We start from the raw sequence: 57,671 nt of genomic DNA, 5'->3' as shown, positions 1-57,671 counted from the left end.
TACGTGATTCGCAATGACGCCCTTGTTACTGAAGGTGTGCAGGTGGAACCGTATATCGGGGGCATTGCCGCCCGTTCCCTTGCCGGGTTGATCCGTAATCAGGGCATCGGTGATCTTTATCGCATGTACTACACATCCCAGCGGGATGGTGTTGATTTTAAGTTGACCTTCATTCCCCCGGATTACAACGAAGAAGCGGATGAACTTTTCAGCCCGGTATATATGACTAAACTTTTTATGCTTGGACACGGCATGGCCAAGGCTCCGAATCCGTGGCATACGGCTCCGCCTTCCACTACAGCCCGTAAGGGGGCTGATGCTGTTCCGGCGGAAGTAATCCTTGAATGATGTGGATTAATGAGCAAAGGTTCTCTATAGCAAATTTAACGTTGTTTTATTAAAAGAAATACAGTCGAAGTATAATCGGTGAAGTTAAACATGTAAGTATAGGTGTGCGTATTTATGATCCCGAAGATTTTTCATTTTGTGTTCGGATTCAAGGAACAGACCGAACCGCTACACCTTGCGCATGCTTTGGCTGTTCTTTCCTGTGCTAGAGTAAATAAACCGCAGAGGATTTTTTTCCATTACTATCACGAACCCTTCGGAGTTTATTGGGATCTTATCAAGCCGCTGGTCAAGCTTGTAAAAGTCGAACCACCAAAAGAGATTTTCGGTATCCCCATTAAGCACTATGCCCATCAGGCGGATGTTGTCCGGCTTAATGCATTGCTTGAAATCGGTGGTGTTTATGCGGACATGGATACCATCTTCGTGAATCCGCTTTCGGAAGAGTTATTTGAAAAGCCTTTTGTTATGGGCAGGCAGGGGGAGATGGGGCTTTGCAATGCTTTTATGATGAGCACCCGCCAGAGCCGTTTTGCCAAACGCTGGATGGACGGCCATGCAGGAGCCTTCAAAGGCGGTAATCCCGGTACCCCGGAATGGGACAACCATTCGGTTTTTTTTCCCGGACAGCTTGCCAAGACCATTCCCGCAGATATTCATATTGAGCCGCAGACAAGTTTTTTCAAGCATCTGTTTAACAAATTCGGCTTGAAAGCTCTTTATGAGGATAACGACATTGATCTGGGCAAGGTTTATTCCCTGCATCTCTGGGAAAACATCGCTTGGGATCGTTATCTTTCCGGTTTGACCCCGCAGAGAATAAAAGAGGTCGACACTACCTACAACTGCATTGCCCGGAGATTTTTAAATGAAATTTGATCTCGGAGGGCGCGGCAGGAACAGGGAATTCACCACCGTGAATTTTGAGGAGAATTGCGATATTAAACACGACATCCTCGACCTCGACGGTTTTATTCCCGAAGACGGTGTGGTTGATGAATTCCGCATGATTCACACCCTTGAGCACATCCCCACAGCAGATTATTTAAAGTTCCTGAAAGATATAAAACGCAAGCTCAAACCGGGCGGCAAGGTGACTATTGTACTGACCGATGCGGAAGCTGCAATCAATATGTGGAAGGATAATGTACTTTCCTTCCGGGCCATGAAGAAAATTCTATTCCCTCCTGCCCATCTGACCGGAGAAAACAAGTTTATGGCCCACCATAACATGTGGAATACACTCGATCTAGCAAGGGATTTTCAGGTGTTGGGTTTTGACACTTTCAGCTTTGAAGCCGGGATGTGGTCCTTCGATTTGACCGATGAATTTTTTCCTGAAGAGATGGCCCATTTTCATGGCGTACAGATTAAAAATCTCGGCGTAATGGCCGTGCTACCGGAGTAGGATCAATGAGTAAGGTTGATGTGATCATCAGTGTTTGCGGCAAGCCCTTGCAAACCTGTCTTGCTTTGCTGTCCCTTGAACGGGCCAGTGGACAGCATATTGATAAAATTTATTTTATTGAGGAAAATACTCAGACCAAAGGTATTGATGCGGGCTGTCATCAATATGTATTGGATGCGTTATCCCACAAGATTGAATATTTCATGCCCAAATACTGGAACTATTGCTTTCCTATTGAATGGGACCGGGTGGATGATGAGGAATACCGCCATTCCGTGCGTTACCAGTACGGCTGGGAAAAGAGCGATAAGGATTATGTACTCATAATCCATAACGATGCAATTTTCAGGAAGGATATTATCGGGGCCATGGTCGAGGGAATCGGGGACCATGTGGCTGCCGGACATATCGGGCAGTGCTGGTATTGTCCCGCCGCTTTTTCCGGGAAATGTTCACCTGATACTTACATGGATTACCGCCCGGAGTTCCGGGAACTGGTCGATCTTTACCGCAGTGCCCAGCCGCCGGAAGGAAAGCAGGTCCGGGCCTACCATCTGCCGCGCATGCATGACATCTTTTTCAAACAGCCGTGGCCGTTGCCGGAATGCAGGGTCAATGAATGGTGCTGCCTTGTGAACATGAAGATTGCCCGCAAGATGACCATGCCTGTCGGCAAGGTCACTCCTTTCGGGGCCTTTATAAATGTAGGTAAGCAGATTTTGGATGTAGGTTGCCAATGGTTCCGGGAGATGCATCTGCGCAATAAGACCAGCCTTAATTTCGACATCTACAAGTATATGTACCATGATGTCCCGCCCACCGGGCAGCCTACGCTTATCGATAAAGACAAGTACAAGACCAAGGAAGAAATAGCTCTTGATGTACTCCGGGCGGAATTTGATTACCCGGAATAAGCATTTGATGTTAAGTTAGTCTTTAATCCCCGCAGTGTTATGATCATTGCGGTTTTTTTTTGTTTCTTCAATGTTAAAAGTTACAATTGTTTACACAATTGCCGCAATTAGTTACCTTTCATGATATTTATTATCTCTCTGCCCGTCCACAGTTTCCAAAGCTTTCCGGGAGGCCGTTCCAGATGGTTCTGAAAAGATTTTTTATTCTCCTTTTGTTTTTGTTCTCAGTGCAGACTGCCTTTTCAGCTGAACAGTCAAAGGATCCTCTTTCAGTTGTATATTGCGAGGATTGTATTCCCTTTGAATTTCAGAACAGTGAAGGTCAGGCAGACGGGTTGATTATTGACAGCTGGAAGCTCTGGTCGGAAAAGACCGGGCGGGAACTGGATTTCAAGTCCGCACCATGGAATGAGACCTTGAATATGATTAAAAATGGGCAGGTCGATGCCCATGCCGGACTTTTTTACAGCAAAGAGCGGGATAAATATCTCGACTACGGTGTTCCCCTGACCCGTGGGGATACTCACATTTTTTATCATAAATCCCTGCCGGTCATGGGTAATGATGACATCCGTCCTTACCGGGTCGGGGTTCTTGCGGGTGATCTTGCGGCTGACTATCTGCGCAAAGAGCAGCCTGAAACGGTCCTTATGAAATACCCGGACTTCAATTCCATGATGTCTGATTTGGAAAACGGGAAGTTGATGGTATTTGTTGCGGAAACTCTTGTGGGGCTGACCTATCTGCAACAAAGCGGCCTTGCTTCAAAGTTCTGGTATAAAACCAGCCAGCCCCTTTATCGAAATGACTGGCTGGTGGCAGTTCCTCAAGGGCGTAAAGATGTTCTGCACATGATCAATGAGGGCATGGAAAAGATCACTCCGCAGGAAAAAAGAACAATAAACCGCCACTGGGTGGCAACCGCAAAAGGGCGGGACCCGGATAGCCTGACCATTGCCCTTGATCGCGATTACCCGCCGTTTTCACTGATCGGACCGGACGGAGAATCAACAGGATTGCTGGTGGAGTTGTGGAAAGCATGGAGTGAACGGACCAAAATTCCTGTGGATTTCATTCCCGATAGTTGGGCCGGGACCATGGAGGCTGTTAAAAACGGCAACGCCGATATCCATTCCGGTCTTTTTCAGTCCGAGGCGCGGGATAAATTTCTGAAATTTTCCAGCCCATTATTTAAAGTCGATACGGCTTTGTTTTTTCGTTCGGACCATAAACCTGTCCGGCTGGCAGAAATGAGCGGTAAACGGGTTGCTGTGCTGACTGATTCATTTCAGCAGAGTTATCTTGAAGAAAAATTTCCAAAAATTGAAGCAGTTCCTTATCCCGACGGGGAAGCGATGATTTTGGCTGTGCTCAATGGGAGTGTGGACGGTCTGTTACATGAGGTTCTACCTGTTGATGCCGAGCTGGACGGTTGGCAGATGAAAGGGGCTCTGATCAAGGCACCGGATACAGTATTTTCCAATTCCATCAGGGCGGGAGTACTTAAAGGCAGGCCGGAATTACTTGAAAAGATAGATAGAGGGTTCAAGGAAATTCCCTATCAGGTCTATGCGGATATTGAAAAAAGGTGGGTTTCAGACCCTGACGAGCTTTACTATTCCGGGCAGAGCGATTCCTTCCAGCTCAGCGATGCAGAACTGAAATGGTTGGACGAACATCCGCAGATATCCATCGCCATTATGAATGCATGGCCTCCGCTCGATTATGTTAATGAACGTGGGGAACCTGAAGGATTGGGCGTGGATTATGTGAACATGCTCAACAAAAGATTAGGCGGCAGGCTCAAGATCGTACCCGGTCCGTTCAAGGAAAATCTGGAGGCGGTCAAGGAAAAACGAATTGATGCCCTTATGGATGTCACTCCCAAAAAGGACCGCGAACCTTACGTTGAATTCACCAATCCCTACATGATAATTCCCCACGTGATTGTGGGGCGTACGGACGGTGATGAATTCCTGATTGAAAAGGACCTTGCCGCTAAATCCATTGCCCTTGAACGGGGATTTTTCAGTGTAAAATATTTCAGGGACAAGTATCCCCACGCAAGGGTCAAGGAATACCCGGACACTCTTGCGGCCCTTGAAGCCGTGGCTCATGGTGAGGCTGATGTTTACGTGGGTAACCGGGCGGTGGCTGTATATCTTATTGAGCGTAATCTGCTTACCAATCTAGGGGTGCAGGGCAAGATCAAGAAGAAAGGTTCAGTGCTGGCCATCGGGGTGCGTAAGGACTGGCCGGAACTGGCCGGGATTCTGGACCGGGTGCTGGAGTCCGTCAGCCGCAGGGAAGAGCGGGAAATCCTTAAAAAATGGACCGGGGAAGGCAATCAACGCCGGGTGGAACTCAGTCGCGCAGAGCAGCTGTGGTTGCGTAACAGTCCGATCGTTAGGTTCAGTGTGGACCCGGATTGGCTCCCTCTTGAACGCATTGATCCCCGCTCAAAACAGTATGAGGGTATTTCCGCGGACCTGCTTCATATGGTGGCCGAGAGGACCGGACTTTCCCTTGAACTGGTCCCCACTGACAAGTGGAGTGAATCCGTAGCCCTGATCCATGAAGGAAAAACCGATATGCTGGCCGCTGCCAGTAGGACAAAGGAACGCAAGCAGTTTCTTGAATTTTCCAGCCCTTACATTAAGCTTTCCGAGGTGGTTATTGTCCGGCAGGACATGCCTTTTATTTCCAGTGTGGATGATCTGGCCGGGATGAGGGTCGGGGTCAGCGAAGGCAACGCCGCCCATAAATATCTGGAAGAAAATTATCCGCAATTGGATCTGGTGCCTGTAAATGGAGCCTTGAACGGTTTGAAGATGGTTGCCGGGAAAGAGGCTGACGCCTACGTGGGCACCCTTGAAGTTCTGGGATTTCTGATTAACCAGAACGGGCTGTACAATCTCAAGGTTGCCCTGCAACTGCCCGTCACCCGCCAGCTTTGTTTTGCCGCCCGCAAAGGCATGTCACCCCACCTGCTTTCCATCCTGAATAAAGGCATCGGCTCCATTACCGAAAGGGAATCCGAAGCAGTTATCCGCAAGTGGATCAGTTTGCGGGTTGAGGGCGGAATTGATTTGTGGATGGTGGCAAAGATCGTCCTCGGTATCGGCAGTGTGGCCGGTTTGATTCTGTTTGTGGTGGTCCGGTCCAACAGACGTCTTGCAGGAGAAGTGCAGATGCGCAAACTGGCCGAGCAGGAGATGCTTAAGGCCCGCGATAAGGCGGAAGAGGCCACCAGGGCCAAAAGTGATTTTCTGGCCCGCATGAGTCATGAGATCAGGACTCCCATGAACGCCATCATCGGCATGAGTCATCTGGCCTTGCAGACCGAGCTGACCGCCAAGCAGCACGACTATCTTTCCAAAATCAGGTCCGGGGCCAATAATCTGCTCGGAATTATCAATGACATCCTCGACTTTTCCAAGATTGAGGCCGGGAAGATGGATATGGAAAATATTCCTTTCCGCCTTGATGAAACCATGGACAACCTTGCCAATGTGGTGGCTGTCAAAGCGGAGGAGAAAGGTCTTGAGGTGCTTTTCCATGTCAATCCTGACGTGCCTAATAATCTGGTCGGTGATCCGTTACGCCTTGGACAGGTGCTGATCAATCTGACCAACAATGCCACCAAGTTCACTGAAGAGGGCGATATTGTTATTTCCGTGGAAAAGCAGGCCGAGACCGATGATTCCGTAACCCTGTTTTTTTCGGTGAAAGATTCGGGCATCGGTATGACCGAAGAGCAGATTGGCCGGCTCTTCAAATCCTTTTCTCAGGCGGACGGTTCCACTACCCGCAAATACGGCGGGACCGGGCTGGGGCTGGCGATCTGCAAACGCATTGTGGAAATGATGGGCGGGCAGGTCCGGGTGGACAGCAAGCTCGGGCAGGGGTCGACATTTGCTTTTAGTGTCCTGCTGGGCAAAGGGGATAAAATTTCAGTCAGTTACGTGCCTGCTGCGGACCTGCGCGGTCTGCGTGCACTGGTGGTGGATGATAATCCCACTGCACAGGCGATTCTTTCCGAGGCCTTGGAGAGTATGACTTTTAAAGTCAGCACTGCCGATTCAGGGCAGCAGGGACTGGATATGCTGGAGCAGGCCTATAAAGAGGGCGATCCTTATGAGCTGGTCCTGCTCGATTGGAAGATGCCCGGTCTTGACGGCATTGAAACAGCCAGACGCATTGAAAGACACAGCGGGCATAAGCTCCCCAAAATTTTAATGGTTACAGCTTACGGGCGTGAGGAGATCATGCAGCAGGCTGAGGGCGCAGGTCTGGAGGCCTTTTTGATCAAGCCCGTTAACCAGTCTGTACTGTTTGATACCATCATGGGTGTTTTCGGCCATGATGTGGAGCATAAATCCCAGCGGAAAATGACCCTTTCCAGGGAACCGGAGGGGCTTGCCAAGATTCGCGGGGCCAGAGTTCTGCTGGCTGAGGATAATGAAATCAACCAGCAGATCGCCCTTGAATTGCTGGAAAAAGCAGGCATGGTTGTTGATATTGCCAACAATGGACGGGAAGCAGTGCAGGGTGTTTTTGAAAATGCGTATGACCTTGTGCTTATGGATATTCAGATGCCGGTTCTGGACGGCCTTTCCGCTGTTTTAGAAATTCGTGAGAAAGGAGTCAGCCCGGATGAGCTGCCCGTGGTGGCCATGACCGCTCATGCCATGGCCGGGGACCGTGAAAAAAGTCTGGAAGCCGGGATGAATGACCATATCACCAAGCCCATTGACCCTGATCTGCTGCTTAGGACTCTGGTGGAGTGGATCAGCCCCGGAGAGCGGGAGGTCCCCGAGGATTATGTCTCTGCCACCGAACTTAAAGAGCGTGAACTGGCTGAAGATAGTCTGCCCCTTGAAGGGGTGTCGGGGATTAATGTTAAGTCCGGGCTGGTCAAGGTTTCCGGAAACCGGGATCTTTACCGTAAACTCCTGAATCAGTTCCGGGCTAAGTATCTGGATTTCGCGGATGAAATCAGGGAACAGCTTGCGGCGGAGGATCTTGAAACCGCCACCCGCATTGCCCATACCGTAAAAGGGGTGGCCGCCAATCTCGGAGCAGATGAGCTTGCCCATTCTGCCGGAGAAGTAGAACGCGCCTTGCGGGCCGGGAAAAAGGATGTTGATGATTTACTTATGGACTTGAAAAGTCATATGGATATTGTTGCAATAGGATTGGACAATCTTCTGGAAACATCTTCCGGCAATGATGGTTCGGAAAACCAAATGGAAGATGCACTGCAAGGTGATGCCCCCGATCCCGGAGAGCTGCGCGCCAAGCTGGAAGAATTTATTGTTTTAACCGATGAAAATGTTGTGCAGGCCATGGAGTTTGCCGGGGATATCCAGAAAATGGTTTCCGGTACCGACATGGCGGAAGTTGCCGGAAATATAGTACAGGCCATGGATGATTTTGAAACGGATGAGGCCCGTGAAACTGCACGGGCTTTACTTGAGTCTTTTGCCAAGGAACAGGGGTAAATAATGAAACAGGTATTGATTGTTGATGACACTGTAGAAAATTTACAGGTTCTCATGGAAGCCCTTAAAGGTGAGTACGCCATTGTCACGGCCAAGACCGGGGAAAAAGCCCTTGAACTTGCCATGAACAAGCCGCATCCCGATATCATCCTGCTGGATATCATGATGCCGGGGATGAACGGTTACGAGGTCTGTGAAAGGCTTAAAGCTGATGTCAGGACAAAGGACATTCCGGTAATTTTTATCACCGTGCTTATGGAAGAAGAGGACGAGGCCAGAGGGCTGGCTCTCGGTGCGGTGGATTATATTGTGAAGCCTTTCTGCCCTGATCTGGTCAAGGCTCGGGTCAGGAATCAACTGGAGCTTAAGGATCACAAAGATCATCTGGAGCGGCTGGTCAGGGAGCGCACCAAAGAACTGGCTCTGGTCAAGAAGGTGACCATTGAGTGTCTGGCTACTCTGGCCGAGTGGAGGGATCCGGAAACCGGGGGGCATATTGCCAGAACCCAGAACTACGTGAAAATTCTCGCTGAGTATGCCATGCAAAGGGAGGAATTTGCTTCCCAGTTGAATGAAGAGCTGATTGAAACGCTCTACCTTTCTGCACCGCTGCATGATGTGGGGAAGGTCGGGGTGTCCGATGCCATTCTGCTTAAACCGGGCAGCCTCACTGATGAAGAATTTGCGGAAATGAAAAATCATTCGCAATACGGATGTGACGCTCTGGCCGGGGCGGAAAATGCTCTGGGCGGCAATTCCTTTCTGCACCATGCCCGCGAAATTGCTTATTACCATCATGAAAAATGGGACGGCACAGGATATCCCAGCGGCGCATCCGGGAAAGACATTCCTCTTTCCGCGCGGATCATGGCTATTGCCGACGTTTATGATGCCCTGATTTCCAAACGGGTATATAAAGATCCTTTTCCCCATTCCAAGGCAGTGAATATTATTTCCGAAGGGAGTGGAACCCATTTCGATCCCCGGTTGACTGAAATCTTTCTGGAAATACAGGAAGAATTCAGGGAAATCGCTCTTGAGTTCGCTGATTTTGATGAAGAGCGGGAAACTCTCAAACAGTAAACGGGTACAGGCATGACAGAGAAACCTACTGTGCTGGCAGTTGATGATACTCCTGAGAATCTGCATGTACTCATGGATCTGCTCAAGGATGAATATGCCATTATTGCGGCCAAGGACGGGGAAAAAGCCCTTAAGCTGGCTAGGAGTAAAGATCCTGATATCATTCTTCTGGATGTGATGATGCCGGGGATGGACGGTTATGCGGTCATAAGGGAACTTAAGGCTGATGAGCAGACCAAGGATATTCCGGTAATATTTGTCACCTCTTTGAGCGAGGCCGGGGACGAAACCAAGGGGCTTGCCTTGGGGGCCATTGATTATATTGCCAAGCCGTTTAATCCTGATATTGTCAAGGCGCGGGTCAGGAATCATCTTGAATTACGGGAGGCCGTGCGTTTACGTGAGGATGTGGAACGTATCATGCGCCATGACCTAAAATCCCCGCTGACCAGTGTGATCAGTCTGCCTCAGCTCATCCTTATGTCCGGCGAGTATGATGAGCACATCAAGTCCATGCTCGGGCGCATTGAAGATGCCGGATACACCCTGCTTTCCATGATCAATATGTCCACCGCCCTGTTTAAAATGGAGCGCGGAACCTATAATTTTGTCCCCGAATCAATGGATCTTGCCGCTGTTGTGCGCAAGGTGTTTATCGGCCATGAAGATACTGCGCAGATGCGCGGTCTTGAGCTTGTGCTGGAGATTGACGGGAGTGTTGCCGCAGTGGATCAGGAATTTAAAATTACAGCAGAGGAGTTGCTCTGTTATTCCATGCTGGGCAATCTTGTGGGCAATTCCGTGGATGCCTGTCCTAAAGGGGGCGCGGTAAGGGTTTGCCTTCAGCGTCAGGAAGGTGCAGTTCGCATTTCAGTGCATAATCCCGGTGAGGTGCCGGAAGAGATAAAGAAAAGATTTTTTGCCAAGTACGCCACCTCCGGCAAGGACCGGGGTACCGGGCTGGGTACTTATTCGGCAATGCTTATCGCGCAGGCCCATGGAGGGGATATTTCCATGGAAAGTGTTGACGGTGAGGTCACCGTGGCGGTAACTCTTCCCCAGTAGACAGCCCGTTTAACCGGGGAAGACTTCCTTCAGCTTTTTTTCAAGTGTCATCGGGGTAAACGGTTTGACAATGTAGTTGGTGACCCCTGCGGCAACAGCCTCCATCACAAGCTCCTGTTCCGCTTCAGCGGTGACCATGATCACCGCAAGGTTTTCGTACTCGGAAGTGGTCCGTATTTTTCGTAAGAAATCAAGTCCGCTCATGCGGGGCATGTTCCAGTCCAGCAGCACAAGGCTGGTCGAAGGATGTTCTTCCAATTGCTCCAAGGCCATAAGCCCGTCTTCGGCATAGTGTATGTTAAAATAGCCCAGCATGCGCATGATATCGGCAACAGTACGCCGCATGGCCTGATGGTCGTCTACGATGAGGATACTTGCTTGTGTATTCAGCATGGTTGTCTCCGTAAGGTGCAGGGTAATACCTTAACGACTACCTTTTTTCGTATTCAAGGGCAATGCGTTACTGGAAATAGATTGTAAACTTCTAAAAAAGTTCGGTTGTAAATATGGAATGTTCACTTGATTTTTCCGCTGTGATTTTTGATTTGGATGGAACTTTACTCGATACTCTGGGCGAGATTGCCGCTGCGGGTAATGCCGCTTTAACCCGCATGGGATTTCAGCCCCATCCGGTGGATGCTTATCGGACGTTTGTGGGTGCCGGGGCTAAAAAACTTGCTTGGCGTGCTTTGCCTGAAGATAAACGGACTGATGAAGTTTATGAGACGTTTGTTCCCGTCCTGCTTGAAGAGTTCGACAAGGGGCTCAATACCATTGCCAAGCCATATGCCGGGATTCCGGAAGTGCTTGCCGATTTTGCTTCCTGCGGGAAAAAGATGGCTGTTCTTTCCAATAAACCCCATGAGTTTACTATTGAGGCCGTGAATAAATTCCTGCCGGATGTGGACTTTTTTGAAGTTTACGGCGGCCGCAAGGATGTTCCTCTCAAGCCTGAACCGGATGTGGCTCTTGAGCTTGCAAAGGCCATGGGAGCAGCCCCTCAACAGACCCTTTTTATAGGTGATTCCGATGTGGATATTAAAACCGGGATCAATGCGGGAATGATTTCCATCGGGGCCGGCTGGGGCTTTCGTGGAGAGAGTGAGCTTGTAAAAGCGGGGGCCAATATTGTTCTGGATACACCGGCTGATTTGGTTTCATTGCTTTGATTTATAAATTTATTTTTACGTATGCTCTTTAAGGGAGGAACAGCTGAAGCTGTTCCTCCCTTATCTTTGTGTGAAGTAAATTCATATTTTAATTGCTCTTCAATCGTTATTGTGATTAATTAAAGCTAAGTTTTCAGTTGTTTTGCAATAGTGAAGGGTGGGTTATGAAAATTTTTGTTGGAGATTTAGAAGTCGGAATGCGTCTGGCTGAAGATGTAAAAGGAGCCAATGGACGTTTTTTGCTGGCAGCTGACACCGTTATCGAAGAGCGGCACCTGCGAATTTTTAATATTTGGGGTGTGAGTGAAGTTGAGGTTCTCGGCGGCAAAGGAGCTGGGGAATCTGATGCTGACCCCCAGCTACATGCTCTTGCCAAGGAGTATGTGGATGGAATTTTTGCATATGCAGACATGACTGTGGCTCCAATGGAAGTTTTGAAGGAGGTAAGCGTTAAGTATTTTGTGAGAGAGCTGGAGAAAAATAACGAATTACCTCATACGATGATTTCCATGGGCCGTGAACCAGATATCCCCGAGACCCCTCTTTTTGCCAGCGCGGACGCATTTTTAAAGAGCGGTATCCGTTTAGCTTCTTTTCCAGACATTTATTATAAGATAATGGAGGCCCTAAATGATCCGGGGTCCGGTTCAGAAAATCTTGCGGATATTATTTCTAAAGATTCAGGGCTTAGTGCAAAGCTGATCAGTCTGGTCAACAGTCCTTTATATGGTTTTGATCTGCCGGTGGAGTCCTTGAGCAGAGCTGTCTCTCTTGTAGGAACAAATGGAGTCTGCCAGCTGGCATTGAGTGTTTCGGTAATGGAAGCGTTCAAAGGCGAGCATAATACGGGATTTTCCATGGCTGACTTCTGGAAGCATTCGCTTGCCTGTGCTGTTTTTTGCCGTATTTTAGCCTTGCAGGTTCCCGGCGTATCGCAGGATAAATGTTTTGTTGTGGGAATGCTCCATGACGTAGGACAGTTGATCATGCTACAGCAGTGTCCGGAAAAGATTGATATGGCCTTTGAGCTGCGCATGGCTCGCGGCATCAGTTATTGCGAAGCAGAGTCAATCATTTTTGGATTTGACCATTGCGATCTTGTTGGGAGCCTTTTTAAACTCTGGAATATTCCACCGTCGATTACTGCCGGAGTGGTCGGGCATCACGGGAGTCGTTCCGGGGAATTCTGTATTGAATCAGCAATATGTTCTGTTGCTGATTCCATGGCGGTGGCAATGCAGTATGGAACTGATAGCTTTGGTCTTGTAAATACTCCTTACCCGGGGGCCTGGGATGCTCTTGGGCTTCCTGATGGAGCGGTTGTTACCACAGCGTTGAAGGCCAGACGTCAGATTGCGGACATTCTTACCATATTTGGAGGATAGAATGGACGACAAAGCGTTGATAAAATTTCAGCGTCAGCAGATCTCTTCCTTGCAGGAAGAGAAGTCCGCAGCTATGGAGGCTCTGGATCTGGCCCGTGAGTTGGGTACTATAAGCTCCCTTTCCAATCCGCAATCCTCGCTGGAAATGTTACTGCAAGAAATTTGTGATCGCGCCAACAAGATGATTCCGTTCAAGTCCTGCGCGGTTTATCTTATTGATAATGATACACAGGACTTTGTACAGGCCCGTTCCTGCCCGGAGTACGCAGCAGCAAGGCTGGAAAAGGAAGTCGGTTTACTTATTGAAGATCAGTCTTTTGCTTATGCTCTACAGTCTGACGGCCCCGTATTTTTTCTTGATTCTGCGGGAGACAGTCACATTTTCCTTCACACTCTCTTAACTCCGTCCCGGGTGCGGGGAATGTTTGTGGGGGTAATGGTCCAGAGCAAGGAAGATATACTTGATACAACCCTGAAGCTTTTTTCCGTATTCATGCTTTCTGCGGCCAATGCTCTTGAGAATTGCGAAACCCGTGAATTTATGCGTAATCACAGTCAGGAATTGGAACGCAAGGTCCAGCAGCGAACTTTGGATCTAGCCGATGCCTTTGACCGGCTTGACGTAACTTTGGACGGAATGCAGGCCGGGGTTATGGTGGTGGAAGCTGAAGACCATAAAATTGTTGATGCTAATCCCAAGGCATTGGAAATGTTGGGAGTGGGATGGGAAGAATTAATCGGCAGGCAATGTTTTGATGTTATTTGTTCTGCGTTCAGAGGCAATTGTCCGATTACTGATCGGGGACTGAATGAGGATAACGGGGAGTATGTCATTGAACGCAGGGATGGAGTAAGCATACCTATCCAGAAGACCGTGAGCAGGGTTATGATCAATGGCAAACTGCACATGGTTGAAAATTTTATAGATATCAGTGAGCAGAAAAAGCTGGCTGATCTTAAGGAAGATGTGGACCGCATAATGCGCCACGACCTTAAAGGTCCCTTGAACGGTATTATCGGGCTGCCGGATATCCTGCTTATGGATGATGAGGGTAATCTTACTGAAAGCCAGCGGGAAATTTTGGAATACATACAGGCTTCAGGATACAAATTATTGAACATGATTAACCTTTCTCTTGATCTTTATAAAATGGAAACCGGGGCCTACGAGTACCATCCGGCTGTTGCGGATGTTTATGCTCTCGCCCGCTCTGTTTTGAAGGACCTATTTGAGCTGATTAATTATAAAAAACTTGTGGTCCGGGAGCAGTTTGGAGGAAAGGGTGTTGAAAAAGGTTTTTCCTTTAATATCCGTTGTGATGAATTTTTGACCTATTCGCTGTTATCGAATCTCCTTAAAAATGCTGTTGAAGCTTCCCCTGCTGAGAGTGTGATCACGTTGGATGTGAATGATGATCTCGGGGATATATTAATAAAAATACATAATATGGGAGTCGTGCCCGAAGATATCCGGGATACTTTTTTTGAGAAATACGTGACTGCGCATAAGTCCGGGGGGACCGGACTGGGAACATATTCAGCAAAGCTTATTGCTGAAACTATGGGCGGCAGTGTTTCATTTGAAAGTTCTGATGTAAAAGGGACATCTATTTTTATAAAGCTTCCGGGAATTGAAGATTGAGGCTGATTTATAATTATAAGTCGTTTGAAAAGTAAGTACTGGTGTGTTAAATTTTGCTAATGTAATTCCCTCAATCAAAGTCCGTGAGGTGGCGTGATGAAGTTTTTGGTTGCTGAAGATGATTTTGCTTCAAGGAATTTTTTACAGCTTTTTCTCAGGAGGCACGGTGAGGTCGATGTGGCTGTGAACGGGGCAGAGGCTTTGGATGTTTATAAGTCCGCTCTTCAGGAGAATGACCCGTATCAGTACGTATTTATGGATATTATGATGCCGGAGAAAAACGGCCTTGATGCTGCCCGTGAGATTCGGGAGATTGAGCGTGAACTCGGAGTTACTCCGGCAAATGAATCAGTGATCATAATGGTGACGGCTCTTTCTGATGTGAAAACTGTTTTTGAGGCCTTTAATAAAAGTGAAGCTACTGATTATCTGGTCAAACCCATCACCGTAGAAAGTTTGACAGAAAAACTCAGAGAGATGGGGATTGTCAGTGATGAGTGATGATTTTGAACAGGATTTGTTCTTGAGTGAATTTGTGCATGAGTGCCGTGAAGCGACTGAACTGGCGGTGCAGGATGTTCTTAGTCTTGAACAGGTTCGGGATCAGGATTCTATTGACCGTATTTTCAGAGTGCTGCACAGCGTGAAAGGCAACTCATCAATGATGGGATTTATGGAGTTGTCCGGATTTGTACATAAGGTGGAGGATGCCTGTTCGGATATCCGTTCCGGCAAACGTGAGCCGGACAAAAAAGTTATTGATATCTTGCTGAAGAGTTTTGACCTGATTGATGAGGTCTTTTCCTACATTATCGATAAGGGCGATGATAAAATTGATTATAATCAGGGCTATGACCGTCTTAAAAAACTTGATGCCGCTCTAGAAGTACCTGAGTCCTGTCTGAGTCCTGCCCCTGTCAGTGTTGAAAGTGCGCCCCTTGAGTCGGAAGTGGCTGCTCCTGAAGTAAAACCCGCAGTTGTCCCGGTTGAAGAGCCGTTGCAGGCTTCCGCCGTAGGCGGTCAGGTTCGCAAGAACCCCACTGCCTTGATCGTGGATGATGATTTTGCAAGCCGCAAAGTCCTGAGTCATTATCTTTCAAAATTTATGCCTTGCTACGTTGCCAAGGATGGGGGTGAGGCTATTCAGGCTTTTACTGGAAGCCTTGCTGAAGACACCCCTCGTTTTGATCTTATAGTGCTTGATATTATGATGCCTAATATCGATGGTTTGCAGGCCTGCAAGGCTATCCGCCAGATGGAGCGTAGTACGAATATGGATACCTTCGGCGAAGAAGCAAAGATTTTTATTGCCAGCAGCTTGAGTGATGAAAAGACCATTCACAAAGCTCTTTATGATTGTCAGGCTGATACTTATCTGATTAAACCTGTGATGCTAAAAAAGCTGCACCGTCAGCTTGTACGGTTTAAGTTGATTGAAGATGAATAGAATTTTAAAATTTGCAAAATTAAAATCCCGGACAGGAGTGATTCTGTCCGGGATTTTTTGTGTTTCATGTTGAAAAATAATTTTGTGTATTCTTACACATACCGCGCATAATCAGTAACCAGCAAATGGATCGGTTCTTCGTCTTCATCAACTTCGGGGAAGCGGGGCAGGGGTTCGTGGAAGCGGTTGTCGATATTGTCATCATTGACCGCGCTGACTTCTCCAACCATGACGTCCCCGGTTCCTTCTTCGCAGTAGAAGCAGTGGTACATGCCCGGTTCGAGGCAGATGGACTCGCCCGGTTCAAGCACAATCACTCCGCCCGGTTCAACGGTTCGTACAAAACCGTCTACACTTACTTTAAGCGGTTTATCGGACATGGATTCATCTTTATTGGAGCCGTATAGTTTGATTGCCAGATTGCCGCCCGCACGGTTGATGATGTCTTCGCGTTTAGACCAGTGGAAATGCATGGGGCAGAGCTGGCCTTCACGCAGGATCATGATTTTTTCCGCGTAGGGTTTGGGGTCTGCGGTCTGGAGATTGCCGTTGCGGATGGTGAACAGGATCAGCCCCAGTTTGTCGAAATCGCCCTTGCCGTAATCGGTCAAATCCCAGCCGAGCATGTTGTGCACAACTTCACTTTCGCCTTTGCCTTTCCAATCTTCCGGTCCCCAGAAGGCCCATTTGGGCAGGTTGAAACGGTGGCTGGCGTAAAATTCTTTGGCCTTTACGATAAGTGCGTTGATCTCGCTTCTTTTCATGTTTTTATCCTATATTGAAAAATTATTTTATTAACTTAAATTCGTTCGGGATAGCGGGCATAGCCCCTTTGCAGGAACAGACATGAGCAGCCAGTCTGTTGGCATGTTCGCTTATTTCTTCCAGTGAATGATCCAGCAGCAGCCCGATAGCAACAGATGCCGTAAAAGAATCCCCGGCCCCGATGGTATCGGCAATTTCTTTGATCTCAACTCCGGGATGTTCAACTTCATCGTCTGCTCCGATGATCAGGCTGCCGTTGCTTCCACGGGTCAGAACTGAGCACTTCAGCCCGAATTCATCATGCAGTGTTTTGAGCATGTCCCGCTCACTACCCTGAAGTCCGAACATGGGGGCGATGACTTTGATTTCATCATCGTTCAGCTTCAGCACATCGGCTCGTTTAAGGGATTCAGCGATGATTTCCTTGCTGTAAAAAAGCTGGCGCAGGTTCATGTCATAAACCTTAAGGGCCTGCGGGGCGGCATCCAGAAAAGTATGGATTGCCTTCCGGGATTGTTCGCTGCGCTGGGCAAGGGTGCCGAAGCAGACCGCATCCACCTGCGAGGCAAAGCCCATGGCGGTATCATTTAATTTCAGGTGATCCCAGGCTATGTCGTCCGGGAAGTAGTAGGTTGCCACGCCCTGATCATCCAAGCGGGCTTCCACGTATCCGGTCTCATGGTCGCAGTCAATGCTGACCCCGGAGAGGCAGAGTTCGCGGTTCATCAATTCTTTGGATGCTCTGCGACCGCGTTCATCATCTCCGATAGTAGAGATGGCTGCGCCGTCAGCGCCCAGCCGTCCGGCATGGTAAGCAAAATTGACTGGGGCACCGCCGATTTCTTCAGAATCAGCCAGTACGTCAAATAATATTTCGCCAAGTCCAGCGATGAAGAATTGTTTCATGTATGCCTCCGGCGGCTCTCCGAGGGCCAGAGGGGGAAACTTTTGGGAAAAGTTTCCCCCTCTGGACTCCCCCATCAAAACTTTTTAGTAGGGCTTCGCCATTTTGTATGTTTAATTTGTATTAAATTTTAGGTTGTTACCAACGGCGAAGCCTTAATAAAAGGTTTTGGGATTCTTAAACCCTTTTGCAAAAGGGTTTAAGGCTCCCGGCAGGGCCGTCGGAGACATAATGCGATTATTAAAAAAGCGCGTAGCGCATCAAATTTACTCTTTTACTGATCCAGCTAATAATCCGCGGATAAAGTAGCGTCCGAGGAAGATATAAATCATGAGTACGGGGAGCGCAGCCATGATTGATCCGGCCATGGGCAGGTTCCAGCTTACGGCCTGTCCGCCGGCAAGCTGGGCCAACCCTACGGTGATGGGGTTGTCTTCATGGCGTGTTAAACAGATCCCCCAGAGGAATTCGTTCCAGATCTGGGTAACCTGCCAGAGGCTGGTGACCACGAAACCGGGAATGGACAGCGGGAAGACTATTTTGGTGTAGATGGAAAAGAATCCGGCCCCGTCCAGCCTTGCGGATTCCACCAGCGCGGTAGGAATCTGGGAGTAGAAGTTACGGAAAATCAGCGAGGTGATGGGCAACCCGTAAACCACGTGGGCAAGGATCAGTCCCGGCAAACCGCCGTAGAGATTCATGGCCCGCAGGGTCTGGAAGAGCGGGATCAGGATAACCTGATAGGGAATGAACATGCCGAACAGGAACAGGGTGAAGACCAGTTCGCTGCCTTTGAATTTCCATTTGGAAAACACATAACCGTTCAGGGAGCCGAGTACCGTGGAAAGTGCAGTGGCGCAGACGGTCAGGATCAGTGAACTGGCAATATTGGATTTGAGGAGTTCAAAGGCATGCGGGAAACTTTGCCAGTTGAATTTTTCCGGCAGCTCCCACGCAGTAGGCAGGCTGATATTTGCCGGGTCCTTGAGCGCGGTTACAATCGCCATGTAAGCGGGCATAAGGAAAAACAGGGCCAGCACGAAAAGTGATCCGTAAAGCAGGACGGAGCCGGGGGTGATACCGGATTTCTGTGTTGTACTCATGGTTTACCCCTTTCTCCTTTGCTTATACTGGCTGATCACGTAGGGAACGATGAATGTGCCTGCCACCAGAAAAAGTACAATGGCAATGGCCGCGCCCCGAGCAAAATCGTTGGCCCGGAAGGTGGTCATGTACATGTTCAGGGCCGGGTGCCCGGTCTGGGCGTTGTCCGGTCCGGTCATGGCGAAAATGATGTCGAACATCTTCAATGAGATGTGCGAGAGGATAATTACCGCGCTGATGGTGATGGGCTTGAGCATGGGAATGGCTACATAACGGTAATAGTTGGTGGAGCTGGCCCCGTCGAGCATGGCCGCGTCACGCAGATCCTGTGAAATTCCGTTGAACCCGGCAAGGTACAAAGCCATGGTATAGCCCGCGTACTGCCATACTGTGGCGATGATGATACCCAGTGTGGCGAGGTTGAAACCGTGCATCTCTTCCATGAACAGAGCCTGAGGCAGGAGCGACCCGCCCAGCCATGCAAACGCACCGACAACCACACCGGGCCCGAGCCAGCGTTTGACGGCCTTCTGCGGATCTCCTTTAAGCAGGAACAGGCCGACCAAAATCAAAATAAAAGCCGCAATGTAGATAAGTATCTGTAAAATGTTCTGCCAGTTGAATTCAAGAATGGCTTTGGTGGAAGAGGTCCACTGAAAATCAAGGGCATCGAATCCAAAGTAGGTGGGCAGTACGTTGACTCCGCCCTGCGGTGCCAGCAGCCAACGCCAGATAGTACCGGATACGATGAAAGAAAGGGACATTGGATAGAGGAAGATCGTACGCAGAACGTCTTCGCCCTTGGGCTTCTGGTCCAGAAGGATGGCGATGAACATGCCAAGGCCGATGGCTCCTGCTAAAAGCATAAGCGAGTAGTAGACCGCGTTGACAAGATCCTGCCTGAATCCGGCGGAAAGGAACCCGTTGAACAGGTCCACATAGTTATCCAGACCGATGAAATTTTTCTGCGGATCAAAAGCCAGTGCGCCGGAGCCGCCCCAATCGGTCATGGAAATCCAGATGGTATTGCCGATAAAACCGTAAACGAAAACGGCGATCAGGATGATTGATGGCAGAAGGGTTAAAAACGCCTTCAGCCTGTCCCGTGATGCTTCCCTCATATACCGAAACCTCTTTTGGGACCGCGCCGGACATAATCCGGCGCGGTTTTTAATACTTTGCAAGGGATGTCTCCGGCGGCCCTTCGGGGACCCTGCCGGGGGCCTTAAACCCTTTGGAAAGGGTTTAAGAATCCCAAACTGTTTTATTAGGCTTCACCCTGTTAGTTAAATAAAACGGGGCTTATCCTGATTTTTATTTACCAATCTGGGCTTTGTTAGCCAACTGCTGGCTTGCCATGGCGGTAGCCTTGGCATTCTTGGTTTTCAGGAACATTTCCATGACCTGTGCGAAGCCGCCCATGAAGGTTTCGTTGGCTGCTGCGCCGTGGATCAGGGAAGCTGCAACTGCGTCTTTTGCGAAGTCCTTGGCTGCGGACTGCAAGTAGATGTTGTACTTGCTCAGGTCGGTGTCGGTACGGGCGGAGATGGAACCCTTGAGGGGGTTGAAGGTATCACTGCCTTTCTTGGAACCGAGCAGTTTCAGCCATGCAATGGCGTTATCGCGGTTAGGTGCGCCCTTGGGCAGACCGAAGGAGTCAGCAAGGAAGATGAATACACCTTCAGTCTCAGGGGAAGCCAACCATGCAAAGTCTTTGCCCGGAACCATCTTCTTGGTTGTCTCCATGTAACCTGCGGCCCAGTCACCCATGATGTTGAATGCTGCGCGGCCGTCGATAACCATATCGGTTGCCTGCTGCCATGAAAGGGAAGCTGCATCGGTGTTGGTGTAAGGCAGGATTTTGCCGAAGAGTTCCCAAGCCTTGATCATTTCAGGGTTGTCGAACTTCATTTTTCCGGACCAGAGGTCGTTCCATTTTTCAGCACCGATGGATGCGATAACAACGGATTCCCAAAGGTGGGTTGCGGTCCAGTTCGCACCCATAGCCAGAGGGGTGATGCCTTCTTTCTGAAGTTTGGGGGCAATTTTCAGAAAATCGTTCCAGTTTTTAGGTGCTTCCACGCCCCATTTTTTCAGGTTGGCGGGGATGTACCACATCACGTTGGAGCGGTGAATGTTTACAGGAACAGACCAGATACCCTTGTCAGTACCGATCAGTTTGACCAAACCTTTAGGGAAAGCATCCATCCAGCCTTCTTCTTTGAACAGGAAGGTCAGATCTTCCATGCGGTCGGATTTAACCCATGTTCCGATGAGTTCCTGACCTGCGTGAACCTGAAAGCTGTCCGGCGGCTCACCACCGAGCATGCGGGTTTTCAGTACAGCCTTGGCGTTAACGCCGGAACCACCGGAAACGGTAGCATCGATGACGTTAACATTGGGATGTTGGCCTTTGTAGAGGCCGATCAGGGCCTGCAAAGCCGGACCTTCGTCACCTGCCCACCATGAGAAAATTTCAAGATCGCCTTTGAGTTCGTTGGCCTGTGAGACCTGCGGAACCGCCAGCAGCATTACCGCCGCGAACACCAAGCAAAGTTTAATCAGGGACTGTTTCATGTTTCCTCCTAAATGTTAAAACAATCTACGTTATCCTTAAGCCTTTATAGTTCGTCGCTTTAAGAGAAAATTCTAGTAAAGCGCCTCTTTCGTTTCAGGATCGAAAAGCACCATACGGTCAAATTCAAATCCGATGGGAACAGTTTCACCGGGATGGGCAACTACCCGGCCTTCCACTTCGGCAATGAGTTCGTTTTCGCCGTCAATGATGATTTCGAGCAATGAATGGGCACCGAGGATTTCAGAGACTACAACTTCGCCGCTGCACCACCAGTCTTTTTGCAACCGCTCAATGTTGTCGCCCATCTTGATAGAATCCGGGCGCAGTCCGGCCAGAACCGGATCGCCGTCTTTGAGGTTCGGACCCTGATGGTCCTGCACTGGAAATTTAGTGCTGCCTTTGACCACATAACGTTTGCCGTCGATGACCTTGATGGTTCCTTCAAGGATGTTCATGGGCGGGTTGCCGATGAACTGGGCCACGAAAACGTTGTTGGGTTTTTCAAAAACTTCTACCGGAGTACCCACCTGCTGGATGTAACCGTCCTTGAGAATGACAATGCGGTCCGCAAGGGTCATGGCTTCGATTTGGTCATGAGTGACATAGATGGTGGTTGTCTTGAGCCGCATGTGCATTTTGCGCAGTTCCATGCGCATCTGAGTGCGCAGCTGGGCATCAAGGTTGGAAAGCGGTTCATCGAAAAGAAATACATCGGGATTGCGGACCATGGCCCGGCCCATGGCTACACGCTGGCGTTGTCCACCGGAAAGTTCCGAGGGCTTGCGGTGCAGGTAGGGTTCCAGTTCGAGAATCTTGGCAACATCATCGACCCGCTGCTTGATCTCGTCCTTGGATTTCTTGTGCATTTTCAGGGAGAAGCCCATGTTTTCACCGACGGTCATATGCGGATAGAGGGCGTAGTTCTGGAAAACCATGGCCACGTTGCGGTCTTTGGGGGAAACATTGGTGACCACCCGTTCGCCGATGTGGATGTCACCGCCGCTGATGTCTTCAAGACCGGCCACCATGCGTAGCAGGGTGGACTTGCCGCATCCCGAAGGGCCGACCAGCACGATAAATTCGTTGTCATTTACGGAAAGGTCCACACCGTGGATGACCTCGACTGATCCATAACGCTTGATGACGTTCTTAAGTTCTACGTTTGCCATGCTTCATCTCGCCTTGTTCGTTTCCAGTTCCTTCAGGAAATCCTGCGGAACCTGTACTCGGTTGAATGATTGTATTTTTCTCCGGGACGTAAAATCACGGAGGGAAATTCGGGTTTGTTTACCGCGTCCGGGTAGCCCATGGGTTCAATGCAGAAGCCGCATCGAGGCCCGTACTGAATGCCGTTTTTGCCGGGACTTTCGTTTGCAATTCCGTCAGCCGTGTAGAGCTGTACCCCGAGCTGATTGGTGCATACTTCAAGTTCCAGCCCGGATTCTTCACAGCGGGCAATTGCCGCAGGAATAAGTTCTTCGCGTTCATTTTCCAGAACATAAAAGCGGTCCTGCTCGTTTGTTCCCAGCGGAGTGAAATCGATGAAATCCGCCTCTGTTCCGGAGATCTCAACTATCTTTCCATCAGGGATAAGGGCTTCATCGAACGTAGTTGATTTTGTGGAAAAAATCTTCAATTGATGATTGTTAATTTTGCGTCCATTCCCATTTAAATTGAAATAGGGATGTGCGGTTATGTTCAGGGGAGTGGGCTGGTCACTTGTTGCCCGGTAGATAATGCGCAGGGAAGTTCCACTCAGGGTGAAAGTTGCTTCCACCTTCAGGTTGCCGGGATATCCGCCTTCAAGATGCAGACTGAGAAGAGAGAGGGTCAGGGAGGGAGTGTCTTGTTTGTCGCCAACTGCGGCAACTTCCCAGACTTGTCGGTTGAAACCGTTTCTCCCGCCGTGAAGGTGGTTCGGCCCCTCATTGCTGTCCAGTTGAAACTTCTGTCCGTTCAGCTCAAAAGATGCATTTGAAATTCTTCCGGCAACCCGGCCTACAGTGGCTCCCATGTAGTTGCCGTCAGCAGCATATTCCTGCAATGAATCAAAGCCGAGCACTACGTCGAGCATCTTTCCGCTCACCGTGCCATCCACCGGGATTTCCAGCCCTGTGAGGGTGCCCCCGTAGGTGGATATACGCGCTTTGCAGCCTGCACTGTTTTCCAGAGTGAACAGCATGACTTCTTTTCCAAAGGGAGTTTTGCCCCATGACCTGCTGCTGACACCCATCACTTTACCTCCTTGTAGCTCGAACCGCGGAGAAGTAGTTCGGTTTCAAGGGTGATGGTTTCAGGACGGAAATGTTCTTTTTCTTTGAGCTGTTTGAGCAACAGGGTGGCAGCTGTTTTACCCATTTCAAAGGCGGGCTGGTCCACTGAGCTAAGCCCCGGTTCGATGAGTGCGGATTCCGGTGAACCGGAAAATCCGGCTAAGGCAACATCCTCGGGGATGCGCCAGCCAGCTTCGCGGAATCGGCAGAACGCGCCCACAGCCACTGGGTCATTAATGCACAGCACTGCGTCCGGGGGATTGTCCATCTTCAGGTATTCTTCGGCTCCGGAACGTCCGTTGCTGCCCCGGCAGCCGCCGATATTGATGTTAAGTTCCGGATAAAAGGGGATACTGTGGTTTTTTAACGCTTGCAGGTAGCCGTTGAAGCGCAACTTGTTCATGGAAATTCCTTCGCGCCCGGCAAGGAATCCGATGCGTTTGTAGCCCCGGTCAATGAGATGGGAGGTCATTTTGTAGGAGGCCCTGAAATCGTCAATGACCACCTTTCCGGTATCCAATTCATCCACCACCCGGTCAAACTGGACCAGCGGGATGCCCTGTCGCATAATGGAGCGCATGTGGTCACAGTTTGTGGTCTCAAGGGATATAGCCATGAGTATTCCGGCTACCCGGTTGGCTGTAAGGGCCTTGGTGGTCATGATTTCCCGTTGCAGGGTCTCGTTGGACTGGCAGACCATGATGATATACCCGGCTTCGTAGGCCACTTCCTCAATGCCGCTGATAACTGTGGCAAAAAAATTGTGCCGGATTTCAGGGACAATGACCCCGATGATTTTGCTGCTCTGCTTCTTCAGGCTCTGGGCGATGGGATTGGGCTGGTATCCGTATTTTTCAGCCGCCGCCATGACTACTTCCTTGGTCTTGTCACTGATATCCGGGTGATCGTGCAGGGCGCGTGAAACTGTAGATGCGGATATGCCCAGTTTTCCGGCGAGGTCTTTGAGGGTCATGTGTGCCATGTTATGCTCCTGTCCCAGTTTCAGTTATGGTCAGGAATTCATTGCCCGGCTGGCGGATGGATAGTTCTATGACTGAGTTCTCGCCGAAAATATTTCTCATGGAGCGGCGGTATCTGTTGAAGTCTGAATCATGCACGTAGGCTTGAATGGTTCCGGCAAATCCGCCGCCGTGGACCCGGCCTACACCATGAGAACCGAGGAAAAGTTCGGTGAGACTTAGTGCCAGCGGAATAGGTTGCCGTTTCGGTGCACTTGGACTGAAGCAGTTTTGCAGCAAATCGCTGGAGGAGTGACCGGACTGGGCGACAAGCCGTAGGAATTCATCCATATCCCCGGCATGCAGGGCTTGTGCTTGCTTTAAGGCCCGTTCGTCTTCTCCAATGAAATGAAAGAGGCGTAGTACTGCGCGGTCGCCGACTTTTTCCCGGATGCTGTCCATGTGTTCCAGAATCCGGTTAATAGTCAGACCATGAGCCTGTTCTTGGCCGCAACAAATGGCGGCCTGAAACATTTCTTCCGGGATCGCTGCGTAGTCCGGGGTCAGGTCGGCGTGGCTGCCTCCGGTATCGATAACGCATAACCGATACCCGGTGTTATAAAATCCTTCTGAACACCCTTGAGTATCGAAGCCCGGTTCCACGCGGGTTACCCCCGGACTGGCCGGGTCAGCAAAATCAATAGACAGAATGCCTTCAAATGAGCAGGCCATCTGGTCCATGAAGCCGCAGGGTTTGCCGAAATGAATGTTTTCGGCCTGCTTGGCAACGCTGGCAATTTCAAGAGGGCCAACTTTTCCATCGTTAAAAAGGTAGCTGAAAATACGACCCACCAGTACCTCAAAAGCCGCGGAGGAACTCAGCCCTGCCCCGGCAGGGATGGTACTGTGTACACATGCATTGAAACCTCCGATTTTAAGACCCAGCTTGCGAAATCCGTCTGCCACACCACGGACAATGGCGGCACTGGTTTCTTTTTCCTCTGTGTGAGGTCCGGCCTCAGAAATATCAACAGTGATGGGATTATAGCCCTTGGAAATGATGGTCACTACGTTGCCTTCGGCTCTGGAGAAAGCGGCAAGGCAGTCCAGATTGACCGCTGCGGCCAGCACATGACCGTGGTTGTGGTCTGTGTGATTTCCGCCCATTTCAGTGCGGCCCGGTGCACTGACAAAACAGAGCTCATTACGACCGAAATTTTCAAGCATGCAATGCAGCAGCTCGCGCATGCGTTCCCGTGACTTATCTATTCCGGCGCATGAATGTATCAGGCTGAGTTGCCGATCAAGTCCGCCTTCATCCAGATGTTTACGATAAGCCTCCATGGAATACATGCTATTCCCCCCGGTCCAGATAATGAATTTCAGGGAGTTCGCGCAGTTGCTTGGCACTTTGCTCGGCAGTAATATCCCGCTGGGGCATGCCCAGCATTTCAAATCCGACCATAAATTTTTTCACTGTGGCTGAGCGCAGCAAGGGTGGGTAATAGTGGATATGCCAGTGCCAATGCTCGCCATCTTCATCCAGTGTGGGACGCTGGTGGATACCCATGGAATAAGGGAAAGAGGTCTCGAAAAGATTATCGTAGCGGATGCCCATGCGAACCAGTGCATCGGCGAGGTCATCGCGCTGGTCCGGAGTCATCTCAGTGATTGCACCCATGTGGGCTTTGGGCAGCAGCATGGCTTCAAAAGGCCAGACTGCCCAGAAAGGAACAAGGGCGATAAAAGATTCATTTTCAAAAATGATCCTTTCTTTATTTTTAAGCTCCCGTTCTACGTAGCGGCAAAGCAGACATTTTTTATTCTCATCAAGATATTCCTGCTGACGTTTGTTTTCTGCTTCCGGGATGACCGGAACAGAGCGTGTGGCCCAGATCTGCCCGTGTGGGTGGGGATTGGAGCAGCCCATGATATCGCCCCGGTTTTCAAAAATCTGCACGTAACCGATGTCGTTACGTTCTCCCAGTTCTTTATATTGGTCGCACCACGCATCAACCACCTTCCGAACTGCTTCCGGCTTCATGCGTGAAATGGTCAGGTCATGGCGGGGAGAAAAGCAGACAACACGGCAGGTTCCGCTTTCGGGCTCAATTTTAAATAGACTATCTTCATCGTTGAAGCCTTTCACAGATTCGTTGAGCAGTGCGGGAAAGTCGTTATCGAAAATAAAGATGTCTTTGTAATCAGGATTGCTCGCACCCTGATTGCGGGTATTGCCGGGGCAGAGATAGCATTTGTCATCATAAGGGGGCAGTTTTTTTTGGGCAGTTTTTTCCTGCTTGCCCTGCCATGGGCGTTTGGTCCTGTGCGGTGAAACCAGCACCCATTCCCCGGTCAGGGGATTGTATCTTTTATGCGGATAGTCCTGAAATTCTTTGTTCATTTTTGTGCTCTGCTTTGTCCATTGCTCCGGGCTTTGCAAACGATTGTGCAAACGTAACCGCAAACGTTTTCGGAAATATTGCCTTAAGCAACTTATCTTGTCAATAAGCCGTGCTGAAAAAGTGTTTTTCTTGGTGTTTTACTTGGGTTAAACCAGCCAAAAGACAGCTTTTTTGTGGGTGGTAAAACTAGGTTTTGCTGTTTTTCTCCTTATTTCTAAGGTTCGGAAAATATTGCCTATTGAGATGGCCTGAAAACTTGTTTAGAGTGGCAGTACAACCAACCCGGCGGAATCCTTTTTCGCCATTTTTCTAATAACTGCGTGTTTTTTGATTTCATCCAAGTTCAAATGCGTACCCTCGTATTTACGGCATGAACTTACTTTGAAAAATCAGCGAAGCAATGGATTTATTGAGTAAGGGACAGGAGTCTTTATCCCTCGGCAAGATAAAAAAGTTTTGTCGTTAAGGCCTTGGTTTAGCTTGGTTAAATTAAGATAGATTAATTTTTATCAAGTTTTGATTAAGAGTGTGGGGATGTTTCGGATTTTTTCTTCGTATACAGTTGTAAGAATGCCCATGGAGGCAATCAGCCTGTTATGATGAAGGGAAAGTATTAAGAAGCATTAAACAAAGACATCGGGTGATTGTTTTGAACGTAGAACATAAGGCAGTAATCAATATTATCAGAAAGTGCGCTGAAGGTGATAGCGTATCCTGGAATACTTTTGTGGAGAAATATTCGGGGATAATCTATTTTACCATCAATAATACACTAAAGAGTAAGCTACGTTACTACTCTCAACATCATGCTGATGATATTTGTCAGAACGTTTTCCTGCGTCTTGTACAGAACGATAGAAGTCTGTTAAAAAGATATGATCCGCACAAAGCCAAGATCACAACCTGGCTGATGGTCATTTCCAGAAGTGTGACCATGGATTTTTTGCGAAAGGGGGTATACTGTTTGGCCCCTTTGGACGATTTTATTAATGAACTTGAGGCTCCCGTCGATTCAGTCCATGAAGGATTGGATATTCCGGAGCAGCTGCTTTCGCCCCGTCAGAAGCTGATAGTGACGCTTTTCTTTGAGGACGGGCTGGATATTTCTGAAATTTCCGAGTTTATCGGAATCAAGGAGCAGTCGGTCAGAAGTGCCAAACACAAGGCCCTGATCAAACTTCGCTCCTACCACGGAGTCAGTGGGGAGACTTATGCGCTGACCCGTTAGTGTCCAAAAAATTAAGTTCATTTTATGAATTTGACGGACACGGTACAGACAACCCTGTCGGCACACGGATGGGCTGACAGAAAAAACAACATGAGGTGTTCCATGGACGGAACCGAACGCAACCATTGCAGCCGCATGGAGAAAGACCTGCCTTTTGGTCCTACTCCTGCCTGCCCTGAAATTGATGAGATATGCATGTATCTCGACGGCACTGCTTCCGATGAATTGGTAAGCAGACTTGAAGCCCATCTTGCTGAGTGCCGTTCCTGCCGAACTGCGGTCATGGAGATGAGGCGCAACCTCAAAGGAGCGGTAGTCGCCCCTTTCGGCGGACACTGCATTGAAAAAGCCAAGGAGCTTGTTCAAGAAAAAGATTCTGAAAATGATAATGACCGGGAGTTCAAGGCCATGGCGTGATAGAAAGACCTCCACAACCCACTTCCTCTCACGTCTGCACAGCCGGAAACAGTTACCCCTTCATCAACTGTCTCCATCCTGCCTTGATCATGCCGAATCCCGGTTCATAGGCTGATTGCCTCCTTGAGGCGCATCAACTTGTCCCGCGTATTTCACGCCGGACCCAAGCTGTTGTGCAGAACAGGAGGAAATCATGATCGACGCTACTACGTATTTAAATAATGTTAATAAGAATGCCAAACCCAAGACTCCCAGCAAGGATCTTAACAAAGACGCTTTCCTGAAGCTTTTCGTTACCCAGCTTAAGAATCAGGATCCCGTCAATCCCATGGATAACAAGGAACAGCTGGCTCAGCTGGCCCAGTTCTCCTCTCTTGAAAGACTCACCAACATTTCCAAAGCTATGGATGGTCTGACCAAGACTGTTAAAACCGTGATCGGGCTTAACGCTACCGGATACATCGGTAAAACGGTCATGGCCAAAGGAATCAGTGTGTCCAAAGACGGTTCGGAAACCACTTCCGCTTCCATCTCCCTCCCCGCAGCCTGCAAGTCTGTTTATGTAGATATTTTCGATAAAAAAGGAGCCTTGGTCCGCTCAGTGGAAATGGGCAGTAAAAGTGCCGGAAAATTTGATTTCAAATGGGACGGCATGGACAAGGATAAGAAAGCCGCAGCTGACGGTCAGTATAGAATCGTAGTCCGCGCGGAATCCTCCTCAGGAAAAAAAGTTCTCGCCAATATTGAGGTCTCCGGAAAGGTCAAAGCCGTTAATACGGCCGGCGGCCAGAATATTCTGGAGCTTGAAGACGGCCGCAAGGTGCTTTTGTCCAACGTGACAAGAGTTGTTGCTTAACTTTTTCACTGCAAGGAGATTCTCATGGGTTTAAAAGGATCAATGTACAACGGTATCAGCGGTATCCGTGCTCACAGTCAGGCTATGAGCATTATCGGCAACAACCTTGCCAACGGCAGCACCATCGGTTTCAAGGGAGCGCGTACTTCCTTTGAAGACACATTTTACAGCACAGTCAATACCGGCGGCGGTATAGGTCAGGTGGGCCACGGCGTAGGAATCGCCTCTATTTACGGTGATTTCAAACAGGGCCCCTTCGAACCGTCATCCGAGGCCACAAACGTAGCCATCGGCGGTAAGGGATTCTTCACTGTTCGCCACCCGGATACAGATGCGACATTCTACACCCGCGCCGGAAACTTTATTTTCAACAAGCAGGGGGTGCTGACAGATCCCCACGGCTACGTGGTGCAGGGCTGGAAGGTTAATCCCAATTCCGAAAGCGGTAAGCCGGATACAATCGGCACACCTACGGATATCAAGCTGGACCGTTTTCAGTCACCTCCGGTGCGCACTTCTGAAATAGCCATGAACGTTAACCTCAGTTCCAAGGCTGAGGATAAGTGCAATGTGACCGGACAGCCCTTCTTTTCATTGCACCAGACATGGAATGGGAAAAATAATCCTCCCCTCCCCGCAGACCGCTATGCCTTCCAGAATACCATCAAGACATTTGATGAAAGCGGAACCTCTCATGACCTGACCATTTATTTTGATCCGGTCAAAGATAACACTGTGACCACGGATGCAGCAGGTAACAGGGTTTACGAGTTTATCGTTACTGTTCCCCCCAATGAAGACGGAAGGACAATTGGTGGTACTGCCCTTAAAACCACTTCCGCAGCAGGGCTGCTTATGACCGGGACCATGACTTTCAACCCGCGCGGGGAGATGATCGGCATGAGTTCCTTCTCGCTCAAAGCCGGAGCTACAGGGGGGATGCAGAACCTCAATAACTGGACTCCTTCACCTATGTCTGATTCCGGTAAGCCCATTTTTACTGCCAACTTCCTTGGCAAGGCCGACGCAAACCTTGCCACTGATGCCAAAGCCAATCCCATCACCCTTGATTTCGGACTTAGTAACGGCAGTAATCCGCCCACTTGGAGTACACCCACCACAGCTGATGCTTCGGCTGTAGGTACGGCCTTGTCAAAAATTCCAAACTTTACCACTCCCAAACGGAGCGCATCTTACTCAACCTCCTATGACACTGGTAATGCTCGTAATTCTCAGTCTCAGAACGGGTATGGCGCAGGGTTTCTGCAAGCCGTGGAAGTGGACCGGGACGGTGTTGTTACCGGGCGTTATTCCAACGGGCAGGTGCTCGATCTCTACGTACTCACTCTTGCCAACTTCAACAATCAGTATGGTTTACGCCGTGAAGGGAGCAACCTCTTCTCCAAGACCCGTGATTCCGGGCCGGCACTGACCGGACGGGCCGGAACAGGGCCGCTGGGTTCCATCGCCTCCAACAAGCTGGAGCAGTCCAACGTGGATGTGGGGGATGAAATGGTCAAGCTGATCACCACGCAGCGCGGGTTTCAGGCCAACAGTAAAGCCATCACCACAGCCGACCAGTTACTCGGCGAACTTATCCAGTTGAAGAGATAATTTCTGAATGCCTCCGGCGGCCTCCCCTTCCCCAGCCGCCGGAGGCATGGGAGTACAACCATGCTTGGTAATATATTTTCCATCGGCCGCGGAGCCATGCAGAACGCCCAGATGGGGCTTTCTGTTCACGGCAACAACGTAGCGAATCTGAAGACCCCCGGTTACCGTCGCAGGACTGTTGTTCAGGACGAAAACATGTCGATCAGGGAAGGTCGCTGGTCCTACGGTACCGGGGCTTCCATCCAGAGTATCCAGCGTAATTTATCCCAGTTTCTGGAGCGCGGCGTGCTGGATAAAAGCCCGGAATTTTCCCGCTGGAGTGCTGAATCCGGTAACCTTTCCATGGTTGAGAAATTTTTTGTGGAAAGTAAGGACGCCGGGGTCAGTAAATCCATGTCCGACATGTGGGCTGCGTGGCAGTCCCTTGCCAATGATCCTAAGCTGGGAGCGAACAGGGTAGCCCTTGTGGGATCGGCCCAGAAGTTTTCTTCGCAACTCAATTCGCTCGTGAGTGATCTACAGCGCCAGCAGGATCTGATTACCTCCCACCTCAAACAGGAAGTAGGTAAGGCTAACGACGCTATCAAGGAACTTGCCCAGCTGAATAAACGGATCATTGCCAATCCTACTGACAACACTTTGCTAGATCGTAGGGATGTGGTTCTGCGCGGTCTTTCTTCTTTGGTGGATATCAGCGTTCAGGAAGAGCCTTCCGGTCAGGTTATTGTTTCATTGGGCGAAGGCCAGAAGTTGGTTGAAGGCGATAAAGCTTTTGAATTGAAGTTTGAACAGGGGAAAGTGCGTAATTCGCTGGTTCCCGGTTCTCCGTTCAAGGATGAAGTTCACTTCAGCGGCCATTCCGGTGAAGAACTGACCATTCAGGTTGTTAGTGACGGCAATGCTTCCGGTGCCGCTCCTGCTGCGCAGTTTAAGGTTTCCCGTGACGGCGGAAAGACTTGGGTCAGCAATCCTGACGGTAGTGAAAAACTGTTTAATGCCGGGGGACAGAATGAAGCTGTGACCGTAGGCGGGGTCAAGTTCTGGTTCGGTAAGGCGGGAAGCAGTGCCAGCGCGGCGACCACTCAGCTCAAAGATGGAGACCGTTTTACCCTGACTCCGAAGACAGAAGTCCGCTGGTACCGGAACAGCTCCACTTCCGAATCCGTCAGTCCAGTGGCCGGTAATGACGGGGAACGCCGCTTGAAGGGCGGTTCCATTGCCGGATTGCTCCGGGCGCGTGATGAGAAGATCGGTTCGTATATTGAGAAGCTGAATTCATTTGCCAAATCCATTGCCTGGGAAGTAAACCGTGCCCATTCGCAGGGGGCCGGGCTGGTTAACCATGCCAATGTAATTGGTACCTATGGGGTTCGTGATAGTTCTGTACCGCTTGCCAAAAGCAATCTGCCTTACGCGGATAAGCTTACTTCGGGCAGTTTCAGCATGGCTTTTTACAATGCCAATACCGGAAAAAAAGTTTCGGTTTCGGCTGTTGATTTTTCCTCCATTGCACCGGGTAAAAAGAATTTCGATCCGGCAGTGCATTCTCTTGAAAATGTACGTGATGCCATTAATGCCAGCTTTTCCGGGAAGGCACAGGCCGTGATTACCAATGGCAAGCTTTCCATTAAAGGGCTGGGCGATAACAGGTTCCAGTTTTCCAACGACACCAGCGGAGTTCTTGCGGGGCTGGGCATGAATACATTCTTTGAAGGGCATGACGCAGCATCCATCAAGGTTCATTCAAATATTGAAGCCGATCCCTCAAAGATCGCCGCTGCACATGTGAACGGGGCCGGGGAAGTGAACAAGGGGGATAACTCAACCGCCCGCGCTGTGGCGGCTCTTGCCGGGAAGAAGAACGTTAATTTTAAATCCGGGGGAACGTCCACCGAGTCCAGTTTCAATGATTTTTATTCGTCCCTCGTGGCGACTGTCGGTTCGCATGCTGCGGACGCCAAGGCCAATATGTCAATTTCCCGGACTGTTCTTAAAGGTCTGGTTGATAAGCAGGAATCTGTGGGCGGGGTCAGTATTGATGAGGAGATGAACCATATCACTAGTTACCAGCGTTCCTATCAGACTGCTGCAAAGCTGATTAAAACCGCCAATGAAATGTTCGAAACACTGCTTTCACTCAAGTAGGGGGACAAAATGAGAATATCTACCAATCAGATTTTCAACATGTCGCTTTACAACCTGAACTCATCCATGAGCCGCATGGCTGATGCTCAGATGCGTAACTCTGCTCAGAAGCGGGTGCTGGTTCCTTCAGATGATCCGGCAGCCATGGGTGGAATCATCAATTGCCGTTCTTTTGGACAGGAAACAAAGCAGTACATTAAGAACATTAAGACCGCTTCCAGCTGGCTTAGCCTTGCTGACGGGGTATTGCAGCAGACCAGTACTGATATCGGACGGATCAAGACTCTGGCGGAGCAGGCCGCAACCGGAACGCTCACTGCTGAGCAGCGTCGTTCCATTGGGCAGAACCTGCGCGGAATTCTGGGTAACCTGCTCAATAAATCCAATACCGAGTTCGGTGGCAAGTCTATTTTTGCCGGGCATAAACTGGATACTAACGCTTACGAACAGACCTTGTCTGCCACCACAACCGATCCCAATCTTCCTGGCGGGTCCGTGGTTGCGGTTAAGGGGGCTTCGGAATCATCGGTTGATGTGCGTTTTACTTCCGGCGGAACCGTAGGCACCGATACCATTACTTATAAATACAGCTCAGACGGCGGCAAGACCTGGAAGAACGGAACCCTCAATCCCGGAAGCACTGAGCTTGATCTCGGTCCGGCCACTGTGGAGATGAAGAACGGAACCGCAGTTACAGAGCATACTGATAAAGGTGGAACCAGACTTATCGTGCGTCCGGCCCTTCAATATCAAGGGGATGATAACGACGATCTTAACGTAATCAAATACGGGGACACGCAGGTTAATACTGAAGCTGACGGCAAGTTCCAGAGCGATGTGCTGGTTCGTATCGATAAGAACGGGGATGTAAACACTCCGCCCATCACTTATTCCTACAGCCTTGATAATGGGGCCAGCTGGGTCCATTCGAATGTTTCCGCAGATACCCGTCTGGAAGTTCCCGGCGGCAGCCTGACTCTTTCGCCCGGAGCTGGAACAACCATGAGTAAGGGCGATCAGTTTGTTATCCGGCCCAATACCGCTGACCTGCGTCTTGATATTTCCCAGAGCCGTTCCATTCGGGTCAACAATATAGGTAAGGATATCTTCGGCGGGATTTACACCAAGCCCGGAGCTGCCAATCCTACTCCTTCTCCTGACAATAAGAACAGCAATCTTTTTGAAACATTGGGCAGACTCATCGGCTACGTGGAGACAAACGATAAGAATGGGATCGGCGAATGTGTGGCCGAACTGAAGAAAGTCCATGAGCATGTGGAAATGAAAGCCGCGGAAATCGGGGCACGCATGAACCGGGCGGCCAGCGCGGAAAAACTGGCTGAAATTCGCAAGGACAACAATACAGCCCTGATCAGCCGCCTTGAAGATGCCGATCTCGGCGAACTGCTCAGCGAACTTAACCAGAGCAAGCTTATTTACGAGGCCGTGGCCCGCAGTTCGCGGATGATCAATCAAATGTCAATCCTCAACTTCATGTAAGGGAGAGAAGTCATGGCAGATATAGGAAAAGTTGGAGCACAGGTTTCCACCGCCGGGACTACTTCCAGTTACTGGTCCGGTAAGACCAAATTTGAAAAGCTGGGGAACGGTACTGATTTCGGTAAGATTGTTGAAACCACCATCAAGCAGCAGGGTTTTCATCAACGCAGGTTGAAGAATTGGAGATCCCAGTGGGTGCAGAAAAAGGAAAGTCTTAAGGATCTCAACACCAAGATGGGAGAATTGAGTACTGCACTTAAGAAGATGGATAGTATCGGTAAGTTTATGGGCCGGGTTACCACTTCTACGGATTCAGCAAGTGTAACCGCCACAGCGGACAGTACCGCGCCTACTTCTCCTTATAAGGTTGAAATCAAACAACTGGCCCGTAACGATATCTGGACATCCAGCTCCAGTTTTGCTTCAGACAAGGCTGTTGTTTCCCCTACGGCTAGCAAAATCAGTATCAGTTGTGCAGGCAAGACCGCAAATCTAGACGTCCCGGCAGGAACTACCGTAGAGGGGTTGGTCAAAATGCTTAACGCCACCACGGAGCTGAAAGGGAATGTTCAGGTGGAAGCGATTAAGACCGGGAATGAATATCGGCTGAAATTCAGCAGTTTGAAAATGGGTGAAGCCAACCGCATCACTTTTAACAGCTCCACCACTCTTGCTGCACTTGCTCCGTCTGCCATGAGTAATTTGCAGCAGGGGCAGAATTCCAAGCTCAAGATTGACGGTTTCCCTGAAGGTGCGGACAACTGGATTGAGCGCGATACAAATATGGTCACGGACGGTTCAAAGGGGCTGACCTTGAATCTGAAAAAGCCGACTTCACCGGGAACGGTAATAGTCAACGTGAGCACGGATACTGAAAAGATAATGGAAAATGTTCGCGAATTCGTGAAGCAGGTTAATGTTGTCCGAAAAGCCCTGCGTGATATTTCCAAGGTAGATACTACGAAGGACAAAAATAAGGGCTCGATTCTTACCGGTAACTATGGGGTTCAGTTGGCTTCGCATCGTTTTAAAGATCTCACTGCAACCAAGGGGCAGGGATTCAATAATTTTGATTCGGAGGCCGGTTCCGGGGATAGATATAATACTTTGAGTACTCTTGGAATTGAAACTGATACAGACCAGAGTTCACCAAATTTTGGATTACTTAAGATAGATGAAGAGAAATTCGAAAAGGCTATGAAAGATGATCCTGACGGAGTGGCTAAGCTTTTTTCCGCAGATTATGAGGCCAGTACCAGCTCTCCTAATTTTACGATTAAATCTTTGATCAAAGGAGTAACCAAGCCCGGCAGCCATGAGGTTTCTTATACTGTCTCAGGCGGTAAAATCACTTCCGCCACCATTAACGGCAAAGCCGCCCGGATTGCCGGATGGGAAATTACCGCTGATGATATGGCCGGGCTGGGCATGGCACTGCGCGTGGATAATCATGCAGATGGAACATATTCCGGCACAGCGGGCATCAAGACCGGGAAAACAATAGAAATGATCGAGACCCTGAAGGATATGACCAATTCCAAAACCGGTATCCTGAATATTATCAGTGAAAACTACACCGGCATTATTAAGAACATCGACAAGAAACTTGATTACGAGAAGAACCGTCTGGAAAGGTTGGAGAAAACCCTCAAGGCCAAATACTCTCGTCTTGATACTGTGCTTTCCAAATATGGAGGGAAACTGAAAATGTTGCAGGGTCAGATAGCCAAGCTGGGGAGTGGTAAGAAGTAAATTCTTATACTTAAGTGCTGTCCTGCTCGGTCTAAAGGTGTTAAATTGATAGCGTCGGAGATTGCTTTGACTCTGTTTTAATGCTGGAGGATTTATGCAGCTGGCCCAGATGATTGATTTGGCCCGTGGTTTGGAATGCGCTGATCTGGTTATTCGTAACTGCCGGGTGGTGAATGTTCTCAGTGGGGAAATCCATGAATCGGATGTAGGCATTGCCAAGGGGATTTTTCTCGGTTTTGGGGATTACGTGGCTGAGCGCGAATTTGATGCTGAAGGGCGTTTTTTGCTTCCGGGTCTGGTGGAAGGTCATATCCATATTGAATCTACTTTGCTGACTCCGCCCCATTTTGCCCGGGCCGTGGCTGAACACGGCACCGCTGCTGTTGTCTGCGATCCCCATGAAATAGCAAATGTTTTGGGCCGTGCAGGGGTGGAATATATGCTCAAGACTTCCCGTGACCTGCCGGTATCAATTTTTTTTATGTTTCCTTCCTGTGTTCCGGCTACCGGGCTGGAGGATTCCGGAGCAAGGTTGAGTGCTGTTGATGTAGAAAATTTTTTACGACGTTATCCAGATAGAATTCTGGGGCTGGCTGAAATGATGAATTTCCCCGGAGTCCTGGCGGTGGACCCGGAAGTGCTGTCTAAACTTGAGGCAGCAGCAGGCAGGATAATTGACGGTCATGCCCCGTTGCTTACGGGGATGGATTTGAATGGTTATGTGCTTGCCGGGCCGCGCAGTGACCATGAGTGCTCCAATATTTCGGAAGCAATGGAGAAGCTTCGCGCGGGCATGCATTTGATGATGCGTGAAGGTTCTCTTGAGCGGAACATGGAAGACCTGCTCGGTATAGTGAATGATTTCAACTCCCAGAATATTTCCATAGTTACTGATGACCGCAATGTACTGGACCTGCGTGAAAACGGGCATCTTGATTACGGTTTGCGCCGGGCCGTGGCTCTCGGCATGGACCCGCTCAGAGCGGTGCAGATGGTTTCCATTAATCCGGCCCGCTATTTCGGCCTCAGCGGTTACGGGGCAGTCGGACCGGGCTACCGGGCAAATTGTTTTCTGGTGGATGATCTTAAGGATTTCGCTATTCATGAAGTCTTTTTAAGCGGCCTTCCTTTGGAAGAACACAGTTTTGAATCCGGGAATGGGGTTGCCCCGCGCGGCTCCATGCATGTGGGAGTCGAGATAGATAAAAATATGTTTGTTCCGGAAAAGGGCAGTGGGCGAATCAGGGCTATCGGGGTAACTCCCGGACAACTTTTGACTGAGAATCTGGAACTGGAACCCTTATTGGAAGACGGTCTGCCCGTTGCCGATCCCGCTCGGGATATATGCAAGCTCGCGGTCATCGAACGCCATCGGGCTACAGGTAATCATGCCATGGGATTCGTTCGCGGGCTGGGGCTTGCTCACGGAGCCATTGCCGGAACCGTGGCCCATGATTCCCATAACCTGATTGTGGCAGGAATGAATGATGCGGACATGGCATTGGCGGCGCGTGAAGCAGTGAGTATGGGCGGCGGTTTTGCGGTGGTCCGTGACGGTAGCGTGTTGGCTACACTGCCTCTGCCCGTGGCAGGGTTGATGAGTGATCAGGGGCTTGACGAAGTTGCCGCAGGGGTGAGTGGACTGGACCGGGCCACGCAGCAATTGGGCTGTTCATACAATCCCTTTATGCTCATCTCTTTTCTGGCCCTTCCGGTTATCCCCAGCCTGAAACTTACAGACCGGGGATTGGTTGACGTGGATAAATTTGATTTTGTCGGGATGTGGGCGGAGTGAAACCATTTGATGGGCTGCCTCTAACTTCGCATTCCTCCATTGGGGTAATCATCCATATCCCACATGGGCGGACCGTCCCAAGGCTTGCGGGCCGGGATTCTATTCAGCCCTTGTTCCACAAATTTCAGCCCAAGTTCATTAAGCCGTTCCGGGGTGGGGCGTCCTTGCCGGTCGTAACCGCGTAGTGCGTAATACTGGTCCAGATGTTTCTCGTGGTTGCGCAGGTCTGCTTTGCCTTCTTCGGTGTCGCGGATTTCTGGTTTCTGAGGCATGCGGTCGTCCTTGCGGGCGGTTCCCTGTCGGAGGTTGAAGGCATGCTCCAGTGCATAAACGCGATCCGCAGCCTGCTCCAGTTCTTCTGCTGTGTAACCTACACCTGTTGCCGCTTCCAGCAGCTCAGCCAGTCCTTCGAAAATGGGTTTCTTCCAGACCAGCGGCGTGGCACTGATCCAGTTGTTCACCGCGCCTTTGCAGCGTCCGATGCAGTCGGTCAGGGTGGTCATGCGCTCGCCGACGATTACTGCCGGGGCCGGGTTTTCATCCACATCTTCCAAGAGTAGTCCTTTTTCTTTCAGGATGGGAAACATATCCGGGTCCGGCTGACTGAAAGCCCATGAACGCCCGCGCAGGTGGTCGGCCCCGCGGGTGGAAGTTGCGTGGGCCAGTGAGAAAACCCCGCTGGGATAGGGACCGCGTGACAAACCCTTTACGTGGTAGCAGTAATCCATGGCTTTGCCGCCCAGCCGCTTGGCAAGGGTGTACATGCCCTCGGCCACAAGATTTCCCAGTCCTTGGCGCATGGCTGTGCGGTGCAGCAGCTCGATCTGGTCAGCGTGGTTCTCCCAGTTCAGGTCCAGCCCGTCAGTTAATTCCTCGTCAATCAGGCCCCGGCTGTATAAATCTTTGAGCATGGCTATTGTATTGCCAAGAGCCAGCACATCCATACCGTATGTATCACAAATATTTTCCATCTCCATGATTGCCACCGGATCAGTCACCCCGCAATTTGTTCCGAGGCAGAATATGCATTCATATTCCATGGCCTTGCCGGTTTCCCCGGCTCGTGAACCGGAGGGAATGCGGTAGTAATCTTTGCAGCGAACATGGCAGCCATGACAGCCGTGCCGCCCAAGGGAGAATTCTTTCCATGCTTCAGGGCGCAGCTTGTCCGGTACATCGTTGCCGTCCCAGTATTTTTCGTAATTGCGGAAGCCCGGTTCCCACATCATCATTCCGATATGAGTGCCGTACTGCCCGACCACTTCACGCTGGAAATCGGATTCTTTGAAGAATTTCCGATCTTCAGCTGCAAGTTTTTTGAATGTATCTGCGTCAGCCAGCGAGACCCGCCCGCTGCCTTTGACCACTACGGCCTTGAGTCTCTTGGAGCCGAGGACCGCGCCTGAACCACGGGCCGCAGAAGCGTATTTGTCCACCATGGTGGTTGCCACCCGGACCAGATTTTCCCCGGCTTGTCCGATGCAGGCAATACTGGTGGCCTTGCCGTGTTTTTCCTGTAATTTGTCAGTGGTTTCCCAGACGGAAAGTCCCCAGAGTTCCTCTGCGTCACGCAGTTCTGCCCGTTCATCTTCCACCAGCAGGTAGCAGGGCTTTTCGGCCTGACCGGTAATAACAATCTGATCCAATCCGGCCCGTTTCATCATGAAGGCCAAAGCTCCGCCGGCATTGCCGTCGCCGAGGATGCCGGAATATGGGGATAGGGTGCTGACTTCTACCCGGCTGGTCAGCCCCAGCGGGGTGCCGGAAAGAGGGCCTGCCCCAAGGCAATAGACGTTTTCAGGGGAGAGGGGATCAATGTGCGGTCCGACTTCATTGAATAAAGTTAGTGAATTAAGGCCGCGCCCGCCTATAAAATCACGCGCTATACCCGGATCAAGCGGAGTTCTGTTGATTTTTCCATTGTCCAGCTCAACTCTTAAAATCCACCCTGCCCAGCCGTGCATAAGCCCTCCTCTTTTAAGGAACTGGTTCCCACTAGTATCCATATATCATGGTTGTAGAATGGGTGGCAACTTTACGTAACTCTAAATACGTATTTTCAATTTGTGGGAGGGGTTCCGTGTCTTAGTTTACCAGTCGGTTAGCTTGCCCATTTCCGAAACCGGAAGGGTGGGGCCGAAGTCATATTTACCGGGTTTTTCATGGCGGGAAAGTTCTTGGTTAGCCAGATTGCGTAATTCTTTTTCGAGAAGGGCATGTTCAATTTTTGCGGCTGGAACAATGAATGCTTTTAATCTTTCGCCCTCTTCGGAGCGCATAAGGCGCACAACGCATTCTTTTACTTGCGGGCAGGTCTTGAAAATTTCTTCAACTCGCGCAGGGTAGACATTAATTCCCCCTACTTGCACGGCTTTGTCTGTCCGCTTCAGCGGTTTGAACTGCGCTCCCTGCCATTCGAGGTTATCCTGCAAGGTGTGAATCTGCTTGCTTCCGTCTGCCGAGGTCCTTTCAATTGTAGAATTTCCAGTCTGCTTCCAGTGGTTCAGTAGGGTGTACATCTCCGCTGGGTCATGGCGATAACCGATCCCGCCTGTTTCGGATGAGCCGTAAACTTCGGTCATACGGGCAAGGCCTTGCGTTTGAAGGCTGGTGATAGTTTCTACTGGGCATGGTCCGGTGGATGTCACGCCGTACACATCTTCCGGGAACTCGGTATGCAGTTTTTCCAGTTTTTTCCACAGCAGGGGAAAGGCGATGATCAGGTCACCCTGCATCATGGTTTTGATCTGCTCGGCTCCGGGTAGGGCCGCTCTGTATTCTACCGGGATATCAAGAGCTTTGGGCAGCATGATGGAAAACAGGAAACCGTAAATATGGTGCCGGGGCACGAAACTTACTATTCGTTTACGCGATGGGAAGAGTTTGGCAAGTGATTGGATCTCCTGCTTAAGATCAGCGAAATCTGATTCCGCAGGTACAGGGGTTCCGGTACTGCCGGAAGTGAAAAAGGTGAGGTTTTGCGGTCTGCCGTTTGTTTTTGTGAAGGTTAATTTCGCCAAGTCGGCGATATTTTTTCCAGCAATTTCAGTGGAATCAATTCCGAAAATCCGGGCGATCCGTTCAAGAATAAGTTTTGGCTCCTGAAAGACTTCGTTGCCGGGCGTAAAACTGCTGCCAAGAGATTGTCCGCAGCAATATTTTAGTTTCTGCTGGTAATCCATCTCTGCCAGCAGGGTTGAGGAGATCATTTCCTCAATATCTTGTGCAGTGAGTGACAGGTCGGCAGTCATGGGTCAGCCTTGCGGTTTAACGGAAATTACACCGAAGTTGTTTCCCGCTTGTTCAATGCAGCAGCTTTGTTCATTTTTCATGGCGGCTGTTGCAAGTTCGGGTGCGGCTGCACAGGGCATGTCTGTTTGTCTGCTGGCAGTGGCGGAAATATCGAGTTTAGATAGCCGCGAAATAGAGCGCGCCGGGGCATAGGTTGCGTCGGATAATTGGGCTTTTGGCAATTGTTGCGGAGAAAAGGTTTCAAATTCTAGCGTGCCGTATCTGGTCGCGTTAGCTTCTTCGGCAGATCCGAGCAGGAAGAAACATGCTCCTTCACCAACAGGAATCTGTTCGCCGGCCAGCCCTTTGTTTTCGAGCAGGCGGCGGGTGTTGTCTTCAAGCAAAGGAGTTTTTTCGTCCACAAGGCCGAGCAGGACTTTTTTTACCCTGCCTTCAGCGAGCCAGCATCCGGCGGTCTGGAGTCCGGCAAGAAGAGGTCCGTGTAGTTGGCAGAGGGTAGTGTAGGGTTTGGGATTGTTCAGGAAAACGGACATAGTTGCCGCTGGGATATTGTGCACTGAATGTGAAAAAGCCAGCGGAGAAGCACAGCCTGCCCCGTGATCAATGATGGAATCCAGAAATTCAAAGATTGTTTGCGAGGGCCCGTACCCGGTGCTGATGACAACTCCCATATCTTCGGGCAGGTCCAGCGGGGTTTTCAAATCCTCCTGCACAGTTCCGGCTGCGTCATGCAGGGCGCGGCATCCGGCCAGCAGGGTCATGCGGGTAAAATGATCCACCCGGCGTAAACGGCGGGGTGCGAAATATGAATTGAGATCGGATGTCTCCACCGCGTCTTCGGCTTCAGGCAACGCGGTCCCGATTCCATGCAGGGCAAGGCGCATTATACTGCCCCTTTTTTGAAAACAAGTGCAGAGTTATTGCCGCCGAAAGCCAGTGAGTCGCTGAGTCCGTATTCAGCATTGATTTCGGTCTGTTCAGTGACCGGGATTGCTTTTGATTCAGCTGCGGCTTCATGAAATCCACGGGTAGGCATGAGCAGGCCGTTTTGCAGGGACATGACAGTCATGACTGCTTCAATTGCTCCGGCTGCACCGAGAGTGTGTCCGGTAACCCCTTTGGTTCCGGTGAATGGAGTTTCGGGGAAAAGCTTACTGATAACTTGTCCTTCAATACGGTCGTTATTTTCTGTTCCGGTGCCGTGAACATTGATGAAACCGATCTCGGAAGCAGTAATTCCGCTGCGTACAAGGGCTTCGTTTATTGCCTGTTTCAGTCCGGTTCCTTCTGGGTGCGGGGCGGTCAGATGGTGAGCGTCGCAGCAGGTCCCATAACCCAGCACTTGGCCCATGGAATTGAGTTTCAGTTCCTGCATTGTGTTTTCACTGGCAAGAATTAGCACTGCCGCGCCTTCGCCGAGATTAAGTCCTTGCCTGTCTTTATCAAAAGGACGGCATTTTTCAGGGCTGGTGATCATCAACCGGGAGAATCCGGTGTAGGAAATTCCGCTGAGTGCGTCCGCGCCCCCGGCAATAACCAGATCACAAAGACCGTGCCTGATCCACGAGGCAGCTATGCCGATGGCGTCAGTACCGGAAGAGCAGGCATTGGTCACCGTCTGTACCGGACCGTTCAGTTTGTATCTCTCAGCCAGAGCCGCCGCCGGATTGCTGTGTAGATAGCTTTCAATAATATCTAGGTCCGGCTCATCGCCTTTCCGCCACTGCTGGTAGAATGATTTGAAATTAAGCGAAGCTCCGGTGGATGAGCCGATGCAGGAACCTACTTTTAGGTTGCCAAGTCTTTCCGTGGTCAGTCCGCTTTGTGCAAGAGCCTCTTCCACCGCCGGAAAAAGCAGTTGCATGGTCTCGGTGAGTGCGGGATTCTTTTCTTGTCTTTCCAGCCATTCCTGCTCTACCGCGAAAACAGGCGAGTGCATGGGCTGGTCATAGGAAAAACCGGGTGCAAAAGTGGGCTGGACGTCGCCATTCAGCATGGTTTCAAAACATGCGCGGGTGTCCTTTCCGGCGGCGCAGATACAGCCGCTGGCACAGATGCTGACGGGACGGTCCATATATTTAAGCCTGTCTTTCCTTGATGAAGTCAACCAGGGAATTAACGGACTGGAAGGCAGCCTTGCCTTCTTCCATATTCTTGATTTCTACATTGAAATTCTTCTGGACCAGTACCACGATTTCCACTGCGTCCAGTGAATCAAGGCCGAGACCTTCCCCGAACAGGGGAGCATCGTCTTCGATTTCATCAACGCTGACATCTACAAGGTTCAGCTCTTCAATGAGCAGTTCTTTCAGTTTAGTATTCAATTTTGCCTCTTTATAAAGAATTATTAATTCCACATGTTATAAAAATTGTAGAACTGGTAAGGATTTTCCTGACAATACCTTTCCAGTTCAGCAGAAAATTTTTGGGCATAAGGGATAAATGCTTCCGGTCCGCGCACTGCGCCTTTGCCTGTATCAACGGGTACGTGGATAATTTCAGCCACCCGGAAAATTCCTTCCCCGGTTCTGCTGCGGGTGGAAAAAACTATGGCTACAGGTGTTTCTGTTGTTGCCGCAATTTTGAACGGGGTGATCGGCAGCTCTATTTTGCCACCCAAAAAATCCACCTGCACATTATGCCTGCTTTCACCCATGGTCCGGTCGCCGTTGATGCAGAGTACGGAATTTTCTCGCAGGGCGGTGAGCATTTCCAAAGTTCCGCCCAGCGGCGCAGCGGGATTGATGACCGTGATTTCCTCTTCTTTTCCGCTGCCGCCGGACATCTTCCATTTAAAGGAATGTTTGTCCACATCACCGCGGTCCATGAGCATGACCACTGCCTTGGGCGCATCCAGAAAACCGAGGTAGGAAAAACCCATCTGCCAGCAACCAACATGTGCGGTGAGCAGGATCAGCCGCTTGTGCCTGGCGTAAAGCTCCTGCAACCTGCTGATATCTTCATCCGGACCGTGGGCATTGAAATCTCCTAAAATGCGCAGTACGGAGCGGTCCACCAGCATTTTTCCGAAATTCCAGTAGAGCAGGAAAGTATGGCGCATCCTGCTTAATTCATTTTGCGGCTTGAACCTGCGGCGGATGTATTCCTGCGCTCTTTTGTTTACTCCGGGCAGCAGGGTGTAGAAAAGGACCACGAAAAAGAGAAGACTGTATGCACCCGGTCTGCCCAGCAGCCGGATCAGCCCATAAAAAATATTATGGAAAAACGCGGGTGCCAGACTTCTGCTGGACCATTGTTTTTTGCGCTTCATAGTGCCCGTCTCCGAACTATTGCGGTTTCATATCTAAAAACCGTTTAATGGTAAACGCCATAATGTAAATCGCGATCCCTATAATCAGTGCAAATGAAGGCCCTAAAACCAGCGAACCAAGCACCCATTCATAGAAGCGGTCCAGTGCTTCATAGCCCAGTGTCTGCAACGAAATTTCGGTCAGGAACTGGTTGTAGCGCAGGTAATGCCCGGCCTCGATGCACAGGGCCGGAACCAGCGGAGGAATGCAGAGCTGGCTGACCGCCAGTCCGGTTATCTTGCTCAGCCGGAAAAAACCGCAGAAAAGGATGATGGCAATGGAATGCATGGCAATGAGCGGCAATGTTCCCAGCAGCATGCCCAAGGCTCCTGCAATGGCCAGTTTCAGCGGGGTTTCATCCTTGGAAAGCAGGATACGCAGCGAGCGCAGGGGGTGGATGGGCGTGATTTTACCTTCTTCATCCTTATCGTACTGGCGGTGGGGGACCGGCACAAAAGAACGCATGGTCAGCCGGGTATTTAAAAGCGAGATGCGCACATTGTCTTTAATGGCATCAAAATGGGAGACCCGTTCATCCGGTGCGGGATAGTGCACTTCGATTGGGATATCTTTGAGGTCGTATCCGGCCCATGCGGATTTTACCAGAATCTCCACTTCAAAGGCGTAGCGGGTTTCCGAGGTCTTGATTACGGAGAAAATTTCCAGCGGATAGGCCCGGAATCCGCTCTGTACATCGCTAAGTTTTATCCCGGTCTGGACCCGCAGCCAGAAGTTGGAAAAACTGCGTCCGAATTTTGATGAACCGGGTACGTTTTGTCCTTCGAAGTTCCTGCTGCCCACGAAGATTGCTTCCGGGTTTTCTTTGATTGCTGCGATGAAATCAGGAATTTCTTCGGGAAAATGCTGCCCGTCAGCATCAATGGTGATGATGTGGGTCTTGCCCAGTTCACGCGCTTTTTCCGCTGCTGTGAGGATGGCCTGTCCTTTGCCGAAATTCTCGTCATGACTGACTACGGTCAGCCCCAGATCACTGATTTCTGCCAAGGCTCCGTCTGTGCTGCCGTCATCCACAATGAGCACTTCACCGTATTGCATGGCCCGCACTGCCACATCGCGCAGGGTTGCGCCGTGGTTGTAGACCGGGATAACGATCAGTGGTTTAACCTGCATAAGCGGAATCTGTGACTGGTTTGGAAGATGTTTTGTTTGCGAGCTGGTCATCAAATTTTATCAACTGATCCCAGAGAATTCCCCGGAATCCGAATTTTTTCATAATGTTAATGCGTTGCTGTCCCTCATCAGGAGGAAACAGCCTGTCTCTGCGCTTTTTGAATCCCTGAATCAGGGCCGTATTCATTTCATCTTTATCAAGGCCGGGGGAGAAGTAGTAGAAAGGTTCAAGCAGCGATTGTCCGGGGTGGATTAAACCTTCTTTAACTGCTCTTGTAAAGAGCGGGGTTCCCTCGTGCAGCCGGATGCCGGAAAATGGGAAAACCACGCAACTGCGCAGGGAATTCATGTTTTTTATTCCTTCGCGTACTGTGTCCATGGTTTCACCGGGACCGCCGAAAATAACAAAATGGGCACAGGGAATCTTCTGCTCAACGCATTTTTCATTGAATCTCATGACCTCGGCAAAATTGAAACTTTTGTGCAGTCCTTTGAGGGTGGCATCACTGGCGGCGTCTGTACCCACTTCCATGGCCTGCAAGCCGGATCGTTTGAGCAGGGCCAGTTCATCTTGTTCAATGGGGCCGGGCTGAAAGAAACCGCACCAGCTTATTTCAATTTTGCGGCGCACGATTTCTTCGGCCAGTTGCAGGTAATGGCCGTCACGGTCATTGAGTACAGAATCGGTAAAGAAAATATTATCCGCTCCGTAGGTGCGGAGCATTTCTAATTCATCGGCAACTTCGTTTACCGGACGAAGCCGCATTTTACGTCCTTCCAGATAAGGGTAGGTGCAGTAACCGCAGCGGTGCTCGCAGCCGCGCTTGGTCTGTACATTGATGACTCCGCTTTCCGCAATGTAGTAACGCAGCAACTCCGGGGACCAGTGCGGTACTTGGATTTCGTTGCCGGGAATTCCTTTTTCCCGTCCGTAAATTTGTGGTGTTTCTTTCTTCTGTTCAAGGCTGCTAATGAGGTCGACCATCTTGCGTTCGCCCTCGCCCACAATGCCGTAATCAGCTCCCGTGAATTCTAGTATCTCTTCCGGTAACAGGGAAAAACCAGCGCCCCCGGCAATGACCGGGATTCCGGTTTCTTTTACGGTATCAACAATCAGCTTGGCCTTGTGGATGTACTTGTTGGTGTGGGAGGTGAAAGAGTCCACATTATCTACATTGCGAATGGAGATACCTGCGTAGTCCGGTGCGGCACTGGTCAATGATTTACGCAGGTGTTCAAGTGAATTTCCTGCAGCCAGCATGTCGTACTGGATGACCTTGTGTCCGGCATGGTGCAGGGCCCCGGCAATAACCGACATGCCGATGGGGTAGACTGGATACGGTTCTACGTTGGTGTTTGCGGAAATAAGGAAAATTGTAGCCATGCGGGTCTACAGGTCTCTGTTTGAGGGAGTAAGAATGCCGGCCTTCCATTTTTCGCAGAGTTGGGCAAAGAAATCAGGTTGGAACATCATAAGCTCATCATCTTGGACAAAAAGCTGCACCGTGCATCCGGTGGTGGCTTTTTCTCCGGCAGAGTCGCGAATGATGAATTCGTAATTCATGCGCGCTGCTTCGGTCCAATGGAGCAGGGTTTCAATGCTGAAGGTCTCCCCGAAGCGTAGCGGCTTGATATAATCCACCTGCATTTTCTTAATGGGAGCGGCAACCTTGTAGCGGTAAAAATCAAGATATCCCACTCCGTACATGTCTCCCAGAGCGGTACGCCCATCCTCAAAATAGCTGGGATAACGACCGTGCCAGACAATATTCATGGGGTCCACTTCCTCAAAACGGACCTTGCGCTCCACCACATGACGTAGCGGCTGCGGCGCACCTTCAGTTTTTGGAAAATAAGATTTGCGTCCCATTACATTCCCTCCGGAGCGAAAATGAGCTGATAGGTTGCTGCGGTTTCCCCGTCCACAGTGAGTGAACAGATGGCAATGTGATTCAGTCCCTTGGTTTTGAGGGAGAAGCTTAATTCCAGAGTTTCCATAGGTTTGACCGGGCGCAGGAATTTGCAGCGAGTTACTGATTGCAGGGTTATTTTTTCTGCCGGATATTCGTGTTCAAGGGCTTCGGCAGCGGAAAGCTGTCCGAGCAGGGTCTGAATTACACCGGGCAGGATGGGATTGCCGGGAAAATGCCCGTCAAAACCTGGAAATGATTTTTTGAAAACATATGAGCGGGTGTATCCGGTCTCAGATTTTTCAAGAACCGTGCTGCTCTTTGAAATATGTTCATTCAGGTCCATGAATTAGGAATCCTTTTGCGATCCAGAGTTGAGGAAAAGTTCAAGGGTGTAATTCCCTTGCGGATCGTTGATGATGGTATGGGCGGTGAATTCGCGGTTGCCGATCTGTTTACTGCCCTTTTTTATGATATTTTTACCACCTGAAGCTGCATTTTTCGGGGCAAGATATATGTCATAAATACAGCGCATGGATTCATTGTAAAAAGGTGGAATCATGCGCAGGAAAGGGGATACAAACAGTTTTTTCGATTCAAAACCATTTGTATTGTCAGCAGATATATCTGCTACCAGCAGTTTCATGCCCATTTCATTGAGCATGACCACTCGGGCAGTTTTCTGCGCGGGATTGAGTTGCAGCATGCCGCGCAGGGGCATGCGCTTACCTGCAATAGAGAGAACCCCGGAATGTTGCAGCAGATAGGTAGATGAAGTCTTACTTTCCACAGGATAGTTTACGCTGTGTGTTGAGCAGCCTGCAAAAAACAGCAGGGCCAGCAGAGGAAGTAATATTTTGAACCTATGCATGGTTGTCCCCTTCTAAGTGCAGCAGATGCGGGAGCACGAAAATAGCACAGCACAGAGCAGCTGTGATCCCGATGGAAACCGTGGCTCCCAGCGAATGGAGCGAAGGGTGCTTGGCAAAAACAAGAACCCCGAAGCCCGCCAGTGTGGTCAGGCCTGATATTTTGACCGCTTTGACGGTCCATAGTGAGGGCATTCTTATTTCTTGAAAAACCATGAAGATTCCGTAATCGGCTCCGAGGCCGATGACAAGCGGTAAAGCCACGATGTGAAAAATATTCAGTGGAATTTCTAAAAGCCCCAGCAGTCCAAAGGTTACAGCCACCCCGAATACCGCCGGGAAAAGAGCCAGTGCTGCGCGGCGCAGATTACGGAAAAGTCCGAAGATTAGCACGGTTACCAGAAGCCCGGAGCAGGTGATGAATTTAATAATGTCCCGTTCCATTTCATGTTCCAGCGTGGATTTGAACCGGGATTGCGAAACAAGGCGTACTCCCAGCTCTTTTTCTTTTTGCGGAGAATAATATGTATTCACCTGCGTGTTGTCCGGGAGCAGGGTCATGAGCAGTTTTTCTTCGCCTTCATTAGTGGGAGGGATGAACATTTCCGCAAGGACTCCCAAAGGTCCGTTTTGAAATGTTTGCGCATTAAGAATCGGAGGAGCGGCTGAAATACGGTCCATTGCCGGGACGAATGCATTAGGCGCAAAGCCTATTTTTTCGCTGAATTTTTGAATTGAAAGCTCTGTTTGCTCTTTCTCATTGTTCCAAAAATTGGACCAGCGGGCTTGGTTTTTTGCAATGGTTGCTGCGGCGGGAAGTGCCGGGGCAATGCTGACCGCTTTGGCCTCTGCAAGGTTCTGTTTGATGTCTGCCCATGCGTTTTCGTTTTTATGCAGGGCTTCGTCCATGGTTTTGCCGGAAGCAAAGAGCATGGATTGGGCGCGCATTTTTCCCCATTTCTCTTGAAAATGTTTTTCCGCATTGGAAATTTCGCTGGAAATATAGCCAAGATTTTTAAGTTCGGTATCAAAATTATTGCTGAAAGCTCCTGCAATTGAAACCGCAAGTATGGACGATGCAACGCAAAGGGTGATTTTTTTGTTACTTTTTAATTGAAAAAAGAATTTGTTTTTGTCCGCAACCGGAAATGAGTTACAGAGCCGGGGGATGAACAGCAGGGCGTAAGCGCAGGCTGCGATTATTCCGGCAACGGAGAAAATTGAGAGCTGTTTAATGCCCGGAATGCCGGAAATATACAGGGCGGTAAAAGAAACGCAGGAGGTTGCGGCTCCGAAAAGAACGGGTTTGCTGACTCTGCGCACCGCCCCGGCTTTGTCTTGCGGGCTTTCAGCCAAGGCGAAATAGGTATGCACCGCAAAGTCGATGGAAATACCCATGAGTACCGCCCCGAAGCCGATAACGATTGCGGACATCTCCCGGTAGACAAAGGCCGTTGTCCCCAATCCGGCCATGATGGCGATGCCCGGGGCCAGAAAGACGCATAAGGCCCCTTTGTTTCGGAACCCAAAGAAAAAAAGTATGGCCAGTGCGCAGAAAGAAATAATGGAGACGGTTAGAATGTCTTGTTTAATGATCGCAGCGTTGGCGGTTGTATAGCAATGTCCGCTCAGAATTTCGATGGAAAGGTCCATTTCAGGGATGTGGTTTTCCGCCAAAGCGGCTTGTTTTATCTTTTGAAAACGGTCCAAGAGTATGGCTCCGTTTTTGGAATCGGTCATGGGAATGTTTGATTTTGCAATGAGCAAAACCGCATTTTCCCCCGAAACATAGTAGTTCCCGCCCTGAATTTTTAAGCGGGGCAGGTTCTGTAGCGGGGCAATCTTTTGCAGATATATTGAGCGTAAATTAAGCGGATCTTCTGCTACAATGGCTCGCATACCAAATCCTGCCGGGGAAATGAGCAGCTTCTTTGCATCGCTTAAATTTGTTTTTATTGTTTTGTTGTCTGTGTGTGTCTGTAATTTTTCAAGATCATTTTGAGTCGTCAGATTCGGACCGTTGCGGAGCAGGAAATCAATTACACTTTGCGGGTTAATGTCTGAAATATCCTGAATTGCGAGTAGTGGAGAGTCCATTTTGCGGGCCATGCTGTCGGCAATCTTTCCGAGTTCGTTCTCTTTAATCTCGTTACTGGCAATGGAGATAAGGATTTTCCCGCTAAGTGGTGCCTTTTGAAGTAGTGCAAAGTCGCGGCTTATTTCGCCATCTTTTCCACTGGGAAGCATGGCAGAAATGTCTTCGGAGAAAGTTACTGAGAGCAGAGGAATGGCACAAAACAGCAGGAGAAGAATCAGAATTAGCGCGCTTTTGAATTGAGTTTTTCTATTTGTTTTAGTGGTGTGAAGCTGTTTGCGGGAAAACATTTTTTACTCTTTCAGGAAAGTTTTTTGCGCTATTTTTTGGTTCAGCAGCACATTGGAAAAAGTTATTTTTGTGTAATCTCCGCCCGGTTCATGCAGCTCAATACCTTCAAGGTGGGTTGCTTCCGGGGAAAAAAAGATGCGTATCAAACTCAGGAATTGTTTTGCCTTGCTTGATTTGGGGGTCAACTCCATCACTGCGGGGGAAAAATTGGTGACCTTTATGGTGTACAGGGATTGCAGCCACGGAATATTCATGGTCGTCCAAGCCAGAATCTGTTCGGAAATGATTGCCATTTCCGGGGATGTTTCAGTGCTGAATGGAGCTGGCTTCTCGGCTGCTTCGTCCCATTTCAAACCCTTTTGACCTTTGAGCAGGAAGCCGGATACGAATGGCTGGGTGTATTCCCAGCGCAGGTTATCCGGGCGGGCAAAGCAGAATTTACCATTGGATTCAATGGTATCCGCAAAAAGAGCGATGTGGCTTTGCTGGGTAAAATCGCTGCTGATACTGCTGATGGATTGAGATCGGGTTTGCAAATCTTTTAGAAAATCAGCTTGTTTGTCCGCCGGCGCATTGGACGCAGAAGCAGCAAACAACATGAAAAATAGCAGAATTGTTTTTTTTACAATTGCCATGAGGCTGCACTCTCCCCTGATTTTACCAGTGCCACCAATTCGGTCATGGTCTCATCCTGCGGTACGAAGAGTTTGATTTTGCCCTCGGCAAGGACTTTACCTTCGCGGCTTACTGTTCCTTCCACCACGGCGAATCCGTCAAAATCTCCCACAGTCTGTACACTTATGAGCAGTTCATTGCTGCTGAATCTTGTATTGTATTCAGGCGTAATTTGAAATTTCTGCACCCCCACGAGGAACCCTTCGGGGACGGGGAGGCCTGCTGACTTAAGCTGGTAACCGCATACAGCTGCATAGGTCTGGGCGAGCAGTTCAATGTAAAACGGGGCCAGCATATTGCCGTCAGAACCCACGGCAATGGAATCTGCGGACAGTTCAGCTTGCGCGGTTCCGGCTCCGTCTTCAGCAGTGAGGACACTGTCGATGAGCAGCATCTGTCCCCGATGGGGAAGCAGCTTTTCAGCCTGTGCGGGAAGGATCATTAAAATCTCCGGAATTAATTGCGCCAGCAGAGCGGGTCGGATGAAAGATAATCGCCGTTCAGGTGATGAGCCATGCCTCGGCATCCGTAACATTCCTCGCCCAGTTCGCAGGTTCGGCAGGGGCCGATGATGGTCTGGCGGATGTTGCGCAGATTATGAAAAACTTCGCTCTGGGCGATGATATTTTCAAGTGTATCTAGACGGATATTGCCTGCGGAGATATCCACTCCCGGACAGGGAATAACGTCTCCAGTGGTGGTTATGGTGCAGGAATAAAAATGGCGTTTGCAGGAAAAAGCAGCCACAGGAGGCTTGGGTTCCCACTCTATGCCGAACTCTTCACGGTCAATGCGCGAAAGTTTATTGAACAAATCGCCGATTTTTGCCGGGCTGAGAGCCAGTTCCAGATGATCTTTGGCCCTTCCCTGATCAGTGATGGTCTCAAAATAGGGGATGATCTTGCGGGTGCGCAGCCATCTCCACATTTCCGGGATTTCATTGAAGTTCTGGCGGCAGATGATGGTTTGCGCGCCCATGGGAATATCACCATTACCGTATCCGGCTTCAAGGAGGTTGTTCAGTCCTTTGCGGATGGCTTTGTGGGAATTATTTTTGCCCGCCAGCAGGTCCTGAACCTGCGGATCAAGGCTGTTGAATTTGATCACCGGCTGTACTTTTAGTTCATACAATTCAGCTGCGATCTCAGGAGTTATGCGGGTTCCGTTACTGAACAGCTCAATCTCCAGCCCGAGGCTGTGGATATAGCGGATCGCATCCATAATGCGGGGGTAGAGCATAGGCTCCCCCCCGCCGAGGATGATTATTTTGCGTGCGCCGAGGTTTTGGCATTGCTCTACTGCATCAATGATCTCATCAAAGCTTAGCTCATTGTTGAGTTTTTCCCCGGATGAGGCATAGCAATAGATACAGCGCAGGTCGCAGACTCTGCTCAGTTCAAGCTCTGCGGTCAGCAGTTGCTTGTTCTCAAGAGTTTTTTTTATCTCAGCCCCGGTAAAGGGACTGCCCCAGCAACGATTGGAATTCATTTTATTTCCGTTAAGGTTGAGGAGACAGCTGCCCCAGCTCGCGGTTGATGGAGCTGGCAAGGTTTTTGATCCAGGCATTGTAGTTGCTGTGAATCACATTACCTTTGTGTTTCAGGTTGGTGCTGTCTTTGTAGTTTATGCTGTAATTTTCAGGGGTGTAAGTGATATCTACAACAGCCTGATGGGAGCGGACATTTAAGGTGGCTACAAGGTGGCCGGGAGCTACATCACTCATTTGCCAGCCTCGGTCATACCCACCTTTGATGATGGCGTTTTTCACACTTTCCATGGAACGGGCCTGCTGGCTGGTGGAAACGATCGGAGCCATTTCTATATTCTGGATGGGAGCGGTTCTGCATCCGCCGAGAAAAAGTGCGCAGGCAACCAGTACAAAAGCAACAATACGAAGTTTTTTCATCTGTAGCGTCCTCATCTTGAAAAGTTAAATTTGTGAAATTGCTATTACATTTTCTGATTCATTTCCCGAATGCTAGCAACCATAGTTTTTTTAACCGCTCGGCGCAATTCAATATGCGCATTGTGCATGTTTTTGAACTGTTCCGGGTAAATGGGATCTAGAATTTCCCCCCGGATTTTTGCCGGACGTATAACCATATGACCACGGGGAAGCATGTTATATGTTCCGGTAATGCATAGTGGAACCACCGGAAGTCCGGTTTGCATGGCAATATGGAAAGGACCGGAATGAAAGCGGCTTAGCTGCCCGTCTTTGCTGCGCGTTCCCTCGGGGAAAAACATGAGTGTTGCGCCGTCGTTTGCCGCAGTTGCTGCCTGTTCGATGATCACATCCAGATTGTCAGTTTCCACATTAATGTAACCCGCAAGCTTCATGTAAAATCCGTAAAAAGGAATTTTAAACGGCCAGTTGCGCACAGCCATGCAGATGTTGTTCTGTGGCTGGAAAGAAACAAGGTAGGGGTCAAAGAAAGATCCGTGATTGGCAACTATAATGCACGGGGAAGGCAATTGTTGCTGAACCGGCCATTTGATATCCATGAAAACGGACATCAATTTTGAACAGGTCCAGCCGTAGTACCAGATCATTTTGCGCAGGGTTGCCGGCTTTTCCCATTTCAGGATGCGGGTAAAGAACAGGTAACAGAGCGGAGAAATGATAACCCCGGTCAGGGTCCAGATGATGATGCTGAAATATATCCCGGCGTTGATCCAGATAAGTTTAAGAAATGAAGGCATGGGGGAGTGGCGCGGAGCACCGAAGCAGCGTTTAAGCTGCTTCAGATTTCTTGCTGAGAATAAAAGTATGGAGGTCTCCGAGGGTACGGATGGCCTTGAATGCTTCGTCTTTCTTGATCTTGATCCCGAATTCCTGCTCCAGAACAATAACCATGTCCACAGCATCGAGGCTGTCGAGGTCAAGGTCATCTTTGAAGACTGCTTCGGGGACCATTTCATCCAGTTCCAGCTCGAATTCCTCGGCCAGAGCGGAGTTGATTCTTTTTATTATTTCTTCATCAGTCATTATGATCTCCTCAAAACCAGCGATGTATTTATACCGCCAAGGGCGAAATTATTTTTCAGCGCATATGTAATTGGTCTTGTCTGCAAATGCAAGGCGTTGTTAATTGCAGAACATTCTTCAGCAGGATTAGTCAGATTTGCTGTGGGAATGATAGTATTTTCTTGCATCATGCGCACTGTGGCGATGGTTTCAATGGCCCCGCTGGCAGCCATGGTGTGCCCCAGATGACCTTTCAGGCTGCTTACCGGGGGAGTTGAGCCGAGCAGGGTTGCCACGGCCTGCGCTTCTGATGCATCTCCCTGCAAGGTTCCGGTAGCATGGGCATTCACGTAATCAATGTCTGTTTCGGAAATTCCGGCATCGTTCAATGCTTCGGACATGCAACGTGCAATGGCATCCGCGCTGGGGGAGGCCATGTTGCTGCTATCACAAAGTGAGGAGAAGCCGCTGATTTCGGCGAGGATTTCAGCCCCGCGATTTTTAGCGTGTTCATAACTTTCCAGCAGCAGCACACCCGCACCTTCAGAACAGACAATGCCGTCCCGTTTTGCGTCAAAAGGTTTGGAAGCCGTTGTGGGATCATCTTCGCCGGAAGTGGAAGCAGCTTCGATAATGTCGAAGGTGCCTACGGTCAGGGGATGCAGCTCATCGGTTCCACCGCAGAGCATTACCTCCTGCTTGCCGTGAGCAACGGCTTCTGCTGCAAGGCCGATGTTCTGGCATCCGGTGGAGCAGGCAGCTGAGGCCGCAAGCACCCGTCCGCTGATTCCCAGAAACTGGGCAAGGTTGGCGGCTGCGCTGTGGTTCATGATTTTGAAAAATTCAGTGGTTCGGATGGCTTCAAGGGAATTTTCCGGCAGGTAGAGCTTGAAGAATTGCTCAAGGGCCTGCGAACTTCCGGTAGTGGAACCCACGGAAAGTCCGGCTCGTCCACCAGTCAAAATGTCTTCACTCATCCCGGCCTGCTCGATAGCTTCAAGAGCGGCAAGGGCTGCGAAAATAGACATGTTGGACATGGTCCGGCGTGCTTTGCGGGGAATAGATTTGATTTTTACATCCGGGACTCGTCCGCCGATGCGCGGACGTAAGCCCTTGATACCGTCAAGTTCGTCCAGCCGGGTAATGCCGGAACGACCTTCAAGCAGACCGTCCCAGAGTTCTTCAACTCTACTGCCCAGCGGAGAAACCGCGCCCATTCCGGTGATAACTACGCGTTGTAAATGCATCTCAGTTCCTCATGAATTTTTTCGTGTCCGCAGATGAAACCACAGGTCAAATAGGCCGAAACCACCGCGCCCATAACCCCTGGTGCAATGATGGATTGCCCGGCTAAAAGCAGCCCTTTGATCTTGGTGGCGGGAAGGGGATTGTATTGTGAGATGGTGTGGGCCGCACCGTACATGCTTCCAAAGGGGGATTGGCAGTAATCGCGCAGGGTCAGCGGGGTGGCGGAGTCGATGAATTCCACCTGTCTGCGCAGTTCCGGGCAGCGGCTAAATACCTGCTTCTCAAATTCAGCCATGATTTTGGCCTTGAAATCAAGATAGTCCTGCGGTCTGGTCTTCAGATTTGAATCCTGCCACTTGCTGAATTCAGCAAAGCTGTAGGGCATGATTGCGGTGACGCTTTGTTCGTCTTTTTTCCCAAGAGTCTGCCCTGCGGAAAGAAAAATGGCATTGTCGGTCATTTCGGTTTTGCCGGAAAGGACTTCGGTGTAATCTGATTCCGGCCAGAGGTAGATGTTACTCCCTTGCAGGCTTTCTATTGGCTTTTTGGCAACTCCGAAGAGAATCAGCGCGGATACGGTTTCCTGTAGTTCATTGATCCTGCGTCGGAAAATCGGGCGGAATACTCCCTCTTCTACGCAACGCAGCATGGCTGCCGGGTGTGCGGACCAGATGCAGATTTTGCCACGCAGCTCAGTCTCATCATCTAAAAACAAACTTTTGAAATTTTTATTATCATCGTGATTGATGCGTACTGCTTTTTTGCCGCAAAAAATATCAACCCCGTGCTTTTTTAGTTGCCTTTGGTAAGCATCAACAAGTGCTTTACCTCCGCCTTCAATGGTGTGTGAAGAACGGAAATATGATCCGGCTACCAGAGCGTGGGTGGAGAGCATGGCTTGCTCCGGCGGTGTGCCGTAGAGCAGGGCGTGGCAGCTGAGCAGGTCTTTTAGCTCCTGATTGTCAGTGATGGAATCAAGGTAATTTTTCAGGGATTCTGTCTCATCGTGAGCTGCTGATTCCAGACTGAAATCCAGATCGAAATTCAGAAATGACGAGGAATCAAAAATAGTTCTGATCTGTTCCAGATATTTATCAATTGCTTCTTTTTCAGCTGGAAAGTTCTTGTGCAGAGTGCGGCGGACCCGCTCATAACCATAGGGCAGGCAGATTTTGCGTTCACTCTTTTCAAAACGGAAACAGTCGCAACCGCCTTGTTTGAAAGGAATTTTAACAAGATCATCCCCGATGCCCAGATGTTTGAAATAAATATCCAGCGGATCGCTATCACCCATCCCGCCGATGAGATGGATTCCGGTTTCAAAATGAATACCCTGCCTGCTGAATCCGCGCACTGTGGGACCGGGCAGGGGAAAGGCTTCCGCCAGCGCAACCTTGTAGCCTTGCTTTGCCAGCAAAAGGGCCGAGGTCATGCCGGAAATGCCTGCGCCTACAACGATTTGATCGTAATTATGCATCAGAATTCAAGCACAAGGCAGGAGTTGGTGCCGCCGAAACCTGCGGAATTGAGCAGGGCTTTTTGCGGCGGAGTGCTGTCGGTTTGCGCAAGGATATTCAGTCCGGCGGTCTCTTCGTCACCACCGCTGAAATTGATGTTCGGCGCGGTGAAGCCGTAATGGTTCATAAGCGTGGTGTAGACCA

Annotated in this window: 52 protein-coding genes (2 of these 52 cut by a window edge); 20 read left to right on the top strand and 32 right to left on the bottom strand. The window is 49.9% G+C overall.

The features are described 5' to 3' along the window. The 7 genes from FMS18_RS11365 to FMS18_RS11335 form a co-directional block, all read left to right on the top strand. A protein-coding gene (locus tag FMS18_RS11365; RefSeq protein WP_163294588.1) for a patatin-like phospholipase family protein crosses the window boundary here: on the top strand, positions 1-348 show its final stretch. The gene continues 888 nt to the left of window position 1, outside the view; the window shows 348 of its 1,236 coding nt (coding positions 889-1,236); the start codon falls outside the window, past its left edge; the stop codon is at positions 346-348. Between the two features lie 114 nt (positions 349-462). Further along, positions 463-1,227 carry a glycosyltransferase gene (locus tag FMS18_RS11360; RefSeq protein ID WP_163294586.1) on the top strand — a complete coding sequence of 255 codons (765 nt, stop codon included), beginning with the start codon at positions 463-465 and terminating at the stop codon, positions 1,225-1,227. Next, entirely contained in the window at positions 1,217-1,756 is a 540-nt protein-coding gene (locus FMS18_RS11355; RefSeq protein WP_163294584.1) for a methyltransferase domain-containing protein, read from the top strand. The genes FMS18_RS11360 and FMS18_RS11355 overlap by 11 nt, the downstream gene beginning before the upstream one ends. A gap of 5 nt (positions 1,757-1,761) precedes the next feature. Continuing rightward, complete coding sequence (locus FMS18_RS11350; RefSeq protein WP_163294582.1) at positions 1,762-2,670, top strand: hypothetical protein; 909 nt, start codon at positions 1,762-1,764, stop codon at positions 2,668-2,670. A 182-nt stretch (positions 2,671-2,852) separates the two neighbouring features. Then, entirely contained in the window at positions 2,853-8,174 is a 5,322-nt protein-coding gene (locus FMS18_RS11345; RefSeq protein ID WP_163294580.1) for a transporter substrate-binding domain-containing protein, read from the top strand. A gap of 3 nt (positions 8,175-8,177) precedes the next feature. Further along, positions 8,178-9,257: a two-component system response regulator gene (locus tag FMS18_RS11340; protein ID WP_163294578.1), complete on the top strand. Its 1,080-nt coding sequence runs from the start codon at positions 8,178-8,180 to the stop codon at positions 9,255-9,257. A 12-nt stretch (positions 9,258-9,269) separates the two neighbouring features. Next, positions 9,270-10,322 carry a hybrid sensor histidine kinase/response regulator gene (locus FMS18_RS11335; RefSeq protein ID WP_163294576.1) on the top strand — a complete coding sequence of 351 codons (1,053 nt, stop codon included), beginning with the start codon at positions 9,270-9,272 and terminating at the stop codon, positions 10,320-10,322. Positions 10,323-10,331: 9 nt separating this feature from the next. Here FMS18_RS11335 and FMS18_RS11330 read toward each other — a convergent pair whose 3' ends face one another. Beyond that, the gene (locus FMS18_RS11330; RefSeq protein WP_163294574.1) at positions 10,332-10,715 is read right to left on the bottom strand and encodes a response regulator; all 384 of its coding nucleotides are present in this window, start codon (positions 10,713-10,715) and stop codon (positions 10,332-10,334) included. 113 nt (positions 10,716-10,828) lie between these two features. Between FMS18_RS11330 and FMS18_RS11325 the strand changes: the two genes are divergently transcribed. From FMS18_RS11325 to FMS18_RS11305, 5 genes are all read left to right on the top strand, one after another. Continuing rightward, positions 10,829-11,491 (top strand): HAD family hydrolase, encoded by a 663-nt coding sequence (locus tag FMS18_RS11325; RefSeq protein ID WP_163294572.1) that lies wholly within the window; start codon positions 10,829-10,831, stop codon positions 11,489-11,491. 164 nt (positions 11,492-11,655) lie between these two features. Beyond that, positions 11,656-12,876: an HDOD domain-containing protein gene (locus FMS18_RS11320; protein ID WP_163294569.1), complete on the top strand. Its 1,221-nt coding sequence runs from the start codon at positions 11,656-11,658 to the stop codon at positions 12,874-12,876. A 1-nt stretch (position 12,877) separates the two neighbouring features. Next, positions 12,878-14,518, top strand: coding sequence for a GAF domain-containing protein (locus FMS18_RS11315; RefSeq protein WP_163294567.1), 1,641 nt, complete (start codon positions 12,878-12,880; stop codon positions 14,516-14,518). A gap of 96 nt (positions 14,519-14,614) precedes the next feature. After that, positions 14,615-15,019: a response regulator gene (locus tag FMS18_RS11310; protein WP_163294565.1), complete on the top strand. Its 405-nt coding sequence runs from the start codon at positions 14,615-14,617 to the stop codon at positions 15,017-15,019. After that, positions 15,012-15,965, top strand: coding sequence for a response regulator (locus tag FMS18_RS11305; protein ID WP_163294563.1), 954 nt, complete (start codon positions 15,012-15,014; stop codon positions 15,963-15,965). Before FMS18_RS11310 ends, FMS18_RS11305 begins: the two co-directional genes overlap by 8 nt. Positions 15,966-16,057: 92 nt before the next feature. Here FMS18_RS11305 and FMS18_RS11300 read toward each other — a convergent pair whose 3' ends face one another. The 10 genes from FMS18_RS11300 to FMS18_RS11255 all read right to left on the bottom strand — a co-directional run bounded on the left by FMS18_RS11300 (position 16,058) and on the right by FMS18_RS11255 (position 26,952). Continuing rightward, a complete protein-coding gene (locus FMS18_RS11300; protein WP_163294561.1) occupies positions 16,058-16,729 on the bottom strand; it encodes a D-lyxose/D-mannose family sugar isomerase in 672 nt (223 codons plus the stop codon). 22 nt (positions 16,730-16,751) lie between these two features. Next, the gene (locus FMS18_RS11295) at positions 16,752-17,636 is read right to left on the bottom strand and encodes a PfkB family carbohydrate kinase (protein ID WP_163294559.1); all 885 of its coding nucleotides are present in this window, start codon (positions 17,634-17,636) and stop codon (positions 16,752-16,754) included. A gap of 264 nt (positions 17,637-17,900) precedes the next feature. Then, complete coding sequence (locus FMS18_RS11290) at positions 17,901-18,737, bottom strand: carbohydrate ABC transporter permease (RefSeq protein WP_163294557.1); 837 nt, start codon at positions 18,735-18,737, stop codon at positions 17,901-17,903. A gap of 3 nt (positions 18,738-18,740) precedes the next feature. Beyond that, a complete protein-coding gene (locus FMS18_RS11285; RefSeq protein WP_163294555.1) occupies positions 18,741-19,859 on the bottom strand; it encodes a carbohydrate ABC transporter permease in 1,119 nt (372 codons plus the stop codon). Between the two features lie 193 nt (positions 19,860-20,052). Next, complete coding sequence (locus tag FMS18_RS11280; protein ID WP_163294553.1) at positions 20,053-21,315, bottom strand: ABC transporter substrate-binding protein; 1,263 nt, start codon at positions 21,313-21,315, stop codon at positions 20,053-20,055. A 72-nt stretch (positions 21,316-21,387) separates the two neighbouring features. Further along, the gene (locus tag FMS18_RS11275; RefSeq protein ID WP_163294551.1) at positions 21,388-22,485 is read right to left on the bottom strand and encodes an ABC transporter ATP-binding protein; all 1,098 of its coding nucleotides are present in this window, start codon (positions 22,483-22,485) and stop codon (positions 21,388-21,390) included. 32 nt (positions 22,486-22,517) lie between these two features. Then, complete coding sequence (locus tag FMS18_RS11270) at positions 22,518-23,549, bottom strand: aldose epimerase family protein (RefSeq protein WP_163294549.1); 1,032 nt, start codon at positions 23,547-23,549, stop codon at positions 22,518-22,520. Continuing rightward, positions 23,549-24,571, bottom strand: coding sequence for a LacI family DNA-binding transcriptional regulator (locus FMS18_RS11265; protein WP_163294547.1), 1,023 nt, complete (start codon positions 24,569-24,571; stop codon positions 23,549-23,551). The genes FMS18_RS11270 and FMS18_RS11265 overlap by 1 nt, the downstream gene beginning before the upstream one ends. 1 nt (position 24,572) lies before the next feature. Further along, complete coding sequence (locus tag FMS18_RS11260) at positions 24,573-25,901, bottom strand: galactokinase family protein (RefSeq protein WP_163294545.1); 1,329 nt, start codon at positions 25,899-25,901, stop codon at positions 24,573-24,575. A 1-nt stretch (position 25,902) separates the two neighbouring features. Continuing rightward, positions 25,903-26,952 carry a UDP-glucose--hexose-1-phosphate uridylyltransferase gene (locus FMS18_RS11255; protein ID WP_163294543.1) on the bottom strand — a complete coding sequence of 350 codons (1,050 nt, stop codon included), beginning with the start codon at positions 26,950-26,952 and terminating at the stop codon, positions 25,903-25,905. 650 nt (positions 26,953-27,602) lie between these two features. Here FMS18_RS11255 and FMS18_RS11250 point away from each other — a divergent pair. The 8 genes from FMS18_RS11250 (at position 27,603) to ade (ending at position 38,260) form a co-directional block, all read left to right on the top strand. Next, entirely contained in the window at positions 27,603-28,181 is a 579-nt protein-coding gene (locus FMS18_RS11250) for an RNA polymerase sigma factor (RefSeq protein WP_163294541.1), read from the top strand. A gap of 102 nt (positions 28,182-28,283) precedes the next feature. Further along, positions 28,284-28,598 (top strand): anti-sigma factor, encoded by a 315-nt coding sequence (locus FMS18_RS11245; RefSeq protein WP_163294539.1) that lies wholly within the window; start codon positions 28,284-28,286, stop codon positions 28,596-28,598. Positions 28,599-28,791: 193 nt separating this feature from the next. Next, positions 28,792-29,454: a flagellar hook assembly protein FlgD gene (locus tag FMS18_RS11240; protein ID WP_163294537.1), complete on the top strand. Its 663-nt coding sequence runs from the start codon at positions 28,792-28,794 to the stop codon at positions 29,452-29,454. A gap of 24 nt (positions 29,455-29,478) precedes the next feature. Continuing rightward, on the top strand, positions 29,479-31,068 hold the full coding sequence (locus tag FMS18_RS11235; RefSeq protein WP_163294535.1) for a flagellar hook protein FlgE: 1,590 nt from the start codon (positions 29,479-29,481) through the stop codon (positions 31,066-31,068). 60 nt (positions 31,069-31,128) lie between these two features. Further along, the gene (gene flgK, locus FMS18_RS11230) at positions 31,129-33,213 is read left to right on the top strand and encodes a flagellar hook-associated protein FlgK (RefSeq protein ID WP_163294533.1); all 2,085 of its coding nucleotides are present in this window, start codon (positions 31,129-31,131) and stop codon (positions 33,211-33,213) included. 9 nt (positions 33,214-33,222) lie between these two features. Continuing rightward, positions 33,223-34,713: a flagellar hook-associated protein FlgL gene (flgL, locus tag FMS18_RS11225; RefSeq protein ID WP_163294531.1), complete on the top strand. Its 1,491-nt coding sequence runs from the start codon at positions 33,223-33,225 to the stop codon at positions 34,711-34,713. Positions 34,714-34,725: 12 nt separating this feature from the next. Beyond that, positions 34,726-36,465: a flagellar filament capping protein FliD gene (gene fliD, locus FMS18_RS11220; protein ID WP_163294529.1), complete on the top strand. Its 1,740-nt coding sequence runs from the start codon at positions 34,726-34,728 to the stop codon at positions 36,463-36,465. Between the two features lie 94 nt (positions 36,466-36,559). Beyond that, positions 36,560-38,260, top strand: a complete 1,701-nt coding sequence (ade, locus tag FMS18_RS11215) for an adenine deaminase (protein WP_163294527.1) — start codon at positions 36,560-36,562, stop codon at positions 38,258-38,260. 20 nt (positions 38,261-38,280) lie between these two features. Here ade and FMS18_RS11210 read toward each other — a convergent pair whose 3' ends face one another. The 21 genes from FMS18_RS11210 to FMS18_RS11110 form a co-directional block, all read right to left on the bottom strand. Beyond that, the gene (locus FMS18_RS11210; protein ID WP_163294525.1) at positions 38,281-40,224 is read right to left on the bottom strand and encodes an aldehyde ferredoxin oxidoreductase family protein; all 1,944 of its coding nucleotides are present in this window, start codon (positions 40,222-40,224) and stop codon (positions 38,281-38,283) included. 126 nt (positions 40,225-40,350) lie between these two features. Continuing rightward, positions 40,351-41,511 carry a 4-coumarate--CoA ligase gene (locus tag FMS18_RS11205; protein ID WP_163294523.1) on the bottom strand — a complete coding sequence of 387 codons (1,161 nt, stop codon included), beginning with the start codon at positions 41,509-41,511 and terminating at the stop codon, positions 40,351-40,353. 3 nt (positions 41,512-41,514) lie between these two features. Beyond that, the gene (locus tag FMS18_RS11200) at positions 41,515-42,396 is read right to left on the bottom strand and encodes a beta-ketoacyl synthase chain length factor (protein ID WP_203544610.1); all 882 of its coding nucleotides are present in this window, start codon (positions 42,394-42,396) and stop codon (positions 41,515-41,517) included. Further along, positions 42,396-43,586: a beta-ketoacyl-[acyl-carrier-protein] synthase family protein gene (locus tag FMS18_RS11195; RefSeq protein WP_163294521.1), complete on the bottom strand. Its 1,191-nt coding sequence runs from the start codon at positions 43,584-43,586 to the stop codon at positions 42,396-42,398. Before FMS18_RS11195 ends, FMS18_RS11200 begins: the two co-directional genes overlap by 1 nt. Before the next feature lie 4 nt (positions 43,587-43,590). Next, positions 43,591-43,869, bottom strand: coding sequence for a phosphopantetheine-binding protein (locus FMS18_RS11190; protein WP_368854163.1), 279 nt, complete (start codon positions 43,867-43,869; stop codon positions 43,591-43,593). Then, a complete protein-coding gene (locus tag FMS18_RS11185; RefSeq protein ID WP_163294517.1) occupies positions 43,860-44,783 on the bottom strand; it encodes an acyltransferase in 924 nt (307 codons plus the stop codon). Before FMS18_RS11185 ends, FMS18_RS11190 begins: the two co-directional genes overlap by 10 nt. Positions 44,784-44,799: 16 nt before the next feature. Next, positions 44,800-45,954 carry a DUF2062 domain-containing protein gene (locus tag FMS18_RS11180; protein ID WP_163294515.1) on the bottom strand — a complete coding sequence of 385 codons (1,155 nt, stop codon included), beginning with the start codon at positions 45,952-45,954 and terminating at the stop codon, positions 44,800-44,802. Beyond that, positions 45,944-47,338, bottom strand: a complete 1,395-nt coding sequence (locus tag FMS18_RS11175; RefSeq protein WP_163294513.1) for a lipid biosynthesis B12-binding/radical SAM protein — start codon at positions 47,336-47,338, stop codon at positions 45,944-45,946. The genes FMS18_RS11180 and FMS18_RS11175 overlap by 11 nt, the downstream gene beginning before the upstream one ends. 6 nt (positions 47,339-47,344) lie before the next feature. Continuing rightward, entirely contained in the window at positions 47,345-47,824 is a 480-nt protein-coding gene (locus FMS18_RS11170; protein WP_163294511.1) for an acyl-CoA thioesterase, read from the bottom strand. Further along, positions 47,824-48,210: a 3-hydroxyacyl-ACP dehydratase FabZ family protein gene (locus tag FMS18_RS11165; RefSeq protein ID WP_163294509.1), complete on the bottom strand. Its 387-nt coding sequence runs from the start codon at positions 48,208-48,210 to the stop codon at positions 47,824-47,826. The genes FMS18_RS11170 and FMS18_RS11165 overlap by 1 nt, the downstream gene beginning before the upstream one ends. Before the next feature lie 3 nt (positions 48,211-48,213). Beyond that, entirely contained in the window at positions 48,214-48,735 is a 522-nt protein-coding gene (locus FMS18_RS11160; protein ID WP_163294507.1) for a hypothetical protein, read from the bottom strand. After that, the gene (locus FMS18_RS11155; RefSeq protein WP_163294505.1) at positions 48,728-51,118 is read right to left on the bottom strand and encodes an MMPL family transporter; all 2,391 of its coding nucleotides are present in this window, start codon (positions 51,116-51,118) and stop codon (positions 48,728-48,730) included. Before FMS18_RS11155 ends, FMS18_RS11160 begins: the two co-directional genes overlap by 8 nt. Before the next feature lie 3 nt (positions 51,119-51,121). Beyond that, positions 51,122-51,754 carry an outer membrane lipoprotein carrier protein LolA gene (locus tag FMS18_RS11150; RefSeq protein ID WP_163294503.1) on the bottom strand — a complete coding sequence of 211 codons (633 nt, stop codon included), beginning with the start codon at positions 51,752-51,754 and terminating at the stop codon, positions 51,122-51,124. Next, complete coding sequence (locus FMS18_RS11145; RefSeq protein ID WP_163294501.1) at positions 51,742-52,236, bottom strand: 3-hydroxylacyl-ACP dehydratase; 495 nt, start codon at positions 52,234-52,236, stop codon at positions 51,742-51,744. Before FMS18_RS11145 ends, FMS18_RS11150 begins: the two co-directional genes overlap by 13 nt. A 14-nt stretch (positions 52,237-52,250) precedes the next feature. Then, positions 52,251-53,282: a radical SAM protein gene (locus tag FMS18_RS11140; RefSeq protein ID WP_163294500.1), complete on the bottom strand. Its 1,032-nt coding sequence runs from the start codon at positions 53,280-53,282 to the stop codon at positions 52,251-52,253. Between the two features lie 10 nt (positions 53,283-53,292). After that, a complete protein-coding gene (locus FMS18_RS11135) occupies positions 53,293-53,700 on the bottom strand; it encodes a hypothetical protein (RefSeq protein WP_163294498.1) in 408 nt (135 codons plus the stop codon). Positions 53,701-53,744: 44 nt separating this feature from the next. Next, the gene (locus FMS18_RS11130; RefSeq protein WP_163294496.1) at positions 53,745-54,497 is read right to left on the bottom strand and encodes a lysophospholipid acyltransferase family protein; all 753 of its coding nucleotides are present in this window, start codon (positions 54,495-54,497) and stop codon (positions 53,745-53,747) included. 31 nt (positions 54,498-54,528) lie between these two features. Beyond that, on the bottom strand, positions 54,529-54,783 hold the full coding sequence (locus FMS18_RS11125; RefSeq protein ID WP_163294493.1) for an acyl carrier protein: 255 nt from the start codon (positions 54,781-54,783) through the stop codon (positions 54,529-54,531). Next, positions 54,783-56,009, bottom strand: a complete 1,227-nt coding sequence (locus FMS18_RS11120) for a beta-ketoacyl synthase (RefSeq protein ID WP_163294491.1) — start codon at positions 56,007-56,009, stop codon at positions 54,783-54,785. The genes FMS18_RS11125 and FMS18_RS11120 overlap by 1 nt, the downstream gene beginning before the upstream one ends. Further along, a complete protein-coding gene (locus FMS18_RS11115) occupies positions 55,991-57,487 on the bottom strand; it encodes an NAD(P)/FAD-dependent oxidoreductase (protein WP_163294489.1) in 1,497 nt (498 codons plus the stop codon). Before FMS18_RS11115 ends, FMS18_RS11120 begins: the two co-directional genes overlap by 19 nt. Beyond that, on the bottom strand, positions 57,487-57,671 hold the final stretch of the coding sequence (locus FMS18_RS11110; protein ID WP_368854166.1) for a beta-ketoacyl synthase. Its footprint extends 1,021 nt past the window's final position; only the last 185 of its 1,206 coding nucleotides appear in the window; its start codon lies off the right edge, out of view — the gene reads right to left on this strand; its stop codon occupies positions 57,487-57,489. Before FMS18_RS11110 ends, FMS18_RS11115 begins: the two co-directional genes overlap by 1 nt.

Source organism: Desulfovibrio sp. JC022 (assembly GCF_010470665.1).
GTDB lineage: Bacteria > Desulfobacterota > Desulfovibrionia > Desulfovibrionales > Desulfovibrionaceae > Maridesulfovibrio.
Note: the sequence above shows the minus strand (reverse complement) of the source record. Positions and strands in the feature narration are given on the sequence as shown.

Excerpts from the sequence above, each read along its gene's own strand:
- FMS18_RS11360 (WP_163294586.1), top strand. The coding sequence starts at position 463 with ATGATCCCGAAGATTTTTCATTTTGTGTTCGGATTCAAGGAACAGACC.
- FMS18_RS11355 (WP_163294584.1), top strand. The coding sequence starts at position 1,217 with ATGAAATTTGATCTCGGAGGGCGCGGCAGGAACAGGGAATTCACCACC.
- FMS18_RS11350 (WP_163294582.1), top strand. The coding sequence starts at position 1,762 with ATGAGTAAGGTTGATGTGATCATCAGTGTTTGCGGCAAGCCCTTGCAA.
- FMS18_RS11345 (WP_163294580.1), top strand. The coding sequence starts at position 2,853 with ATGGTTCTGAAAAGATTTTTTATTCTCCTTTTGTTTTTGTTCTCAGTG.
- FMS18_RS11340 (WP_163294578.1), top strand. The coding sequence starts at position 8,178 with ATGAAACAGGTATTGATTGTTGATGACACTGTAGAAAATTTACAGGTT.
- FMS18_RS11335 (WP_163294576.1), top strand. The coding sequence starts at position 9,270 with ATGACAGAGAAACCTACTGTGCTGGCAGTTGATGATACTCCTGAGAAT.
- FMS18_RS11330 (WP_163294574.1), bottom strand. The coding sequence starts at position 10,715 with ATGCTGAATACACAAGCAAGTATCCTCATCGTAGACGACCATCAGGCC.
- FMS18_RS11325 (WP_163294572.1), top strand. The coding sequence starts at position 10,829 with ATGGAATGTTCACTTGATTTTTCCGCTGTGATTTTTGATTTGGATGGA.
- FMS18_RS11320 (WP_163294569.1), top strand. The coding sequence starts at position 11,656 with ATGAAAATTTTTGTTGGAGATTTAGAAGTCGGAATGCGTCTGGCTGAA.
- FMS18_RS11315 (WP_163294567.1), top strand. The coding sequence starts at position 12,878 with ATGGACGACAAAGCGTTGATAAAATTTCAGCGTCAGCAGATCTCTTCC.
- FMS18_RS11310 (WP_163294565.1), top strand. The coding sequence starts at position 14,615 with ATGAAGTTTTTGGTTGCTGAAGATGATTTTGCTTCAAGGAATTTTTTA.
- FMS18_RS11305 (WP_163294563.1), top strand. The coding sequence starts at position 15,012 with ATGAGTGATGATTTTGAACAGGATTTGTTCTTGAGTGAATTTGTGCAT.
- FMS18_RS11300 (WP_163294561.1), bottom strand. The coding sequence starts at position 16,729 with ATGAAAAGAAGCGAGATCAACGCACTTATCGTAAAGGCCAAAGAATTT.
- FMS18_RS11295 (WP_163294559.1), bottom strand. The coding sequence starts at position 17,636 with ATGAAACAATTCTTCATCGCTGGACTTGGCGAAATATTATTTGACGTA.
- FMS18_RS11290 (WP_163294557.1), bottom strand. The coding sequence starts at position 18,737 with ATGAGTACAACACAGAAATCCGGTATCACCCCCGGCTCCGTCCTGCTT.
- FMS18_RS11285 (WP_163294555.1), bottom strand. The coding sequence starts at position 19,859 with ATGAGGGAAGCATCACGGGACAGGCTGAAGGCGTTTTTAACCCTTCTG.
- FMS18_RS11280 (WP_163294553.1), bottom strand. The coding sequence starts at position 21,315 with ATGAAACAGTCCCTGATTAAACTTTGCTTGGTGTTCGCGGCGGTAATG.
- FMS18_RS11275 (WP_163294551.1), bottom strand. The coding sequence starts at position 22,485 with ATGGCAAACGTAGAACTTAAGAACGTCATCAAGCGTTATGGATCAGTC.
- FMS18_RS11270 (WP_163294549.1), bottom strand. The coding sequence starts at position 23,549 with ATGGGTGTCAGCAGCAGGTCATGGGGCAAAACTCCCTTTGGAAAAGAA.
- FMS18_RS11265 (WP_163294547.1), bottom strand. The coding sequence starts at position 24,571 with ATGGCACACATGACCCTCAAAGACCTCGCCGGAAAACTGGGCATATCC.
- FMS18_RS11260 (WP_163294545.1), bottom strand. The coding sequence starts at position 25,901 with ATGTATTCCATGGAGGCTTATCGTAAACATCTGGATGAAGGCGGACTT.
- FMS18_RS11255 (WP_163294543.1), bottom strand. The coding sequence starts at position 26,952 with ATGAACAAAGAATTTCAGGACTATCCGCATAAAAGATACAATCCCCTG.
- FMS18_RS11245 (WP_163294539.1), top strand. The coding sequence starts at position 28,284 with ATGGACGGAACCGAACGCAACCATTGCAGCCGCATGGAGAAAGACCTG.
- FMS18_RS11240 (WP_163294537.1), top strand. The coding sequence starts at position 28,792 with ATGATCGACGCTACTACGTATTTAAATAATGTTAATAAGAATGCCAAA.
- FMS18_RS11235 (WP_163294535.1), top strand. The coding sequence starts at position 29,479 with ATGGGTTTAAAAGGATCAATGTACAACGGTATCAGCGGTATCCGTGCT.
- flgK (WP_163294533.1), top strand. The coding sequence starts at position 31,129 with ATGCTTGGTAATATATTTTCCATCGGCCGCGGAGCCATGCAGAACGCC.
- flgL (WP_163294531.1), top strand. The coding sequence starts at position 33,223 with ATGAGAATATCTACCAATCAGATTTTCAACATGTCGCTTTACAACCTG.
- fliD (WP_163294529.1), top strand. The coding sequence starts at position 34,726 with ATGGCAGATATAGGAAAAGTTGGAGCACAGGTTTCCACCGCCGGGACT.
- ade (WP_163294527.1), top strand. The coding sequence starts at position 36,560 with ATGCAGCTGGCCCAGATGATTGATTTGGCCCGTGGTTTGGAATGCGCT.
- FMS18_RS11210 (WP_163294525.1), bottom strand. The coding sequence starts at position 40,224 with ATGCACGGCTGGGCAGGGTGGATTTTAAGAGTTGAGCTGGACAATGGA.
- FMS18_RS11205 (WP_163294523.1), bottom strand. The coding sequence starts at position 41,511 with ATGACTGCCGACCTGTCACTCACTGCACAAGATATTGAGGAAATGATC.
- FMS18_RS11200 (WP_203544610.1), bottom strand. The coding sequence starts at position 42,396 with ATGCGCCTTGCCCTGCATGGAATCGGGACCGCGTTGCCTGAAGCCGAA.
- FMS18_RS11195 (WP_163294521.1), bottom strand. The coding sequence starts at position 43,586 with ATGGACCGTCCCGTCAGCATCTGTGCCAGCGGCTGTATCTGCGCCGCC.
- FMS18_RS11185 (WP_163294517.1), bottom strand. The coding sequence starts at position 44,783 with ATGAAGCGCAAAAAACAATGGTCCAGCAGAAGTCTGGCACCCGCGTTT.
- FMS18_RS11180 (WP_163294515.1), bottom strand. The coding sequence starts at position 45,954 with ATGCAGGTTAAACCACTGATCGTTATCCCGGTCTACAACCACGGCGCA.
- FMS18_RS11175 (WP_163294513.1), bottom strand. The coding sequence starts at position 47,338 with ATGGCTACAATTTTCCTTATTTCCGCAAACACCAACGTAGAACCGTAT.
- FMS18_RS11170 (WP_163294511.1), bottom strand. The coding sequence starts at position 47,824 with ATGGGACGCAAATCTTATTTTCCAAAAACTGAAGGTGCGCCGCAGCCG.
- FMS18_RS11165 (WP_163294509.1), bottom strand. The coding sequence starts at position 48,210 with ATGGACCTGAATGAACATATTTCAAAGAGCAGCACGGTTCTTGAAAAA.
- FMS18_RS11160 (WP_163294507.1), bottom strand. The coding sequence starts at position 48,735 with ATGCATAGGTTCAAAATATTACTTCCTCTGCTGGCCCTGCTGTTTTTT.
- FMS18_RS11155 (WP_163294505.1), bottom strand. The coding sequence starts at position 51,118 with ATGTTTTCCCGCAAACAGCTTCACACCACTAAAACAAATAGAAAAACT.
- FMS18_RS11150 (WP_163294503.1), bottom strand. The coding sequence starts at position 51,754 with ATGGCAATTGTAAAAAAAACAATTCTGCTATTTTTCATGTTGTTTGCT.
- FMS18_RS11145 (WP_163294501.1), bottom strand. The coding sequence starts at position 52,236 with ATGATCCTTCCCGCACAGGCTGAAAAGCTGCTTCCCCATCGGGGACAG.
- FMS18_RS11140 (WP_163294500.1), bottom strand. The coding sequence starts at position 53,282 with ATGAATTCCAATCGTTGCTGGGGCAGTCCCTTTACCGGGGCTGAGATA.
- FMS18_RS11135 (WP_163294498.1), bottom strand. The coding sequence starts at position 53,700 with ATGAAAAAACTTCGTATTGTTGCTTTTGTACTGGTTGCCTGCGCACTT.
- FMS18_RS11130 (WP_163294496.1), bottom strand. The coding sequence starts at position 54,497 with ATGCCTTCATTTCTTAAACTTATCTGGATCAACGCCGGGATATATTTC.
- FMS18_RS11125 (WP_163294493.1), bottom strand. The coding sequence starts at position 54,783 with ATGACTGATGAAGAAATAATAAAAAGAATCAACTCCGCTCTGGCCGAG.
- FMS18_RS11120 (WP_163294491.1), bottom strand. The coding sequence starts at position 56,009 with ATGCATTTACAACGCGTAGTTATCACCGGAATGGGCGCGGTTTCTCCG.
- FMS18_RS11115 (WP_163294489.1), bottom strand. The coding sequence starts at position 57,487 with ATGCATAATTACGATCAAATCGTTGTAGGCGCAGGCATTTCCGGCATG.